Genomic DNA, 50005 nt, shown 5'->3' on the forward strand with positions numbered 1-50005 from the left:
AGGAGAGACTTGAACTCTCACACCTTGCGGCGCCAGAACCTAAATCTGGTGCGTCTACCAATTTCGCCACTTCCGCATCTTACTGTTTTTTATCACCATTTCAAGTGGTGATATGGTGGCTACGACGGGATTTGAACCTGTGACCCCATCATTATGAGTGATGTGCTCTAACCAACTGAGCTACGTAGCCAACGTGTCCGAAACAGCCAGCGCAGGCGCTGTCCAATACAGGGTTGCTGTCTCGGGAACGGGGCGCATTATGCGTATACCAGCTTTGAGCGTCAATAGTTTTTTTAATTATCCCCGTAAAATCTGCCTGTTCGATGGTTATTTGGACGAAATGGCCGAATGCCATGCTAGATGCGTGATTTCAAGGGTAAAAAAGCAGCAAGCGGGACAGTGAAAATAAAAAAGCCGGCAGAAGCCGGCCCTTTATCAGATGTTTTGCAGAGGTTTTGACTTCAAGTTATACATTGAAGCGGAAGTGGACGACGTCGCCATCTTTAACGATGTAATCTTTACCTTCCAGACGCCACTTACCGGCTTCTTTCGCGCCGTTTTCACCGTTAAACTCGATGAAGTGCTCATAACCGACCACTTCGGCACGGATAAAGCCTTTTTCAAAGTCGGTGTGGATCTTACCGGCAGCCTGAGGTGCGGTTGCACCAATTGGGATAGTCCAGGCGCGAACTTCTTTGACACCGGCCGTGAAATAAGTCTGCAGATTCAGCAGCTCGTAGCCCGAGCGGATAACACGGTTCAGGCCAGGCTCTTCAATGCCCAGATCTGCCAGGAACTCTTCACGATCCGCGTCATCCAGTTCAGCAATTTCAGATTCAATAGCCGCACAGACAGGCACCACGACAGCGTTTTCTTTGCTGGCGTGCTCAATCACCATGTCCAGGAACGGATTGCCTTCAAAACCGTCTTCGCTGACGTTCGCGATATACATGGTCGGTTTCAGAGTCAGGAAGTTCAGGTAATCAATCGCGGCTTTTTCTTCTTTGGTCAGCTCGACAGCTCGCGCCATGCCGCCTTCAGTCAGTGTTGGCAGCATTTTTTCCAGCACTGTGATTTCGAATTTCGCGTCTTTATCACCGCCTTTGGCACGTTTGGCTTGGCGCTGAATGGCTCGCTCACAGGTATCCAGATCCGCCAGAGCCAGTTCCAGATTAATGATTTCGATGTCTGCTAATGGGTTGATCTTGCCCGCAACGTGCACGATGTTGTCGTTTTCGAAGCAGCGAACAACGTGGCCAATCGCATCGGTTTCACGGATGTTGGCCAGGAATTTGTTACCCAGACCTTCACCTTTGGACGCACCGGCAACCAGACCGGCGATGTCCACGAATTCCATAGTGGTAGGCAGGATACGTTCCGGGTTGACGATGGCAGCCAGCTTATCCAGACGCAGATCCGGTACAGGCACCACACCCGTGTTTGGTTCAATCGTACAGAACGGGAAGTTAGCGGCTTCGATACCCGCTTTAGTCAACGCATTGAAAAGTGTGGATTTACCTACGTTCGGCAGGCCCACGATACCACATTTAAAACCCATGGCTTGAAACCCTTTAGTGATGTTTCCGGCATCCGGCATAGTGCGGGATGATGAAAAAGTCTGTATGAACTTATTCGGCTTTGAATGAATGTAGCCGGTTTTGTGCCTTGGTCAGGCCGTCTTTCAGCCAGATATCAAGGCAGCGAACGGATTCGTCTACCGCAGCGTCAATCTGAGATTGTTCGCTGGCGGGGGCTTTACCCAATACGAAGCCGGTCACTTTATTTTTGTCGCCGGGATGACCAATGCCCACCCGAAGACGGTAAAAGTTTTTGTTGTTACTCAGTTTGCTGATGATATCCCTTAACCCGTTATGGCCACCGTGACCGCCGCCTTGTTTGAACTTGGCGATGCCAGGAGGCAGATCCAGCTCATCATGGGCAACCAGAATTTCTTCCGGTGTTATCTGAAAAAAATTCGCCAGTGCCGAAACGGATTTACCAGACAGGTTCATAAAGGTGGTGGGGATCAGCAAACGCAGATCGTCACCATTGAGCTGGATCCTGCCGGTTAAACCAAAATACTTGGGATCGTTTTTGAGGCTGATGTTGTGGATCCGTGCCAGCTCTTCCACGACCCAGGCCCCCGCATTGTGGCGTGTTTTGGCATATTCCGGACCTGGGTTTGCCAGGCCAACCAGTAAACGGATTTTTTGACTCACGCTGGTCTCTCTATGTCATCGGGATCAAATCGCGCGCTATGTTAACACTGCTGCAGAGATAAATAAAAACAAACACGCCCCGCACAGGGCGGGGCGTGTTTGTTTTTATTGCTTTTACTGAGCTATCAGTGCTCAAACATCGCAGAGATAGACTCTTCGTTGCTGATGCGGCGAATGGCTTCAGCCAGCATGCCTGACAGAGTAAGCACAGAGACTTTGCCTGTATCCAGCATTGCCTGAGACAGTGGGATAGAGTCAGTGACGATCACTTCATCAATCACAGAGTTTTTGATATTTTCCGGCGCGTTGCCTGAGAATACCGGGTGCGTTGCGTAAGCGAATACACGTTTAGCACCACGCTCTTTCAGCGCTTCGGCAGCTTTACACAGGGTACCGCCGGTGTCGATCATGTCATCAACTATGATGCAGTCACGGCCTTCAACATCGCCAATCAGGTGCATAACCTGTGACACGTTGGCGCGTGGGCGACGCTTGTCGATGATAGCGATGTCTGTGTCATCCATCAGTTTGGCCGTTGCACGGGCACGGACCACACCACCGATGTCTGGAGAAACCACGACTGGATCTATCAGCTCTTTTGCCAGCATGTCTTCCAGCAGGACGGGTGAACCGAAGATGTTGTCTACCGGCACATCAAAGAAGCCCTGAATTTGCTCGGCATGCAGATCAACAGTCAGCACGCGGTCAACACCCACGTTGGACAGGAAATCAGCCACAACTTTCGCAGTAATAGGCACACGAGCAGAACGGACGCGACGATCTTGGCGGGCATAGCCAAAGTAAGGGATAACCGCTGTGATACGACCAGCAGAAGCGCGGCGCAGGGCGTCGATCATAACGACCAGTTCGATCAGGTTATCGTTGGTTGGGGCGCAAGTCGATTGAATGATAAAGACGTCGCTGCCGCGGACGTTCTCATTAATCTGAACACAGACTTCACCATCGGAGAAACGGTTCACTGTCGCGTCTCCAAGTGAAATGTAAAGACGGTCAGCGATGCGTTGGGCTAGCTCTGGTGTAGCGTTACCAGCAAACAGCTTCATATCAGGCACGGGGTAAACCTCAATTGCGTCCAAGTTGTATTTACTGACTTTCCGCAGCATGTCCGCTCAGGGCGGTCATCAAAGGTGAATGATTCACCCCTTTGGCGACAAAACCTTGGAGCCAGTCGGGTAATTTTTTCAGGGTTGCAGTAGCCGCTTGCTGAGAGCTAAATTCAGCAAAAACACAAGCGCCAGTGCCGGTCAATCTCGACGGCGCGTATTCTAACAGCCACGAAAGCGCCTTATCAACCTCAGGGTAAATTCTTCTGACTATTTTTTCGCAATCGTTTTCGTAATTGCCGGCTAATAACACAGATAAAGGCCGTATTGGTGTGTTTCGGGTTAAGTCCGTCGCAGTGAAAATATCTGCGGTTGCAATGGCGACATCAGGCTTGGCGACCAGATACCATTTCTCTTCTGGTTGCGCGGGTTGAAGCTTTTCGCCGATCCCTTCGGCAAAGGCACTAAAACCACGGACAAACACGGGCACATCTGCCCCAAGCGTCAAGCCAATCTCGGCCAGCTCGTCAGCGCTTAATCCGGTTTGCCACAAATAGTTTAATGCGACCAAAGTTGTCGCCGCATTCGATGAACCGCCGCCCAGACCGCCACCCATAGGTAAAATCTTTTGGATGTTGATATCTGCTCCAGCCTGAATACCTGTTTTTTTGCGCAGGGCATCCGCGGCGCGGTAAATCAGATTTTGTGCTAATGGCACACCCTCGATAGCCGAGGTCAGGGTTATCTGGCTGTCGGCTCGCGCCGTAATGGCCAAGGTATCGCCGTAATCTAGAAACTGAAACAGGGTTTGCAGTTCATGATAACCGTCCGGACGTTGCCCTGTGATGTAGAGAAACAGATTAAGTTTAGCGGGTGCTGGCCAGCTTGTAGTGTGTGTGATCATTTTTTGAATGCGCGTCAATTATTTTTGGGTTTGCCAACGGTTGATTATCAGGGTAACTCGCTGTTTGCCTTGCGACAGGACTAACCGGGAAGGCAAAGCGGGCGACGTTGTATCATCATAGGCGTTATAGTCCAGTTGCCATCGCTGATTACCCACTTGTTTGGTTAAGTAAGCAACGCGGTTTTGTGCATTGAGCTGATAGGTATCCGCGCCAGTCGGCAGGCCGAGCAGCCAGTCTCGCATCTGGTTAACGGGCAGGGCAATATTGGTCAGCGATAAGACCAGCTGAGCCGCATCGCTGCCCTGATGGCGCTGGCCTTCATTATCAATCAGCACCGCACGTCCGGGCTGGGCGTCCAGTTTGAGTAATGTGGTGCCGAGAAAGTTAGTCAGCAGCAGATGATCGGCACCCGGATTGGTTTTCCAGTTCAGATTGGCACTGAAACGTTGCGCCGGGCTGATGTAGCCCAGCTTACCTGTTGCCTGGTAGGCGGTGACCGCGGACAATGCTTGCCTGTGGCTGTTCCAGTCGGTGACTTTGCCGGTTGGTGGGGTCGTGGTACAACCGGTTATCAACAGAGCCAATACTGCCAGAAATCGTGTTTTATGCGGCTGGCTTTTTCGAGCCAAGATCGGCGGTAACTGAAACGAGAGCAAAGAAAGAGGCGCAAACGCCATTCGCATAGCATGTCCCTTATACGACAGGTAACTGAATAATGTGGAAGTAAAAGAATCATAGCATGACTTGCCTGATGAAATCTCTTTCCTGGCCGAACCGGGTAACCAGATGAGGGAGAGAAGTGTTTCATGACATTTCGGGTATTTGTCTGTAAAGTCAGGATTTGTTTTGACGTCAGCGCGATAAAAAGATGCGCTGACAGGCAGAATCGAGTCATATCCTTTTATTACGCAGGGTCATCAAGTAAAATGACCTGCTGGATCTTTATCATCGGGTAGTAGGTAACACCATCTCCATGACCTTGCTTGCATTAGGAATCAATCACAAAACAGCGTCTGTAGACCTGCGCGAGCGTGTTGCCTTTTCGCCGGAAAAACTGACCGAAGCCTTGCAGACTCTGGCTCAGCATCCGGAAGTCAACAGTGGTGTGATCGTTTCTACCTGCAACCGCACGGAGATCTACTGTGATGTCAGTCACAGCGGGCCCGGTGTGATGATTGACTGGTTCAGCCGCTTTCATAACCTGTCAGCGGAAGAGCTGATGTCCAGCCTTTATTTCCACGAAGAGCAGGCCGCGGTGCGTCATTTGATGCGGGTGGCATGTGGTCTGGATTCGCTGGTACTGGGTGAGCCGCAGATTCTGGGACAGGTCAAGCAGTCTTATTCCGATTCCCGCGACCATGACACTATGGATGGCATGCTGGAAAAACTGTTTCAGAAAGCCTTTTCGGTGGCAAAGCGCGTCAGAACCGAAACGGATATCGGTGGCAATGCGGTGTCGGTTGCCTTTGCGGCCTGCACCCTGGCCAAACAGATTTTTGAGTCGATGAGTGAGGCAAGAGTGCTGCTTATCGGCGCCGGTGAGACCACAGAGCTGGTAGCCCGGCACATGGTGGAACACGGTTGCCGCAGTCTGATGATTGCCAATCGCACCCCGGAGCGTGCTCAGGTGCTGGCAGATGAATTTGGCGCAGCAGTGATTAGTTTGCCGGAGATTCCGGACCATATTCATAATGCGGATATCATTATCAGTGCCACAGCAAGCCCTCTGCCGATTGTGGGCAAAGGCATGGTTGAGAAAGCGCTGAAAAAGCGCCGTCATCAACCTATGTTGCTGGTCGATATCGCTGTACCCAGGGATATCGAAGCCGAAGTCGGCGAGCTGGATGATGCCTATTTATATTCAGTGGACGATTTGGAAAGTATTGTTGAGCGAAATCGCGAGCAGCGAAAAGTGGCGGCGATCCAGGCAGAAGCGATAGTCAGTGAAGAGAGCGCGGCTTTTATGCGTTGGTTACGCTCACTGGAAGCGGTAGACAGTATCCGCCAGTACCGATGCTACGCCGATGACATTAAAAATGATTTACTGAGCCGCAGCCTGCAAGCGCTGGCGAACGGCAGTGCACCGGAAAAAGTGCTGGCAGAGCTCAGCAACCGTTTGACGAATAAGCTCATTCATGCGCCGACTAAGGCCATGCAGCAAGCCGCCCATGATGGCGAGCCTGAAAAACTGGCCCTTATTCGTGAAACGCTTGGCTTAGGTGCATTGAAAGACCAGTCGGCTGACTGACTCAGCGTTTTTCACATGCATTAATTTTTATGATCGCGCCTTGCCGAACCGGTTTAAGGCGGATCCTTGTTAGGATCTGATGTTGTACACATGATGAAACCGTCCATTTTAGCGAAATTAGAATCCCTGGTTGAACGCCACGAGGAAGTGCAGCATTTGCTGGGCGATGCCACTATCATTGCCAATCAGGATAAATTCCGGGCTTTGTCTCGCGAATATTCGCAGCTAGAGGAAGTGAGTCAGTGTTTTCGTGCTTACCAGCAGGTGCTGACTGATCTGGAAACCGCGGAAGAAATGGCCGCAGAAGAGGATCCTGAATTGCGCGAAATGGCGCAGGAAGAAATCAAGCAGGCGAAAGAGGCTATCGAGCGTCTGGAAGACGAGTTGCAGGTTTTGCTGCTGCCCAAAGATCCCAATGACGAACGCAACTGCTTCATCGAAATCCGCGCCGGTGCCGGTGGTGATGAAGCCGGTATTTTTGCCGGCGACTTGTTCCGCATGTACAGCAAATTTGCTGAAAGCCGCCGCTGGCGGGTGGAAGTGATGAGCTCGAATCAGGCTGAACACGGTGGCTATAAAGAAATGATCGCCAAAATCAGCGGTGAAGGGGCCTACGGTATTCTGAAATTCGAGTCAGGCGGACACAGGGTACAACGTGTGCCGGCGACGGAATCTCAGGGCCGTGTTCATACTTCTGCCTGTACTGTGGCCATTCTGCCGGAAATCCCGGAAGCGGAAATCCCGGAAATTAATGCCGGTGATTTGAAAATTGATACTTTCCGCGCCTCCGGTGCCGGTGGTCAGCACGTTAACACCACGGATTCTGCCATTCGTATTACCCACCTGCCAACTGGCATTGTGGTTGAGTGTCAGGATGAGCGCTCGCAGCACAAAAACAAAGCGAAAGCCATGTCTGTGCTGGCGGCCCGTATTATCAAGGCCGAGGAAGAGAAGCGCCATGCAGAGGAAGCCAGTACAAGGCGTAACCTGCTGGGCTCTGGCGATCGCTCTGATCGCATTCGTACCTATAACTATCCGCAAGGCCGGGTATCTGATCATAGGATCAACCTGACCCTCTATCGCTTGAATGAAGTGATGGAAGGTGAGCTGGAAAGCCTGATTGATCCTGTTGTGCAGGAACACCAGGCGGATTTGCTGGCGGCCATGGCTGATCAGCACTGATGAATCCCGCCATTGAGCTTGCGCTTAAGCAAGCGGCAACCCAACTGATGAACGCCGGCTCTGACAGTCCGCAGCTTGATGCTGCGGTCTTGTTGTGTCATGTGCTGGATAAGCCCCGCAGCTACTTGCTGACCTGGCCTGAAAAAGTGCTGACTGACCAGCAGTCTGCTGCGTTTTCAGCGCTGCTGGCGCGTCGTGAATCGGGCGAACCGGTCGCCTATATCACAGGTGAGCGCGAATTCTGGTCACTGCCGCTGAAAGTGGCACCGCATACCTTGATCCCGCGTCCGGACACGGAACGCCTGGTGGAAGCGGCGCTGGAGAAAATGCCTGCAGCGGCGTCGGTACTCGATTTAGGTACCGGAACCGGGGCGATTGCTCTGTCTCTGGCCTCTGAGCGCCCGGATTGTCAGTTCACTGGCATCGACTTGCGCCCGGAAGCGGCGGCACTGGCGGAAGAAAATCGACGCGCGTTGCAATTGCAGAATGTGCGTATCTTATGCGGCAGTTGGTTTAATCCATTGCCGGACAATGCACGTTTTGATGTTATTGTCAGCAATCCCCCTTATATTGATGCCAACGATCCGCATCTCGCAAGAGGGGATGTGCGATTCGAACCCCGAACCGCACTGGTCGCAGAAGACGCAGGCCTGGCGGACATCCGCCATATTTGTGCACAAAGCCGGACATTTTTAACGCCTGGTGGCTGGTTACTGCTGGAGCATGGCTATCAGCAGGGCGAGGCCGTACGGGGCATTTTTTACCATTTAGGTTATCAACAAGTGATAACCGTTCAGGATTATGCAGGACAAGACAGGGTAAGCTTAGGCTGCTGGTCTGTCTGAGGCCGTCTGGCCATTCATGATTCGAAGGAAACGATAAAGAGAAAAACCAGATGTACATAGCATTAAAACATTTTCACCTGACCATTATCGCCATGAGCGTGCTGTTATTTGTGGTGCGATTTGGCCTGATGATGGCAGATTCAGCGCTGATGCAGAAAAAAGCCCTGAAAATAACGCCACATGTTGTTGATACCTTCTTGTTGCTGAGTGGCGTCGCCCTGGTGATGTACACCGGCTTTACTCCTTTCACGGCAGGCGCTGGCTGGCTGAATGAAAAGCTGACCTGTGTGCTGGCTTATATCGCGCTTGGCTTTTTCGCGCTGAAATACGGCAAGAACAAAGTGTTTAAAACCTTTGCTTTTCTCGGTGCGTTAGGTTGGCTGGCAATGGCCGGCAAACTGGCGGTCACGAAAATGCCGTTGCTGGGGTAAAGACATGTATTTCTCCGATGAAGACAGAGATTTCGAAGCGTCTGCGCTGGTTGAGGGTGCCATTGAGATCATGGTGGATCTGGAGCCGGATTTTCCGGTTGCCTGGGTACGCCATCAATTACAAAAAATGGCAAAAGATGTCGAGGCGGCACTGATGTCAGAAACCAATCCCCATCTGCGATTAGAGGGGCTGCTGCGCCTGTTTTACCGCGAGTGGGGTTTCTGCGGTGATCGCCATCAGTACTATGCGGCTGAAAATGCCTATCTGGATAAGGTCATTGAGCGTCGTAAAGGCATTCCGGTCAGTCTGGGGGCCATTATGATTTATCTGGCTCAGCATCTGGAGTTACCTGTCACCGGTGTGGCTTTTCCCACTCAGTATATTCTGCGTGTCGACTGGCCCAACAGTGAGCCTCAGTTTATTAATCCGTTTGACGGTGAATTTGTCAGCCGCCAGACACTCAGTGCCTGGCTGCGTGGGCACAAAGGCCCGCTGGCACCCTGGCGCGAAAGCTATCTCACCACCACCAGCCATACAGATGTGCTGGCACGATGGCTGACGGTGCTAAAAAGTGCTTTGCTGCGAGAAGAGCAATATGCCGATGCATTACGCTGCAGCGATCTGGCCTTGTCGCTGCGTCCGGGCGATCCCCATGAAATTCGCGATCGCGGCTATATTTATCAGCAATTAGAGTGCAGTCATGCCGCTGCTATGGACTATGCCTACTTTATTGAGCAGTGTCCGGAAGATCCGGCCGCAGAATTGCTGAAACTGCAAGTGAAAGTCTTGAATGCAAACCCGCAGGTCCTTCACTGAAAGCCTGCGGAACAGACCAAATGACAGAGAAGAAGAGTAGCATCATGGAACAGAAAGTGGTTCGTATTGGCGACATTGATGTCGCTAACGACAAAGCCTTTGTGCTGTTTGGTGGCATGAACGTGCTGGAGTCGCGTGATCTTGCGATGCAGATCTGTGAGCACTATGTCAAAGTAACGGAAAAGCTGGGCATTCCTTATGTATTTAAGGCTTCCTTTGATAAGGCGAACCGTTCTTCGGTCCATTCTTATCGTGGCCCTGGCATGGAAGAAGGCCTGAAAATCTTTCAGGAGCTGAAAGATACCTTTGGCGTGAAAATTATCACTGATATTCATGAACAATATCAGTGTCAGCCTGTTGCCGAGGTGGTGGATGTGATTCAGCTGCCGGCATTTCTTGCTCGTCAGACCGATCTGGTTGAAGCGATGGCCAAAACCGGTGCCGTGATCAACGTGAAGAAGCCTCAGTTCATGAGTCCGGGTCAGGTGGGTAATATCGTTGAGAAATTTGCGGAATGTAACAACGACCAGATTATTCTCTGCGAGCGTGGTGCGCTGCACGGTTACGATAATCTGGTTGTCGATATGCTGGGCTTTGATGTCATGAAGAAAGCTTCCAAAGGCAGTCCGATCATTTTTGACGTCACCCACGCACTGCAGTGCCGCGATCCGCTGGGTGCTGCCTCCGGTGGTCGCCGTGAGCAAACGGTGACGCTGGCGCGTGCCGGTATGGCGGCGGGAATCGCTGGTCTGTTCATGGAAGCGCATCCCAACCCGGATGCCGCTCGCTGCGATGGCCCTTCCGCATTCCCTATGGATAAGCTGGAACCCTTCCTTGCTCAGATCAAACAGCTTGATGATCTGGTGAAGAGTTTCGAAGCCATCGACATTGCATAAGGCTGTTACAGGCAGAACCTGAGCAGGGTGACTGCCGGAGACGACCTGAGATAAACGATCAGAGAAAAACAAAAGGGGGTGTCATGACTGACACCCCCTTTTTCTGTCCGCTGAATGCTATTTATAGCTTAAAGCGGCTGATTTCCTGCTGCAGCTCGTGAGATAGCTCTGACAGCTGAGAAGCTTGCTGCGCCGCTTCACTTGCTTCCTGAGCCAGCTCGTTAGAAACGTCACGGATCCCTTCAGTGTTACGCGTGATCTCAGAGGTCACAGAAGACTGCTCTTCTGCGGCAGAAGCTATCTGAGTCGCCATGTCGCTGATATTGGTAATGGCCGAGATGATTTGCGCCAGGCTGGCTGAAGCGGCATTGGCATCATCCACACTGGTTTCAGCCAAACGGCGACTGTCGCCCATAATGCCGACAGCACGTCCTGTCGTTTGTTGCAGGGTTTCAATCATTTGCTGAATTTCCTGCGTAGAAGCATGAGTACGCTGGCTCAATACCCGCACTTCATCGGCCACGACGGCAAAGCCACGACCTTGCTCACCCGCACGGGCGGCTTCGATGGCAGCATTGAGCGCCAGCAGGTTGGTTTGTTCTGCAATATTTTGAATGGTCGACAGAATGGTGGTAATGCTCTGCGCATGGGTATTGAGCTCACCAATGACGTCTGTCGCGGTTTCCACTTCGCCGGCCAGATTGGTAATCGAGTTCTGGCTCTGGTCAACCTGCTCGGCACCGTGTTCTGCCGCCTGAACCGTTTCGGTCGAGGTGCGGGCCGTGTTATCGGCATTACCGGCAATTTCCTGTGTGGCAGCGGCCATTTCATTGATGGCAGTTGCCACCATGTTGATCTCATCCTGCTGGTGGCGGATACGTGTGCTGCGCTCTTCTGCTTGTGAGGCGGTTTGATGGGCCTGCAACGTCAGCGAGTGAGAGACATCGCGCAGACGCGTTACCATGCCATGCATGTTGCCGACAAAGCGGTTGAAGTTATGTGCCAGCTGTCCGACTTCGTCGTCGCTGCGTGGTTCAAGGCGCTGGGTCAGATCCCCTTCACCCGTTGCAATCTCGGCCAGTGCGTCAGACACACGGCTCAGGTCGCGGAACAGGAATCCGACCAGCCAGGCGACAGCTGCCAGTACAATCAGAGTAATAAGGATGGAGGTGATGATCAGGCGGCTCAGCAGTTGACTCTGGCTGGCTTCTTCGGTGGCCTTGTCCATTTCCAGGCCAAGAATCCACGGCGTGCCGGGAACTTGCGCAAAGTACAACAGTTTATCCACACCCTGAATCGTCTGGTTCAATACCGTTCTGTTGCTCACCGAACGTTGAATCTGGCTGATGCTCAACTCTTCAGTGTAACCATCGATAGGTTTCAGCAGCAAAGACTGATTAGGATGGGCCAGGAAGGTATTATCCTGCGAGTTGATGAGCATGGCGTAGGCATTCTTACCTGCATCCAGGCTGATCACATCGGAAATCAGCTGATCAATCAGTACATCGGAACCAATAACAGCCGCAAGCTGGCCATTCTTTTTGACCGGCTCAGCCAGAGTCACCAGTAACGCGTTGGTAATGGCATCACGATATGCAGTTGTAATGATCGGCTTGTTAGCTGATTTGGCGTCTATATACCAGGGGCGCTGGCGGGGGTCGTAACCTGCCCGGTTTCGCTCAGGGTAGGAGCGGAACATTTCACCGGCGGTTGTGCCGAAATACATTTCATCAAAGCCACCGGCGATGCGCGCCTGCTGCAGGTATGGCACAGGGTCTGAGGTTTCCAGGTAAGGTTTGATGGCGCTGGTGATACTGCGACGGATCTCAATCCAGTCACTGATCCCTTTAGTCGCGGTTTTGCTCAAGCTGTCGGCACGGCTAAAAATGCTGTTTTGTGTCTGTTGATAAAGTTGGTTTGCGGCCAGCCATGTCAGCGCGGTTGCCATAACCACGACGGCAGATAAGCTGGCTCCTATGAGTTTTTGCTTTAGGGTCAGTTTCATGATGAGTCTCGATGGATGGAACGGAAGCTGATATCAATGTTTTTACTTTTCGTTGCACAAAAAGTGTGACAAATGAAGAAAAACAATACGGAGAATTCTATATAGCTATACGACGGTTGTATATGGAAATTTAACTTTTTAACATGACTGATTATTGACGCTTTTTTGGTTGAAAATTTGTCACTTTGAGGTGCTTGCAGCGGGGGGTTAAGACGGACAGGATAAGATAAAGGAGAATGTTTTGTTTAACATGATCTTACAGTTGTAACAACTATTACATCTGATAAAAAACGTAAAAATGAAACAATATATTATCGGAGCTTTATTAGTGATATAAAACACAGCAAAGTAACTTGTGTTTAAATATCTGATTTCCATGATTATACTCATTTAATATTTAAATTGTTATTAATGGGTAAAATAACTTCTTAATTATCAATAAGTGCATATTTTTGACTATTATCATTATTGAATATAGCATCCGTTGTTTTGGTCATATAACAAGGATGTAACAATGAATATAAAGACAAATTATGAAGATGGGAAACGCCCGCAACTCGTTATGTTTACCGGTGGGAGAGACAGTACTCTTGCCGCCAGTTATTTAATGTTAAACGGCATTTCGGTTCACTTGTTTACTGCCAATAGTGGTTGTGGGCTACACAGAAAGCTATTGCCTTTACGTGTAGAGGAACTGAAAGACAGATTTGGTGATTTGGTGCTAACGCATGAAGTGGTAGATATCAGTGGTAGTTTCAGAAGTATTGCAATAGAGAATATTGAAAGCGATTTTGCCAGGTACAAGAAAAACCTGATATTACTGGGTGAAAAAATGGCGATTCATGCCCATGTGATCGATTATTGCACCCGAAATGGTATCGATATTATTAATGACGGTATCGTTGAATACCAGAAAGAATTTCCAGAGCAGCGTTTAGTCGCAAAAGAATATTTCGTCGATTATATGAAACGATTCGGTATTACCTATAACAGCCCTGTTTATCACATGGCCCAGTCACAAGACGAAGTAAAGTATCGCCTGCTGCAATTAGGACTATCGACAAAATCACTGGAAGGTGTGTCGATTTTTGGCGATTCAGCCACCATCGCTTCTGATGAAACCATTTTGGAATATCTGGCGGACAAGGAAAGTCTTTGCGATGACATTATTCATTTTCTGTCAGGTAAACTGAAAAATTATCAAGCATTGAGAAAAGCATCCTGAATGCATTGATACGTTTGTATCTGATCTGTTTGATGATGCATTAATGATGTAAGAGTGCTGTTGATACGGCACTCTTATTGACTTTCGACAGCAAAGTGACTCTGGAAATGAAAACGATAAAAAAATATGCTGCAATTATATGCCGAGCCGGACAAATTTTGCTGGTCAGGAAAAAAGGGACAGATATGTTTATCTCTCCGGGCGGTAAACCCGAAGACGGTGAAACGAAAAAAGCGTGCCTTGAACGGGAGTTAAACGAAGAGCTCGGCGTAGAGCTGGTGAGTGCTGAATATTTTGGTACATTTACTCGGAAAAGTGCTTTTGAAGACACTTTGGTAGAGATTGATGTTGATCTTGTGAAAATATTCGGTCAGCCGAAACCATGTTCTGAAATTGAAGAAATAGCCTGGGTGGATGGAGAACACCTGGAAAATGGCGTCGCGATAGGCAGTGTTTTTGCTATTGATGTTATTCCTTCTCTGATCAGAAATGGGTTAGTCAGGAAGTCTGGGAAGAAAATAAATAACGATCTTCCTAATATGTTGGTATTTGATATTGATGGTACTATTGCTGACGGCGGAATCGTCAGTGACAAAATGAAAGCTGCCCTCCAGACAATTAAAGATGGGTCATCATCCCGTCTGGCATTTGCGACATCCCGAGCTCCCAGGGGGGCGAGAAAAGCATTAGGCGATCTGAGCCGTGAAGTCCCTGTCATCTGCTGCAATGGTTCAGTCATTCTAGATGAAATACATCAGCAGACGCTTGTGTCCGGTTTGTCGCAAAAAGACGTAAATACCATAGTTCAGTTTCTCGATGAAATGGAGGTAAGTTATTTTCTCGAGTACGGGGATAAGTTTACAATGCATGGTGATGAGTCCTTGTTCCCGGAAATGCTTGCCTACGAGGATAAACTGACATTGGATAAAGCGAGTTCGAGCTGGGATCAGGGGGTGATAAAAATATCTTGCCGATCAGAGAATATTCAGAAAAAACTCATGCCCTTGTATAAAAGTATCAGTGATGGTACCGCATTTAATTTTCACGGTGATGATACAGCTGAGCTGAATTGCTATTTCACAGACAAATATAAAGCGCTGAATCTCATCAGCGGAATTAGCCATTATAACCTTATCTGCTTTGGCAATGATGACAATGATTTTACTTTGTTATCGAATGCTTCTGAAGGTTATGTCATCGGTAATGAGTTGCTCGGATTAGAAAGTAGCATGAATGTATCACGCTTGGTCCGAAATGATGATGATATCATTGATAAAATACGACTGTATTTAGCGGGCAATGAATAAAGTGACCAAGCCAAGAATGTTAGTTGATTCTTCATCGATACACCCGGATCTCGTCAAGGCTCTTGGCCCGGGAATGGAGGGGAAAGCATACTATAAGTCATATTACCGACTGAAATTGGATGTTCAGGAAAAACTGAGAAACATGTACTGCCCTGAACATGATTTATTTATGTTCACTAATACCACGGACTGTCTGGTCAAATTTTTATTTGCCTGCCAGTTAAATAAGGTTAGCGTCAGTATTGATTTTGCTAATGAACAGCATTACCCGCAATACCAGTCTTTATTTCAATTATTCTCTGAAGGGAATATAAGCGGTGGGCAACCTGAGATACAACTGGTGACACACCTGTCTCCGGTTACAGGTAATCTTATTGATTTAGGCCAGTTGCATGGCCATTCAATACTGGCAGTGGACGGTGCGCAGTCATTTGCAACCGTGCACCATAGCGATCTTATCGCACACTCTGATGTCTTCTTTGCGCCTCTTCATAAACATGCCGGGCTGCATATCGGTATTGCTTTGCTGGCTGTCAAGAAATCACATCCGTTAAATCAACTGCTCAGTAAGACCTTAGACACAGCCAGTACCGGTACCCGTTCATTACGGGACTTGATGGCGCTGGACAAACGGCTGTCCTCCGCTCATCCGCAATGTTTCAATAATGCTTTTATCCACATCTCACCCGCCATTGAGGCGCTGCTAAATCGTAATGGTGTAACAGTGATTTCTGCCGGGAAAAGCCACATGGTGGTACTTGAGTGTCAGTCGCCGGTGTTAAGGCAAAAGCTGGCGGCATTGTTTTCATGTAAGCCAATTAAAAATACACATAGGCTGCGTATTTCAGTTTGTCATATGACGGATAACATGCACGGCAATGTCGATTTTTCTGAGGCGTTTTATCAGTCGCTCCGGTTAATATTTGATGAGGATAACCATGCTAAATAAAGGGCGTCATTTAGGGGTTCTGCTTGCCGCTTTCAGCTTCCTGATGTTCAGTGTTATGGATGCATTGGGTAAACAGCTCTCTTCAGATTACAGTTTTGCCCAAATTACCTTTTTCAGCTCTGTATTCAGTCTGATCCCCATTATATTCATGTTAAATGGCAACAGTTTTTCATCAGTACTGGTAACCACGCAGTACAGATACCATCTCGCTCGTGGGAGCATTATTCTCGCAATGCGGTTTTCAGCGTTATTTGCCTTTAGCCAAATGGATTTTGCTGACACTTTTTCAATCATTTTAACCGGTCCGTTACTGCTTTGCCTGCTATCACCGGTTTTTCTTGCTGAACGTATTTCTGTCTATCAGCTGCTGTGCGTGTGCCTCGGGTTTGCAGGAACAATAGTCGTGCTCCGCCCGGGAATGGTGACGTTTAATCTTGGTGTACTTGGTGCCTTAGCGGCTGCCCTTTGCTTTGCACTGAATACTATCGTGATGAGAAAGATGGGGCCAAAAGAAAGCCCGGCTGCTGTCCTGTTTTATGGCATGTTGTTTAATATTCTGGCCTCCGGGTTGCTACTGACCAACAGTTTTACTGTACCCACGTGGAGCGATCTGGGACTGTTCATTCTTTGTGGCCTCAGTGCCGGGCTTGCGCAGTTGTGCATTTTCCTTGCATTGAAAAGGGTATCGGCTTCAGTCACGGGGATGATGCAGTATACCTGTATCGTATGGGCTGGCGTGATTGGTTATATCGTATGGGATGATATCCCTGATAATTTTGTTCTTTTGGGGTCATTACTGATTGTTATCAGTGGCTTAATGAATATTCGGCATGCGACGAGACAGGTGGCTTAACTGGCGGAGCACCAGTAGGTGGTATCAGGATAAGTCTCTGGAGTATTAATTGCATATGGATGTTTAGACGTCTGGATGTTGACACGTTTGGATGTAAGTTTTAGGCTATGCGACCAATTCAAAACAATGCCCTGTAGAGATAATGTTGCACGCCAATCCACACACACTTTCAGATTCGCCGTCTCCTTCCGCGCTGGCACTGTTGCCTTTGGCGGTTTTCCTGTCTCTCTTTATCGGTGTGGGCAGCTATCTGACCTGGCAGGGTGTCGATTTTGCCTTCTATCAATTACCGGCCCCTGTTGCGGCATTGCCTGCAATATTGGTTGCTATTGTGTTGAGCAAAGAGGCGCTCAATAAAACCATCGAAGATTTTATGCGTGGTGTGGGTCACAGCGATATCATAGCCATGTGTATGATTTATCTGCTGGCGGGTGCGTTTGCGGCAGTGGCGAAAGCAACGGGTGGGGTTGATGCCACCGTCAATCTCGGTTTGTCCTTATTACCACCCAGCCTGATATTGCCGGGTATTTTTGTCATCGCGGCCTTTATTGCCACGGCAATGGGAACCTCAATGGGCACGATTGCTGCGGTGGCGCCAGTGGCGCTGGGCATTGCCGATACCGCCGATCTGGATATCGCTCTGACAGCCGGTGTGGTGCTCAGTGGTGCCATGTTCGGCGATAATTTGTCGATTATCTCTGATACCACTATCGCCGCCACCCGCTCTCAGGGCTGTGCGATGCGCGATAAGTTCCGCGAGAACATCGCCATTGCGCTGCCAGCGGCGTTGGCAGCCATCTTGCTGTTTCTTTTCCATTCCTCACCGTCTGAAGCACCGACTGTTACCAGCATCGAATGGCTCAAGGTCTTGCCCTATATCACGATTCTGGTCCTTGCTGTGTCCGGTGTGAATGTTTTTGTTGTGTTGAGCCTGGGCATTATTCTGGCTGGCGGTGTGGGTTTATTGTCAGTGTCTGATTACAGTCTGGCGAGCTGGAGCAAAGATATCTATACCGGGTTTGGCAACATGCAGGAAATCTTCCTGTTATCCCTGCTGATTGGCGGTATGAGCGAACTGATGCGTCGTCAGGGAGGCCTGGCATTTCTGACGCTGTTAGTCAGTAAGCTGATCGGCGCTTTCAGCAAAAAATCAGGCGGCGATCAGTCGCAAAGAGCGAGCGAAATGGGCATTGCGGGGCTGGTCAGCCTGACCAATGTCTGCACGGCCAACAACACAGTGGCCATTATTGTCGCAGGCGGCGTTGCCCGTGAACTGGCAGAACAAAATGCAGTGACGCCACGCCGCTCGGCCAGCTTGCTGGATATATTCTCATGTGTCATTCAGGGTGTGCTGCCTTATGGTGCGCAGGCACTGTTGCTAGGCTCGGTCTTTGGGCTGTCGCCATTAGCGGTTGTCAGCCATTCTTATTATTGTTTCTTTCTGGCTGCCAGTGCGCTGATCGCTGTGTTTGTGAAACATCAGCAGCGCCAAGCCGTAACCGCCTAAACGCAGGCGTATCCGCAAGAAAAAAACACCCCGATTCGGGGTGTTTTTTTTGAAAGCAACTGAGTCACAGACTACAGCTTAAAGCGGCTGATTTCCTGTTGTAGCTCATGCGACAGTTCGGACAACTGCGCGGCCTGTTGTGCTGCGACACTCGCCTCCTGAGCCAGATCGTTAGAAACGTCCCGGATACTCTCAGTATTTCGGGTGATTTCTGACGTCACAGAGGATTGTTCTTCCGCAGCCGATGCAATCTGTGTGGCCATATCACTGATATTGGTAATCGCAGAAATGATCTGTGCCAGGCTGGCTGAAGCGGAATTAGCGTCATCCACACTGGTTTCCGCCAGACGGCGACTGTCACTCATAATACCGACGGCACTGCCTGTTGTTTTTTGCAGGGTTTCAATCATTTGCTGAATTTCCTGTGTCGAGGCATGTGTACGCTGGCTCAGCACGCGCACTTCATCGGCAACCACTGCAAAACCACGACCTTGTTCGCCGGCACGGGCGGCTTCAATCGCGGCATTCAGTGCCAGCAGGTTGGTCTGTTCAGCGATGTTTTGAATGGTTGACAGAATCGTGGTGATGCTCTGTGAGTGATGATTCAGTTCACTAATGACCTCTGTTGCCGTTTCAACTTCGCTGGCCAGGCTGGTAGTTGAACTCTGACTCTGATCGACTTGCTCGGCACCATGTTGTGCAGCCTCAACGGTCTCTGCCGATGTTTTGGCCGTATTATCAGCATTGCCGGCGATTTCCTGTGTGGCTGCAGCCATTTCGTTTATGGCGGTCGCAACCATGTTGATTTCATCCTGCTGGTGGCGAATGCGGGTGCTGCGCTCTTCCGCCTGAGAAGCTGTCTGATGTGCCTGAGAGTTCAGTGACTGAGACACATCCCGCAGGCGCATCACCATGCCGTGCATGTTGCCGACAAAGCGGTTGAAATTATGAGCCAGCTGGCCGACTTCATCATCGCTGCGCGGCTCCAGACGCTGGGTCAGGTCGCCTTCACCCGTCGCAATTTCAGCCAGTGCTTCAGACACCCGGCCCAGATCACGGAACAGGTAACCGACCAGCCAGGCCACAGCCGCCAGCACAGCCAGCGTAATCACGATTGAAGCAAGGATCAGCCGGGTCAGCAGCTCGCTCTGGCTGGCTTCTTCTGTCGCTTTGTCCAGTTCCAGACCTAAAATCCACGGTGTACCAGGGACTTCGGTAAAGTAGAGCAGCTTCTCTTTTCCTTTGATGGTTTGATTGACAAGGGTCCGGGTGCTGACCGCTTGATGAATGATGCTCATGCTTAATGCCGAATCGTATTGGCTGATGGATTTAAGCAGTAACGCTTTGTTTGGGTGCGCTAAAAATGTGTTGTCCTGAGTATTGAGCAGCATCGCATAAGCATTATCACCGGCATCCAGGCTGATCACATCCGAAATCATCTGATCAATCAGGACATCAGAGCCGATGACAGCAACCAACTGCCCATTTTGCTTCACAGGTTGAGCCAGTGTCACCATAGGTGCATTGGTAATCGCATCCAGATAAGCAGTGGTAATGATCGGTTGATCTGCTTTTTGAGCATCAATGTACCAAGGGCGGACGCGGGGATCATAGCCAGCGCGGTTACGCTCCGGATTAGAACGAACCATGTCTCCGGCGGGCGTACCGAAGTAGGTTAAATCAAAGTTGCCGGCATCCCGTGCCTGTTGCAGGTAAGGAACAGGTTCTGCGGCGGTTACATAAGGTTTGACGGCACTGGTAATATCACGTCGAATATTAATCCAGTCACTGATCCCTTTGGTTGCTGTTTTGCTCAGGCTGTCAGCCCGGTCAAAAATGCTGTTTTGGGTTTGTTCATGAAGTTGGCTTGCAGCCAGCCAGGTCAGAGCGGTAGCCATAACTACAACGGCAGATAAGCTGGCAGCGATGAGTTTTTGTTTTAGGGTTAGTTTCATGAGTGGTCTCAATGGATGGAACGGAATCTGATTACCATGTTCTCTCATCATGTTGCATGAAAATGTGAAAGATGAGGCAGGGAAAACAACATTTGAACTTAATATCTTTAAACGACGGCCATATCGATAAACTTAAACATTAGGTGTGACTAATGTTATCGTTTTTTGGATTAAAAGTTTGCCGGGGAAGTTTAAATTCTAAATATTTAATTCAATATCTTGGTTGGTGGTCTTTTTTGTGAATAAAAAACGGTTCAAACATTGTCGTTTTATTTAAGGATGTGATGTACGGAAATAAGGGCGTGATGTCTGGAAACTTGTGTTTTTGGAGGGTTGGCCGTGTTTCCTTAGACAGAAGGTATTTTATCAAGCATTTCGTAACGTCATGATGCCGGGGGTGCATGCTATCTCGGATATCAGTGTTTGGATCAGATACTGAAAGTCGCGTTTTCTGATATGAACTTGGTGTATGTCATTCAAAAATAAAAATGATATCGATTGCATAGTGATCCAATTAACACTATGGTGAAATCGCCTGCCACCTGGCATTTGATTACTTTACACTGGGCACTGTTTTTGGCCACAACCACCGCCAAGGAAAGGAGGTGAGCCATGAGAGTTGACTGTGTAAGGTGATGAAATGAAAAATAAAATGTTTACCCGCACTGCCTTGTCAGCGGGATTGCTAATGGTATTGGCTGGCTGTGCGAGTCAGGAACAAGCCGACACCTGGCAATCAGACCAGACCTATAAGCTGACTATTCTTCATACCAATGATCATCATGGCCGTTTCTGGCACAACCGTGACGGTGAATACGGTATGGCTGCCCGCAAGACCTTGCTGGATGACCTGAGAGAAGCAGTGACAGAAGAAGGCGGCACCAGCCTGCTGCTGTCTGGCGGCGATATCAACACAGGCGTGCCTGAGTCGGATCTGCAGGATGCGGAGCCCGATTTTAAAGGCATGAACATGCTTGGCTACGATGCGATGGCTGTGGGTAACCATGAATTCGATAACCCGCTCGATGTGCTGCGCAAGCAGGAAGGATGGGCTAACTTTCCTATGCTGTCAGCCAACATTTATGACAAGGCGACAGGCAAGCGTTTGTTCCAGCCGTACCAGATTTTCGAGCAGCAGGGGATCAAAATTGCCGTTATCGGTCTGACGACTGAAGATACCGCGAAAATTGGTAACCCGGAATACATTGGCGGCATTGAATTTCGCGATCCGAAAGCCGAAGCCAAGGCTGTCATCGCCGAGCTGAAAGCAACGGAAAAACCGGATCTTATTATTGCTGCGACACACATGGGTCACTATGCCAATGGTAAACATGGTGTCAATGCGCCGGGTGATGTTGCCCTGGCGCGTTATCTAGAGCCGGGCGATCTGGACTTGATCGTCGGTGGCCACTCTCAGGAGCCTGTCTGCATGGAAGGGCCGAATGTGGCGAATCCATCCTTCAAACCGAGTGACGATTGCAAACCGGATCAGCAGAATGGCACCTGGATTGTGCAGGCACACGAGTGGGGCAAGTATGTGGGCCGGGCGGATTTTGAGTTCAGAAACGGTGAGCTGAATATGGTCAGCTACGATCTGATTCCGGTTAACCTGAAGAAGAAAATCAAGCTGGCTGACGGCCAGTCAGAGAAAGTGTTTATTGAGCAGGAGATCCCTCAGGATGCCACAGTGAAAGCTTTCTTAACGCCATACCAGGAGCGCGGACAAGCGAAACTCAATATCAAGATTGCCCAGTCAAACGGCAAACTGGAAGGCGACCGGAGCGTAGTGCGTTTTCAGCAGACCAATCTGGGGCGTTTAATTGCCGCCTCTCACATGCAGCGCGCCAAAGCTGATTTCGCGGTCATGAACTCAGGCGGCGTCCGTGACTCTATTCCTGCCGGTGATATTACTTATAAAGATGTGCTGAAAGTACAGCCATTTGGCAATATGGTGACCTATACCGATATGACGGGGGCCGAAGTATTGGACTACCTGGGTTCTGTTGCGACTAAGCCTGTTGATTCAGGGGCATATGCGCAGTTCTATGGTGTCACTATGGATATCCGGGACGGTAAAGTCAGCAATGTTAAGATTGGTGGCAAAGCGCTGGTGCCAGGCAAAACCTACCGGTTTACTGTGCCGAGTTTTAATGCCGCCGGTGGCGATGGCTATCCTAAGCTGGTGGATCATGCCGGTTACGTGAACACCGGATTTGTTGATGCAGAAGTGCTGAAAGACTACCTGGAAGACAGCAGCCCGATTAATGTTCATGCGTTCGATCCTAACGGCGAGATTGTGTACCGTTAATCGGTACTGAGATTCTGTGCTGAAGACTAAAGCTCACTTGTTCTGGCAGGTGAGCTTTTTTATTGCTGCCTGTGCCGAAACTGGCTTGGCGGGAAGATACCTGTTAGCTATAGTGGGTAACGATAATTATGCCGGAGGACAGGATGACACCCGCTATAAATCTCGCGAAAAAGCACAAAATTGCTCATAAAGTCCATCAGTATCTGCATGATCCGAACAATACCAATTTCGGCCTGGAAGCGGCAGAGGTGCTGGGGCAGGATCCGGCTAGGGTGTTTAAAACCCTGCTGTTCTCCTGTAATGGCGATCCCAGGCAACTGGCGGTGGCTATAGTCCCGGTGGCGGGTATGCTGGATCTGAAATCGGCGGCAAAAGCCGCAGGGGCCAAAAAAGCCGAAATGGCCGATCCGGCCATAGCTGAAAAAACAACGGGATATATTGTTGGCGGGATCAGTCCTTTAGGTCAGAAAAAACGCTTGCCCACTTTTCTTGATGACTCGGCCAAGGACTATGACACTATCTGTGTCAGTGCGGGTCGGCGAGGATTGGAAATAGAATTGGCGCCCAAGGATCTGTTGCAACTGACCTGTGGTCAACTGGCGGCGTTAGCCCGTTAATTATTCCAGCCACTTATTCCAACCACTTATTTAATTTACGACAGGCTGAGTATTGGCCGCAGGAGACAAGGATGACGTTCAGTATCTGGCTTTCATTACTGATGATTTGTATGTTAGGGGCAATGTCGCCCGGGCCGAGTTTAGCGGTGGTGGCGAAACACAGTCTGGCGGGCGGGCGCTTACATGGCATTGTGACCTCCTGGGCCCATGCGTTTGGCGTTGGTGTGTATGCGTTACTGACGTTGCTTGGACTGGCTGTTGTCCTCAAACAATCACCGACACTGTTTCAGATCATTACCTATTCAGGCGCCGCTTACCTGGCGTATCTGGGGATCAATGCCCTGCGTTCGAAAGGGGGAGTGGCGGCAAAACTGGCGGCAGGCGAACCGGCAAGCATGGCCAGTGCAGCCCGGGACGGGCTGATGATCTCTGTGCTCAATCCCAAACTTGCGCTGTTTTTTCTCGCGCTGTTCAGCCAGTTTGTGGCCGTCGGGAGTGGGATCAGCGACAGAGTGATTATTGTCGCCACACCATTATTGGTGGATGGCCTCTGGTACACTCTGATTGCCCTGGTGTTGTCCCGGCCTGCGGTGTTAGAAACGCTGAAAACGCGGGCCCAGCTGATCGATCGTTTGTCCGGCGTGGTGCTGATTATGCTGGCCCTCAGAGTGGTGTGGCAGGGATAAACACACTGCCACTCTGACAGCTTCAGCTCTGGCGTTTCTGATGCCGCTCCCGGTTTTCCAGTTTACGTTCAGGGCTTTTTTTGAGCATGACATACAGGGCACCGTTGCCGCCATGCTGTCGTAACGCTGAGTGATAGCCCATCACATCACTGATTTGGGTCAGCCAGGTCGCGACATAGCTCTTCATCAATGCCGGAGGCGTGGAACGTTCACCTTTACCGTGCACAATAAGCACGGTACGAATGTCCATGCGCTGACACTGCCTGAGAAAGTGCAATACTTCATCTCTGGCTTCCCTGAGCGTTTTACGGTGCAGGTCAAGCCTGGCCTGAATATCGTACTTGCCCAGTCTTAACTTGCGGATGACACCGTCCTGAACCCCGTCACGCTTGTAATCCAGCATGTCATCCGGCTTGACCATAGTGGCATAATCGAGTGATAAATATTCCGGATCACTGTCAGCCAGGCTCTGCGCTGCGGCTTGTCGGGCGAGTTGGGCGTCAGTAATCTGATGCTTCTTTTCCGGGGTTACTTTATCCTGCTCCAGCGGGGCCACATCGGCCATCATTTCTCGGAACAGGTCCAGTTCATCTTGATCGGACATGGTGTGTTTTTCTACTGCGGACGGTAGGGAAGATTATACGTGGCTTGGCAAGAAAAAAAAGAATCCCGGGCCTGTCAGAGTCCTCAGGATTCAAAGAAGATTGGAGATAACGGAACGGCTAATCTTGTGGCTTTGCATTCATAGCTTTATAGACAAAATAACCACCATAGAAGAGCATTAGCCCCAATGCACCGAAAATCACTATCATTGATGATAGGCCAACCGGATTACCAAAGAGTAAATCTAGCCAAAATTCCATGTGATGCCCTCTGCCTGGGAAACTGAATTCAAGCTTAATGGACCTTGGCGAACGAGCTGATGATCTGGATCAATTCATACTCGAATCATCACTATTGGTGTGTTTTTTTGCGGATCTCAGCAAAATTCTGCGTTAACTGGTGCATTCCTAAGCAAGTAGCAGCAAGGAAAGGAAATTTTCTGTTCCTCCTCTTGCGTTCAGTAAATTAGCCAGTATTATAGGCCACCTCGAATCGCATCAGCGTTTCGTTTTTTGTTGGTGAATAGCGCAGTTTGGTCGCGCATCTCCGGCTTTTGAGAATAGCGGACCAGAGGAGCCCTCTGGAGCGAAACTCAAAGTAGCAACAAAACATATCGGTGAATAGCGCAGTTTGGTCGCGCATCTCCGGCTTTTGAGAATAGCGGACCAGAGGAGCCCTCTGGAGCAAAACTCAAAGCAACAGCAAAACATATCGGTGAATAGCGCAGTTTGGTAGCGCATCTCCGGCTTTTGAGAATAGCGGACCAGAGGGACCCTCTGGAGCGAAACTCAAAGTAGCAACAAAACATATCGGTGAATAGCGCAGTTTGGTAGCGCATCTGGTTTGGGACCAGAGGGTCGGGGGTTCGAATCCCTCTTCACCGACCACTATTTCAAAACGCGATTTGAGTAACTCAGATAACAAGAGTTATACTTTCAAAAGAAGCAAATCTCGTTTTTAAGACTGTAGTCAGTCTGAACAAATTATCGGTGAATAGCGCAGTTTAGTAGTGCATCTCCGGATTTTGAGAATAGCGGACCAGAGGGACCCTCTGGAGCAAGTCTCAAAGCGAAAACAGAATTATCGGTGAATAGCGCAGTTTGGTAGCGCATCTCCGGCTTTTGAGAATAGCGGACCAGAGGGACCTTCTGGAGCAAGTCTCAAAGCAAAAACAGAATTATCGGTGAATAGCGCAGTTTGGTAGCGCATCTGGTTTGGGACCAGAGGGTCGGGGGTTCGAATCCCTCTTCACCGACCACCTTTAAGAAGCCCGCTCAATGAGCGGGCTTTTTTATATGTGCATAATTTGGCTCTTGTGCCCAGTAACCCCCACCTGACCTCCCCCTTGAAAAGGGGGAGGGATCGTACAGAGCTTGCTGAAACCACGGTTATTCCCTCCCCTTGGCGAGGAAAGAATTAGACTCGGCGACTCATGGCCGATGGCCAGAGGTTTTTTTTGCGATACCGGATTGGCAGGAGGCAGGCTGTGCGCTGTTGATTTGCTGCACTGTGAATCCCTGCTTTTGCAGTAATGCCGGTAGCCCTTCCTCGCCCATCATGTGGTAAGCACCGACCACCACCAGGAAAGTCCCTTTCTGGTACTGAGGGGAGATGGTGAGCTGTTTAGCCCAGTTGTAATTGCGCTGTATCAGCAAGTGCTGTTCGGTTTCTTCAGACAGGGCGACTTGCTGGCTGAGCTCTGTCAGTACGGCATTATTGCCCTGCTGCCAGGCGGTGAGCAGGCAGGTCATTTCTTCTTCCAGCAGTGGCCATTCGTTGAGCGTCGTTTGCAGCAGGTTTAATCCGTGATCAGGCAGTGAAGACAGCAGGCGGAACTGCGCTTCTATTCCTTCCAGCTCGAAAATGGGCAGATTCTCTTTTTGCGCCCGGTTAAACACCACCTGATCTATGCCTTTGTCCGGAGTGAGGCCAAACTTTAGCGACTGCGCCATTTGCAGATGCATGGCGGTGAGCCAGGGCGGGCTTTCGAGCAGGCTGAAAGAAGACAGCTTGAGCTGAGCGGCAAGATCTCTGAGTGTCCGGATATCAGAAGGCGGCAGCAGTTTACGGGTAAAGTAAGCCTCGTCGATGGCCGGCATACTGAATTGCTTTTGGATATTGGCTTCTAAAATCAGACCATCCGCTTGGGGCCAGTAACGGTTAAAGGCGTCAGGCAGCGGGTAGAGTGCATCGCTGCCGACATGGATAGATCCCATCAGCACAAACTGTCGCTGGTTGTCTTTGGCCAGCCAGACCTGAGGTTCTGCAGAGGCACCTGAACTGAAGATTGTCAGCAGGATACCGGCTTTGGTGAGCAAGGATTTGAACATGCTGTTTCCATTGGCGGTAGGATGCCTACAGCCTATGGAATCTGGTGTGGGCTGGCAAGAAAAAGCGGCTGTAGAAAGCAGCCGCTCAGAAGTGATTATTTGTTGGGATGGAGCCAGAACCACCAGACAATAAAGCCAATGGCCAGTGCAGCAAGTAAAGCCATCATCTCAGGCCTCATTCTTCAATTGAGCGTTGTCCTGACTACCAGGGCGGAAAAGTCTCAGTCTGTTGGCATTGCTGACCACAGTGATGGACGACAGAGCCATCGCCGCTCCGGCAATCACAGGGCTGAGCAGACTGCCGGTGAAAGGGAACAGGATACCGGCGGCCAGCGGAATCCCCAATGTGTTATACACAAAGGCGCCGAACAGGTTTTGCTTCATGTTACGTAACGTCGCTGATGAGAGCTCCAGTGCATCGGCGACGCCGTGCAGAGAATGGCGCACCAGGGTTAATTGCGCGCTTTCAATGGCGACATCGCTGCCGCTCCCCATGGCAATACCAATTTCTGCCTTAGCCAGTGCAGGGGCATCATTAATGCCGTCCCCGACCATGGCCACGTGTTTTCCTGATTGTTGCAGTTTTGCCACCTGGTCGGATTTTCCGTCGGGCAGGACCCCGGCAATGACGCGGTCAATTCCCGCCTGGCGGGCGATTGCTTTGGCTGTCCGTTCGGTGTCGCCGGTCAGCATGATCACCTCGATCCCTTTCGCCTGAAGTCTCTCTACCGCGGCTTTGGAATCTGATCGCAGCGGATCACTGATGCCCAACAGTGCGGCCAGTGATCCGTCTACGGCAATAAAAATGGCCGTTGCACCGGCATCGGCCAGCGAGTGGGCATCGTTTTGATGGTCAGAAATGTCGATATTTTCTTTTTCCATCAGCGCACGGTTGCCCAGCAGAACACGCTGTCCGTTAACCTCGCCGCTGACGCCATAGCCGGCCTGAGCATTAAAGTTTCGGGCTGATTGCAGCGATAATCCTTTCTCTTCTGCTGCTGAGACGATAGCTTTTGCCAGCGGGTGCTCAGCGCCGCGTTCGAGGCTGGCCGCCAGGGTCAGCACAGCGTGTTCCGTGTGATCACTATAATAATGGCTGTGTGTGAGCACAGGCTTGCCTTCGGTCAGCGTACCGGTTTTGTCCAGCACCACTGTATCTATGTTGGCGGCCAGTTGCATGGCATCGGCATGACGGATCAGGATACCGTATTCCGCGGCACGACCAAGACCGACGGTGACAGACATGGGGGTCGCCAGTCCTAATGCACAGGGGCAGGCAATGATGAGTACCGTTGTTGCGGTGATCAGCATGTAAATCGAGACGGGATCCGGGCCGAAGTAATACCAGAGGGTGGCGGTAACAATGGCGATGATCATCACGGCCGGAACGAATATGGCCGAAATGGTATCCGCCATTTTCGCCAGCTCCGGCTTGCTGCTCTGTGCCTGACGAACCAGACCTATGATCCGGGCCAGCAGGGTTTGATTGCCGACCTGCATCGCTTTAAACAGCAGGCTGCCGCTTTGGTTGATGGTACCGGCATGGAGTTTGTCTCCCGGCTTCTTATGGGCCGGGACGGGTTCACCGGTCAGCATGGATTCGTCAAGATAGCTCTCACCTTGCTCAATCACACCATCGACCGGCACTTTGGCACCCGGACGCAAACGCAGCACCATACCCGGCTGAACTTCAGCCAGAGGGACTTCACGCTCGCCTTGCGGGTCGACCAGAATGGCGGTCTGCGGCTGCAGGTCGATCAGTTTTTCCAGCGCCCGCGAAGTGCGCCCGCGCGCTTTGGCCTCTAGTGCATGGCCCAGGGTGATCAGCCCCAGAATCATGGCTGACGCTTCAAAATAGACGTGCCTGGCCTGCGCCGGGAACCAGTCTGGTTTGAGCACCACAAACATGGAATAAAACCAGGCAGCACCTGTCCCCAGTGCGACCAGGGTATCCATACTGGCTCTGTGATGTAAAAAGGCTTTCCAGGCATCGCGGAAAAAGTGACCGCCACAGTAAATGAGCAGCGCCAGTGTCAGCACACCTATGATGCCCCAAGCCCACTGGCTGGTGGCCGACTCTATCATCATACTGCCACCGAATACGCCCCAGGCCATGAGGGGCACACCCAGGGCTAATGCCAGTCCGGCATTGAACAGATGTTGTTTGTAGGTCGCTGTGTTCTGGGCTTGCTGGCGCTCGCGCCTTGTCGCTTCATCTTCACTGAGCTCTGCGCCATACCCGGCATCAGACACAGCTTGGATCACCGACTCAGGATTGATATCCCCCTGAACCAGCGCTGTCCGTTCGGCCAGGTTGACACTGACAGCCGTGACTGCCGCCACGCCCTGAATGGCTTTTTCAACTGAGGACACACAACTGGCGCAGGTCATGCCTGAAAGCAAAAAGTAGTGGCTGTTATCAGATGAGGGCGGTGCGTCAGGGCCTGCCTGTGGTGAAAGCTCGGACTGTTCTTTGGTTGCCTGATCTTGGTCTGCCGGCTCTTGAACTGTCTGCTCGGGCGCGGTCGCGTCGGGCAAAACCGTTTCAGCCGGTACCTGATAGCCTGCAGATTCAATCAGGGCTACCAGCGCGGTTTCAGTCAGTGATCCCGTGACCTTAGCCCGGGTTTTGCTGACTTCAAACTGCGTGATTTCCGGCTCGGTTGTGAACACGGCCTCCAGCTTACTGACGCACTTGCCACACGACAGTCCCGACAGCGGCAAGTCATGCTGATAGCCTGCTTGATAGCCAAGATTTTCAATGGTGTTGATCACTTCGTTCAGATCGATGTGCCCTGTGATGTGGGCTTGTTGCGTATCAATATCCAGCGATTCGATGCCATCGAGCTTGCTCAGCGCCTGTTTAATTTTTCCGACGCACTTCATGCAGCGAACCTTGCGAAGTGGCAGCCTGATATCCATGTTGGCAGCGGAATGGCTGGCTGGGGCGGGGGCGTGATTTGAATTATCCATGGTCTTCCTCTACACCACAGTTATGAGATATGCTTACTCTAAAGCTTCCAGTTAATGGAAGGTCAAGCGGTATTTTTAAGTGGGGCAGTGATGAATATCAGCGAAGTGGCAAAACAGACGGGCCTGACCAACAAAACCATACGATTTTATGAAAGCAAGGGCATGATCAGCGAGCCGCAACGGGGTGAGAATGGTTATCGCCGTTACAGCCAAAAGCAGGTGAACGAGCTGTTGATGATAAAACGATCGCGTCTGGTCGGATTCAGTCTGGATGAAAGTCGTGAGCTACTGGCCTTGTCGCGGGATCCGGACAGAAAAAGTGCTGATGTAAAAGAAAAAGCCGAGCACAAACTGGCTGAGATTGATCATCAGATCCAGGAATTACTGGCTATGAAACAAAGCCTTCAGAGCCTGATCAGCCAGTGTCCGGGGAACAACCAGCCGGGTTGCCCGATCATTGATGCTCTGACCAAGGGCGAAGCTGAGGCAGGATAACCGCCTGACCGCAGGCAAAGTGGGATTGCCTGCGGCATGGGTGAGATCAGTACAGCAGAGAATAAAGCTGGCGACGATACTGGCTGGCAAGGGCATTGCCCTGACCGAGTGAGGCCAGAATATCCATCATGGTTTTCTTGGCATTGCCGTCGGCAAAGTTCAGATCTTTACGCAGCAGATTCAGCAGGATATCCAGAGATTCCTGATGACGATTGACCTGACTGTACTGCACCGCAAGATCGTAAGCGAGCTGTCCGTTGCCCGGATCGGTGGCCAGTTTTTCTTCTAACTGACGGATCTCCGGAGAATCGCTGGCCTGGCGGTGGAGCTCCAGCTTGGCAACCAGCCCTTTGTAATAACCGTCCTGATCCTGCATCGGAATCTGTCCCAGCAGGGTTTCCGCTTCGTCAAACTGTGCGGTTTCCAGCAGGCATTCGGCGGTGGCAAGCAAGACCTGGCTGTTACCCGGCAGGCTGGCTGCCAGTTCACGCAGAATGGGCAGTGCTTCGTTGAAGGCTTGCTGGCTGACTAACTGAATGGCCTGTTCCAGCTGCATTTCTTCCTGGCTGGGTAAATGTTTACTCAGCATCTGACGCAGGCTGTCTTCGGTTTGCGGGCCTGCCGCACCGTCAACCGGCTGACCATTACTGAAAATGGCGACGGTCGGAAGACTGCGCACACCGAACTGGGCTGCCACCATCTGCTGTTCTTCGCAATTGAGCGTTGCCACCACAAACTGGCCAGCGTACTGGGCCGCCAAGCGCTCAAGCAGGGTGTTGACTTCTGCTGTTTCTGGCATGGATGGAGCCCAGAAGCTGATCACGACCAGCTGTTGCATTGACTGCTCTATCACCTGATGCAGATTGGTTTCATTCAGTTCAATTGCTAATTTGTCATTCATACCGGGCGTTTCCGTGATCGTTTAAGAGTGATGTTCAAGATGTTGGGCTGATTGGCTGGAAAATCAAGGGAAAAGACAGAAAAACGCGGCTGGTAACAGGTCTCAGAGAAAAAAACGGAGAGCAAGGCTCTCCGTTACAGATGGAAGGTCAGAAGCAGAGCAATAGCGACACAAAGACAGAGCGCATTTATCTGGCGTAATGTCATGCCGATCTCTCCGAAAAATGTAGCACGTTTGTTTAGGGGGATCGCTGGTTTACCCCTTCAGCAGGTAAGGACCAACTTACCCAGAAGCCTAGAATGCGCAGATGACACAATCATGACAGCTGGCTAAAAAAAGCGCATTTTTTCGCTGAGCTTTTGACTCTCGGATCAAGATCAAAGTTTGTTCGTTGTGAGTGCCGGTTAATCGCTTTTTCCCAGCAGATGATCGAGCCAGCGAACGGGCAGCACTCTGCGCAGAAAGCCAAAGATATAGGTCGGCTGGGTGACATAGTACCGGGCTGATGGCCGATCACTGCTGATGATGTGCATCAGCGGCTTGAGTACAGCTTCCGGCGTCAGTGTGAATTTATTGGACGGGGAGGGCTTGCCCAGCCGGTCCAGAGTGTTCTGATAACTGTCTTTGTGCCGCGATGCTGTCATATCAATATGGGCTTCAAACTGACGCTTGGCATTGGCCCGGAACTGACTTTCAATCGGCCCTGGCTCTATCAGGCTGACTTTAATCGGGGTGTTAGCCAGCTCCAGCCTTAGTGTGTCGGTATAGCCTTCCAGCGCAAATTTACTGGCGTTATAGGCGCCGCGGTACTTCATGGCCACAAGACCGAGCACAGAGCTGTTTTGCACGATTTTGCCGCCTCCCTGAGCCAGCATCACAGGAATCACGGCTTTCGTGAGCGAATGCCAGCCAAACAGGTTGGTTTCGAACTGCTCGCGAAGGGCATCGGTGGGGAGATCTTCAAGGGCGCCGGGCTGGCCGTAGGCGCCGTTGTTAAACAGCACATCAAGTTTGCCTTGAGTGATACTCAGCGCTTCCGCCAGTCCTTGTTCAATCGACTGGCTGTCGGCGAGATCGAGCCTTACGCAGTGAAGGCCTTCATCGCGCAGGCGCGCGACATCGTCATCGTGCCGGCAGCTGGCCACCACCAGATAGCCTGCCTGATGAAGAGATTTGGCACAGTGGTAACCGATACCGCTGCTGCAGCCGGTAATAAGAATGGCAGTGCTCATTGAAAGTCCTTAAATCCGGGCATTATCGCGCCCTGTAAAATCTGGTTACAAAAAAGGTGTGATAGTGTCCGTCATGAATTCAGCGATCCAGGGCTGGGCATTGGCTTTGGGGTGCAGGCCATCATCCATCATCCAGCCGTCACGCAGAATGACCTGCTCCAAAAAGAAGGGCAGCAGAGGCAAAGCGTAGTCTTTGCTGAGTCTGGGATAGATAGCTTCAAACTGGCTGGTATAGCGCTTGCCGTAGTTGGGCGGGATGCGGATTTGCATCAACATCGGTTCACCGCCGCTATCCTTAATAAGGTCAATAATGGCTTTGAGGTTATTCTCTATGGTCGCCGGTGGAAATCCGCGCAGACCATCATTCGCACCCAGCTCAATTATGACGTAATCTGGAGCATGCTGTTTCAGTAGCTTAGGCAGACGGGCCAGAGCGTTTCCTGTGGTGTCGCCAGAGATACTGGCATTAATGACGTCAATTTTCAGCCCGTTGCCGTTAAGCATGGGTTCCATCAGACGGGGCCAGCTTTGTTCGGCACGCATCTGATAGCCTGCACTCAGGCTGTCGCCAAGCACCATCAGGGTGGCGGCAACACTACTGAGTGGGGCCATAACAAGTAATAACAGTGCAAGGATCCGCATCATGTCTACATCCGTGATAAAAGCGCAATCAGTATCAAAACAGGTGACAACGGCCACCACGACTCTCACCATTCTGCAGGATGTTTCGCTCGAGGTCGAGCAGGGCGAAAGCATTGCTTTAGTTGGGGTTTCCGGAGCGGGTAAATCTACCTTGATGACCTTGCTGGCCGGACTGGACGTGCCCAGCAGTGGCGAAATCGAGTTGCTGGGGCAAGTCTTGTCCCACATGGATGATGAGTCCCGTGCCGCGCTGCGCAGCCAGGCCGTCGGTTTCGTGTTCCAGAGTTTTTTGCTGATCCCGTCGCTGACGGCGCTGGAGAATGTGACCTTACCGGCCATTATCAAAGGGGAAACCGGTGATAGCGAGCGGGCAGCAGAGTTGTTGCGCCAGGTCGGACTGCAGGGGCGTGAAGCGCATCTTCCCTCCCAGCTATCGGGTGGTGAGCAGCAGCGTGTGGCACTGGCCAGGGCATTCATGACGGCCCCGCAGGTGCTGTTTGCCGATGAACCGACCGGCAATCTGGATCAGCAAACCGCCGCCACCATCATAGATTTACTGTTTGCGCTCAACCGGGATCACGGCACGACTCTGGTGCTGGTAACGCACGACCCGCAACTGGCTGAACGTTGTGATCGGGTGGTACGTATTCATGGCGGACGGGTGGAGGCGGCATGACAGAGATGAGCGAAAGCCAGAGTCCGGTCCGGCCAAAGGGCCATTCCCTGCTGCTGAAATGGAGCTGGCGTGAACTGTGGCAAGGGCAGTTGTGGCCCGTTGCGGTGGCGCTGACCTTGATCATTGCCTGTGTGTTTGCGCTGGCCTCGCTGGTGGTGCGGGTTGAGAAGATCATGGTTAACCAGGGGCGCAGCATGATAGCGGCTGATCTGGTATTGAGATCGGCCAATCCTGTGCCTGACAACCTTGTCAGGGAAGCGGAGCGTCTGGGGCTGACGGTCACAGCGCAAACGCGGTTCGGCACCATGGCGTTCAGCGATAATGCCATGCAGCTGGTCAGCGTGAAATCTGTCTCCAGCGATTTTCCATTGCGGGGTGAGCTGGTGCTGCAGGGCACCAGCCGGACCCAGCAACAGGTCAACCCGGGCGAGTTATGGTTGTCTGAGCGGTTATTCTCTCTGCTCAATGTCAGCAATGGCGATCAGGTGGCCATTGGCAACGCTGAGCTGACAGTGGCCGGCACCATAGTGCAGGAACCTGAACTGTCGTTTAACCCTTTCAGTCAGATGCCGGCCGTGCTGATGCATGAAGCCGATCTGGCCGCCACTGAGGCGATCCAGCCCGGCAGCCGGGTGCGCTACCGGGCTTATTTCAATGGCACTGAGGCCCAGTTAAAGCAACTCCGGGAGCAAACACAGCTGGCACCGGATCAGCGCTGGATCAGTGAAACCACCCAAGGCCGGACCGGCGAGATGATCGAGCGGGTGCAGCAGTATTTGTCGCTGACTCTGATCCTGGTGATCATGATGGCCACGGCCACACTGGTGCTGACCTGTATGCACTACACTGCCAGCCGGACGGAAACCGTGGCCATGATGAAAAGTCTTGGTGCCGGTAAAGCCTTTCTGTGGCGGTGGCTGGCGAGACAGCTGGGTCTGTTGTTTGCCATTGCCGCCTCGGCTGGCCTGGCGCTGGGACTTTTTCTGGAGTGGCTGTTACGCCTGCCGCTCACCGATGTATTGCCGCAGCCGCTGCCCGAGATGGGGGCCATGCCTTGGCTGGTCAGCCTGCTGGTGGCGATCCTGGTATCGGTACCGGGCATCGGGATCGCACTGTGGCGCTTGCTGGATGCACCGGCTCTGGCCGTGATGCAGCGCCAGACGGCGGACACCAGTTCTAAGAAACGTTACCTGCTGATTCTGTTGCCCGTTGTCGCGCTGTTACTCTGGGTCGGTGATAACCCCATGATGTGGCTGACGCTGGCAGGCTTGTTTGTGCTGCTGGTACTGCTGGCAGGGCTGGGCTTATTGCTGGTGGCCGGGCTGCGTCGTCGTCAGTGGGGACCGGCGATGACACTGGCACTGAGCCGTATCGGCCGCAGTCCGCTGGCAAGCGGTGCTCAGTTGGCTGCCCTGACCAGCTCGCTGATGCTTCTGGCGGTGATTTGGCTGCTGCGTACCGATTTGCTGGCGGACTGGCAGCAGACACTGCCGCCGGATGCCCCCAATGTGTTTGCGCTCAATATCAGCCCGGTTCAGCATCCGGCCTATCTCAATGTGCTGGATGAGAGCGGTTTAATGCGCTCCGACAGTTACCCCATAGTGCGCGGCCGGCTGGTCACCATAAACGGCCAGAATCCAAGGGCAGAAGAGGCTGAAAACGGCAGTGAAAATGATGATCGTCAGGAAGGGGATGAATCCCTGCGCCGCGAACTGAATTTTACCTGGCGAGATGCCATGCCAGTGCACAACACTTTAGTGGCTGGCGACTGGAGCAATGCACCTGGCGGCGTGTCGGTGGAAACTGGGGTGGCAGAACGGCTGGGGATCAAACTGGGCGATACCCTGGGTTTTAACGTCAACAGCCAGATGTTCAGTGCCACAGTGACCAGTCTGCGGGAGGTGGAATGGCGCAATATGCGGCCCAATTTCTACTTCATTTTCACACCGGATGTCATGGCTGATTTACCTGCCACCTGGCTGGTCAGTTTCAGAGTGGCCGCCGATCAGAGTGAGCTGGTGAACAAGCTCGGTCGAGACTATCCGACAGTCACCTTGCTTGACTTAAGAACCATGGCAACCCGGATTCAGGCCATCTTGCAGCAGGTGTCATTGTCATTGTCTGTGCTGGCTTTTCTCGGGGTGTGCAGCGGCTTGTTACTGGTGCTGACTTTGTTACGCCTGAGCCTGTCACAGCGGCAGCAGGAAATTAAGCTTTACCGCACCTTAGGCGCCAGCCGAAGCCGGATCCGCGCCACCATCTGGAGCGAATATGGCCTGATGGCGGTACTGGCGGGGGTGATCGCCGTGCTCGGGGCTGAAGCACTGGTGGCTTCTTTGATCAAATGGGGATTTGAGCTGCCTGTCAGCTGGCATCCGGGGCTGTGGCTGGTACTGCCGCTGCTCTCAATCGTGCTGATCCTGCTGATCATCAGTACCATGATGAAGCAACTGCTGCGTCCTTTGGGCCGATAGCGCTGTTGTGCCGGGTTACTCTACACGGGTCACCCGGCTTTCCTGATCGCTCAGGGCACTTTTCAGCGCGCCTTCCAGTTCCGGGTAGCAGAAATGGAAACCATGGGCTTCCAGCTTGGCCGGCAGGGCACGCTGGCTGTCGAGCAGCATCTGGGCCGATTCTCCCATACCGAAGCGCAACAACCATTCCGGTGTGCTCATCACATGCGGACGATGCAGCACTCTGGCCAGTGTCTGGCTGAACTCTTTATTGGTAACAGGTTTGGGGGCGGTGAGGTTATAGGGGCCCTGGGCATCCGTCTGTTTGATCAGAAACAGTATACCTTTCACCATGTCCTGCAGGTGAATCCACGGGAAATACTGCTGTCCATTGCCAATCGGGCCACCCAGGCCCATTTTGTACAGCGGGACCAGTTTTGCCAGCGCCCCGCCGCCTTTGCCCAGTACAATGCCGGTACGCAGCACACAGACGCGGGTTTTGTCCGACTGTGCCGCCAGTGCCCGCTCTTCCCAGGTACGGCAAACTGTATGGGCAAAATCGTCGCGCTTAACATCGAGCGACTCGTCAAAGCCGTTGTGCTGTTGATCGCCGTAGTAGCCCACAGCAGAGCCGCTGATGAAGGTATGCGGCGGATTATCACCGGCCTGTAATCTGACCACCAGATCACGGGTGAGCTGCCAGCGGCTGCGGCAGATCTCTTCTTTCTGTTTCTCTGTCCAGCGCTTATCAGCAATCGGCTCGCCGGCCAGATTGATCACCACATCAAATTCATCCAGATTATCCAGTGAATCCAGGCTGGTGATGACTTTAATATGATGGCCCAGACGCTGATAAGCGCGGTTGGGGTTACGGCTGAGAACAGTCACCTGATCATGATTCAGATGAGGAAGCAGCGCTTTGCCAATAAACCCGGTTCCGCCGGTGATCAGAATATCCATGTCTCGTCCGCCTGTCTGACTGATAAGTTATCCTTGTTTTGTCTAAATTATAACCAACCGGCGAGCTGTTCACTGTTTTTCCAGCGCTTTCGGCTTTGACGTCAGTCAAAAAAACGAGGATCAGCGATCAACATGCCCCAGATCGCGAGCAGGATCCAGAATATCCCTGACCCTCTGTTTGAGTTGTTTGGCATCAGGAAAACCGCCATCGGTTTTGCGTTCCCAGATGCGGACATTGTTGCAGAAGACTTCAAACCGGCCGCCTGTGTCCGGGTGCAGGCTGACGGCGTCCAGATCTTCGCTGAAGGTATGCAACAGCTCCTGGCACATCCAGCTGGCCCGGAGCATCCAGTTGCACTGGCGGCAGTAGTAAATATCAATCACGGCTTTGCCGGCCGTTTGCGGTGCATTGTCAGACATAAGAATCCTCACATTCCGAATAACAGTTTGGCCCCGATCAGAAACGTCAGGGCTTCTAAACAACGCTTGATCAGCTTGTTACTTTGTCTGATCGCCAGATGCGCCCCGAGGTAGCCCCCCAGCAATGAACCGGCAATCAGAATTGGCAGCCAGGGCCAGAATATTTCCGCGCCTGCCGCGTACATGGCGACCGCGCCTGTGCCGTTCCAGAACAAACCGACACTGATCATGGTTAACGCGACGGCCTGTTTATAGTCATAACCAAACCAGCGGATCAGAAATAAGGTCACAAACAGGCCGCTGCCTGCGGTCAGTGAGCCATTAATCACCCCGATCCCTGCCAGGCCCAGGCTACCGGCAATCAGTCCTCTGGTATCCCGCCGGCGGGCACTTTCACTCTGGCCCAGGCTGGGTTGATACAGGGAGTATACGCCAAGGCCAATGATGAGCATGCCAAGGGCGGACTCGGCTATTCGGCCCGGTACAAAGAGAATGGCATTGGCGCCCAGAATGACACCTAAGGTACCGGATGCAATGACATAGCCCGTCATTGACCAGTTCAGCTTACCGGAGCGGATATGTTTGACGGCCGCGCCCAGCCCGAGTGCGACGCTGGCAATTTTATGGGTAGCCAGCGCCACGGAAAAGGGCAGGCCCAGAAAAATCAGCAGGGGAAACTGGATCAACCCGGCACCGCCGCCGGACAGAGAGGCCAGTGTGTTGGCAAACAGGGAGCCAATAAAAAGTCCGAGCGAATTCAACCAATCCATGTATCTTGCTGCAATCCTTAATTATTCAGACTTCACAGCATACGGATTATCAATAGTCTGGCAATGAGAATAGGGGGCCAATACAAAAATACCCCGGCAATGCCGAGGTATTTTTTCGTTCGATTCAGTGCAGAGTTAAGCGTTTTGCTCTTCAGCCTGTTTGGCCTGAATCGCGGTCAGAGCGATGGTGTAGACGATGTCGTCGACCAGCGCGCCACGAGACAGGTCGTTCACCGGCTTGCGCATGCCCTGAAGCATTGGACCGATAGACACCAGCTCGGCAGAACGCTGTACCGCTTTGTAGGTGGTGTTACCTGTGTTCAGATCCGGGAACACGAACACGGTGGCTTTACCGGCAACCGGTGAGTCCGGCGCTTTAGATTTTGCCACGTTTTCCATGATGGCGGCGTCGTACTGCAGCGGCCCGTCGATGATCAGATCAGGACGTTTTTCCTGCGCGATACGGGTCGCTTCACGGACTTTATCAACGTCGGCACCCTGGCCCGAGTTACCGGTAGAGTAAGAGATCATTGCTACGCGCGGTTCAATCCCGAAGGCTTTGGCAGAATCGGCCGATTGAATAGCGATTTCAGCCAGTTGCTCAGCGTTCGGATCCGGGTTGATGGCACAGTCACCATATACCAGCACCTGATCAGGCAGCAGCATGAAGAAGACAGAAGAGACCAGTGACGCACTTGGCGCGGTTTTGATCAGCTGCAGCGGCGGGCGAATGGTGTTGGCTGTGGTATGTACCGCACCCGAGACCAGACCGTCCACTTCGTCTTGTTCCAGCATCATGGTACCCAGTACAACGGTATCTTCCAGCTGTTCACGGGCAACCACTTCGGTCATGCCTTTGTTCTTACGCAGCTCAACCAGGCGGGCCACATACTGCTCGCGCACAGAGGCCGGATCGATAATGTCAACACCGGCACCCAGTACCACACCTTGCTGTTCGGCAACGCGTTTGATTTCCGCCGGGTTACCCAGCAGCACACATTCCGCAATACCGCGTTCTGCACAGATAGCAGCCGCTTTCACTGTACGTGGCTCGTCACCTTCAGGCAGCACGATACGCTTCGCCGCGCGGCGGGCATATTCTGTCAGCTGGTAACGGAAAGCCGGCGGGCTCAGGCGGCGTTCACGGGCAGAACCTTCGCTCAGCGACTCAATCCACTGACCATCAATGTGGCTGGCCATGTATTCGTTGACCATCTCGACCCGCTCTTTATCGTCAGCCGGTACTTCCAGGCTGAAGCTCTGCAGGTTCAGAGAGGTCTGCCAGGTGTTACCTTTGGCAATCATCACAGGCAGGCCGGTTTCGAACGCACGCTTGCACAGTTTTTCAACGGTAGCAGGCAGTTCATAACCGCCGGTCAGCAGCAGCGCGCCAATCTCCACACCGTTCATCGCTGCCAGACAGGCAGCCACAACCACATCAGGACGGTCGGCAGAAGTCACCAGCAGTGAACCCGGACGGAAGTGTTCAACCATGTTAGGGATAGAGCGGGCACAGAAAGTGATGCTCTTGATGCGACGGCTGTCGATTTCACCCGGGTTGATAATGTCAGCATTGAGGTGCTTGGCGATGTCTGTTGCACGGGTAGCGATCAGCTCGGCATTGAAGGGCGCACAGCCCAGCACGCGAATCGGGCTGGAGTTGAACACTTGCATCACTTCAACGTGAGTTGGCATCACAGAGTCGGAACCGTCGAAAATCTCAGACAGATCCGGACGGGTACGGCCTTCCGCATCCACAGGGGCATTGAGCTTGTTCACAATCACACCTGCGATGTGCTTGTTCTTAATACCGCCAAAGTTAGAGCAGGCAATTTCAATGCGCTCTTTCAGCTGGGCTGGGTTATCTGTACCCGGCGAGACCACGAACACGATTTCCGCATCCAGTGTCTTGGCAATTTCGTAGTTGATCTGGTTCGCAAACGGGTGCTTGCGGGTGGGGACCAGACCTTCAATCAGGGCCACTTCAGCGCCTTCAGTGGCTTCTTTAAAGCGTGCAACGATATCTTCCAGCAGCACGTCGCTCTGGTCGCTGCGGATCAGCTCGTCGGCTTCAGCCATGGACACCGGCTGGGCAATTTGCATGTCGCTGTTGGCACGGATAATCGACGTTGTCAGATCCGGCTGGTCGCCGCCGTGACGAGGCTGGGCGATAGGTTTGAAAAAGGAAACACGGACGCCTTTGCGCTCCATAGCGCGAAGTACACCCAGGCTGACGCTGGTCAGGCCGACTCCGGCACCGACCGGAATGAGCATTATGGTACGTGACACAGTCAATTCCTCAAACTGTTAGCAAACGGTAGAAAGGGAGATCAGACTGTCGGACAGCGACTCCCGATTATTAGCATTCTTGATAGAAAAAGGCCGACTAGGTCGGCCAATAGGTGTTGCTTAGATGTTGGTCAGGCGTGCTGTATCTTCAGCAATCACCAGCTCTTCATTGGTCGAGATAACCATAGCCGGTACGCGGCTGTTGTCTGTGGTGATCACACCTTCGCCACCGAAACGGGCTTTCAGGTTCTTCTCGCTGTCGACTTCGATACCGAAGAACTTCAGGCGGTTCAGCACCATTTCACGGATTGGGGCAGAGTTCTCGCCAATGCCGCCGGTGAAAGTGATCGCATCCAGCTGGCCGTCCAGCGTCGCTGTGTAGCTGGCGACGTATTTCGCCAGACGGTGGCAGAATACGTCCATCGCACGGGTCGCTTCTTCTTTCTGACCATAGTTGTCTTCAACGAAACGGCAGTCAGAAGTGACTTCAGTCAGACCAGCCAGACCGGATTCTTTGGTCAGCATGGTGTTGATTTCGTCAACAGAGTAGCCCAGAGAGTCGTGCAGGTGGAAGATGATAGCCGGATCGATGTCACCACAACGGGTACCCATCACCAGGCCTTCCAGCGGCGTCAGACCCATAGAGGTATCAACAGACTGGCCGTTTTTGATGGCACAGACAGACGCACCGTTACCCAGGTGGCAGTTGATGATGTTCAGCTCGCTTTCTGGTTTACCCATGCGGTTCGCCGCTTCACGGGTGATGAACAGGTGCGAAGTACCGTGCATGCCATAACGACGGATGCTGTGGTCTTTGTACAGCTTGTATGGCAGCGCGTACAGGTACGCTTCTTCTGGCATCGTCTGGTGGAATGCAGTATCGAATACGGCCACGTTCTGCAGCGCCGGAAAGGCTTTCTGAGCGGCTTTAATACCAATGATATGTGCCGGATTATGCAGCGGTGCCAAGGTAGCGCACTCTTCAATACCTTTCAGCACGGCTTCATCAATCAGAGCTGATTGTGTGAACTTCTCGCCACCGTGAACCACACGGTGACCAATCGCTTTCAGGTTTTCAGCCAGCTCAGGCTTGGAAGCCAGAATAGTTTCTACCATGAAAGCCAGTGCTTCTTCGTGTGCTGCACCATTACCCAGTTGAGCTTCGTGTTTGGCACCATCAAGTTTCCACTTGATACGGGCTTCGGGTAGGTGCAGACATTCTGCAAGACCTGTCAGGTGCTCATCACCTGATACTGCGTCGACGACAGCAAACTTCAGAGAAGAACTACCGCAGTTAAGAACTAAAACCAGCTTAGACATGTGAGTGACTACCTATATAATCTGTCTGAAAGTTGATATTCAATTGAATAAGCGTTAACCATAGAATAGTCGACCCAGTGTATGGCGAGACTAAACCAGGTATTTTTGCTTCTGTCCGTAGAAGTGACATGTAAACCTGAGGAGTTAACTTATCCTTAATTTATTGCGATAACAGGGTTATCGGCCAACAATTACCTAAGGCGTGCATAGGATAGCCCTTGTTGGTCGATATAACAAAAAAATTTTTAAAAATTAATTCACGGTAGATTGATTGTTGCTTGTTTTGAAAATTTACAGAATTTGTTGAGGCTGGTGCGATATGAATCAGACAAAAATCTGGAAGCAGGTCCAACACGGCCAGCACTACATGTCGGTATGGCCAATGCGCAAAGAGCTGGCTGTATTGTTTCCTGAACAACGCTATATCAGGGCCACCCGGTTTGCAGTGCGGGTGATGCCTGCTGTGGCTGTGATGAGCGTGCTGAGCCAGATGGCTTTTCATAATTCCTCTGGTTTGCCGCTGGCAATGGCCGTGGCCTTGTTTGCGCTCAGTATGCCGTTGCAGGGTCTGTTGTGGCTGGGCAAACGCAGCCGGACAGCCTTGCCGCCCTCACTGGCGAGCTGGTGCCGGGAAATACACGGCAAAATTTTAAGTGAAGGCTATTCCATGCAGCCGCTGAAAGAGCGGCCTCGCTATCTGGAGCTGGCACAGGTGCTGGACAGAGCCTTTAAGCAGTTGGACAAGGCCTCGCTCGAACGCTGGTTCTGATCTCGGCTGTTCGGTGCCGCGTCCTGCGTATTTTACCTGTCTTCAGGCAGGGAAGGTCGAGGTGCAGCTCAAGGACCGCAGCGGTTTGAGTAACCAGCAGCGGTTTGAGTGAAGAGAAGACAAGATAAGTAAAAGCGCGGCAAATAAAAAAACGGACAGGGAAATGCCTCTGTCCGTTTTTTTGTCTGGCTTGGCTGGTTGGCTGGTGATTTAGCTGGCCAGATAGCGGCGGATTTGCGCTTCTATTCCCGGACCATCGATTTCCAGCTCCGCATGCAGTTCAGCCTGGGTGCCCTGATGGACAAATTTGTCCGGCAGGCCGATTTGCAGCACAGGCTTGATGCGTTTGTCTTTCATCAAAAACTCGATCACACCGGAACCGGCACCGCCGGCGATGGCATTCTCTTCCACAGTCACCAGCAGATCATGGTCATCGGCCAGCTGGCGCACCAAGGCTTCATCCAGTGGTTTGACGAAACGCATGTCAGCAACCGTGGCATTCAGGGCTTCTGCGGCTTCCAGCGCATAGCTCAGCGTGGTGCCGAAGTTCAGGATCGCCACTTTTTCACCCTGGCGGCGAAGTATCCCTTTGCCCAGTTCCAGCGCTGTCATAGTGGCATCTGGCGTCACGCCGGTGCCGCTGCCACGCGGGTAGCGCACTGCGCTGGGTCCCTGATGCTGATGACCGGTATAGAGCATCTGGCGGCACTCGTTTTCGTCACTCGGTGTCATGATCACCATGTTGGGAATACAGCGCAGGAAGCTCAGATCGAAAGCCCCCTGGTGGGTCTGACCGTCAGCCCCGACCAGTCCGCCACGATCGATCGCGAACATCACAGGTAAATCCATAATGGCGACATCGTGGATCAGTTGATCATAGCCGCGCTGCAGGAAAGTCGAGTAAATCGCAACAACCGGGTGATAACCGCCAATGGCCATACCGGTCGCCAGTGTCACTGCATGCTGCTCAGCGATGGCGACATCAAAATACTGATCCGGGTATTCTTTGGAGAACCGCACCAAGCCGGAACCTTCACGCATTGCCGGTGTGATGGCCATCAGCTTGCGGTCTTTTTCGGCCATATCACACAGCCAGTCGCCGAAGATTTTCGAGAAAGTCGGCTTGCTGTCTTTGGCTTTCGGCAGCGGATTCTGGCTCAGATCAAATTTAGGCACGGCGTGATAATTGATCGGATCGGCTTCCGCCGGCGCATAGCCTTTGCCCTTTTTCGTCATGATATGAAGAAATTGCGGGCCTTTGAGGTTGCGCATATTTTTAATCGTACGCACCAGCTCCTGCACATCATGACCATCAATAGGACCGATGTAATTAAAGCCCAGTTCTTCAAACATAGTGCCTGGCACGACCATGCCTTTGAGGTGCTCCTCGGCCCGGCGGACCAGCTCTTTAATCGGTGGCGCGCCTGAGAGCACCTTCTTGCCGCCTTCGCGGATGCTGGCATAGAAATTACCGGACAGCAGTCGGGCCAGATGATTATTGAGTGCACCTACGTTCTCGGAGATCGACATTTCATTGTCGTTGAGGATCACCAGCATGTCGCTGTGCACATCACCGGCATGGTTCATGGCTTCGAACGCCATGCCTGCGGTAATGGCCCCGTCACCGATCACGCTGACAACTTTGCGGCCCGCGCCTTCACGTTCGGCGGCAATCGCCATGCCCAGGCCGGCACTGATCGAGGTAGAGGAGTGGCCGACAGACAAGACGTCATATTCACTTTCTTCCCGCCAGGGGAAGGGATGCAAGCCGTCTTTCTGGCGTATGGTATTTAAACGATCGCGACGTCCGGTCAGGATTTTATGCGGGTAGGCCTGATGACCGACATCCCAAATCAGATGATCGAACGGTGTGTTGTACACATAATGCAGGGCCACCGTCAGTTCTACGGCGCCCAGACCCGAAGCAAAATGCCCGCTGGACTGACTCACAGAGTTGAGCAGATACGTCCGCAGCTCATCGCAGAGCGCAGGTAAACTGTCCACCGGCAGTAAACGGAGTTCGTCCGGTGTGTTGGCTAAGGCCAGATGTGGGTATTTAGAAATATCCAATGTCATAACAAGTCGGCGCTTATACTGTTTTAGTTGTTGCGCTCGATAACGTATCGGGCGAAAACTTCTAATGAATCTGTATTGTAGGGTATAGCTTCCAGGGCGTGTAGGGCTTCCTGGTATAGCTGGCGAGCTTTATCCTGGGCGCCTGCTAATCCTAGCAGGGCAGGGTAGGTGCTTTTTTCCAGAGCGGCATCTGATCCCTGGGGTTTTCCCAGTGTCTGAGTATCGCTGATCACATCCAGAATGTCGTCCTGAACCTGAAAGGCCAGGCCAATCGCCTCAGCGTACCTGTCCAGCTGCGGCAGGATGGCGACCCCTTTTTCGCCGGCCGCCAGCGCGCCAAGACGCACCGCACAACGGATCAGCGCCCCGGTTTTGTGCCTGTGGATGGTTTCCAGTTGCGCCAGACCGACACGTTTGTGCTCTGCGGCTAAATCCAGCGCCTGTCCGGCACACATACCGGACGCACCGGCAGCCTGAGCCAATTCGCGCACCATGGCGATGCGCTGGCTGTTGCCCTCGGCGCTCAGCCGGCCAGAAGCCAGTATTTCAAACGCGAGCGTCTGCAGAGCATCACCGGCCAGAATGGCGGTGGCTTCATCAAAGGCAATGTGGCAGGTCGGTTTACCGCGCCGCAACTCGTCGTCATCCATGGCAGGAAGATCGTCATGGATCAGCGAATAGGCATGAATACATTCGACGGCCGCCGCCGGGGTATCCAGATCACTGATATCCGCTCCCAGCATGCTTCCTGTGACATAAGTCAGGAAAGGACGGGCACGCTTTCCGCCCAGCAAGGTGCCGTGCCTCATCGCCTGAACCAGAGGCTGATCGGTAAAGGGCAACTGAGTCAGCCAGTGTTCCAGCTGATCATTATTACGGGCCGCGTACTTGGCCAGTTGTTGAGAAAGGCTGTTAGTCATCGCTCGGTTCAAAGTCCGTCAGTGGCGCATTGTCGTCAGCTTGCAGCAAAATCTCAACCCGTTGCTCGGCCTGAGTCAGTTTTTGCTGGCTGTTGCGGGCCAGGGCAATGCCACGCTCAAATTTTTTCAGCGCGTCTTCTAAAGGGATATCACCGGATTCCAGCTCGTTGACTATCACATCGAGTTCATTCATGGCCTCTTCGAAGGCCATCTTTTCTGGTTTTTTAGTCGCCATATCCGGTCCATTGATGGGTTGTGAGCGCGTTTGGAGGTGCGCCCGAAAATGAGGGGAAAATAGCGCACAGGCTATGCCGGGTCAAATTATGGCACAGGGAAGTGTGCGCATTACAGTGTTATTTTTATGGTTTTTATACCCTGTGCTGCTTTGTATCGCCCATTGCAAGAGGAATGCAATCACAGATGACAGGCGGAAGTTCGGTTTTTCCCAGCAGAGCACAAAACCAAGGGTTAATCAGTGCTAAACCAAAATCCAAAGGTGCCGATACAGGGTGAGTAAGTTAGAATAGCGCCAGTTTGAGCTGGCCAGAGTAACCCGGACATCCTGATGTCACTTGGGTTGATAAGAAAAAATTACAGAGGAGTGATCCGTGGATTTGGCAACCCTCATAGGCTTAGTTGGTGCCTTTGCTTTTGTCATTATGGCGATGCTGCTGGGTGGCAGCCTTGATATATTTTTTAATGTGCCTTCTATTTTGATTGTATTGGGCGGGACATTATTTGTTGTATTAATGAAGTACAGCCTGTCGCAGTTTTTTGGCGCCGCCAAAATTGCGACCAAAGCCTTCATGTTTAAAACAGACGACCCGGAAGATTTGATCGCCAAGATTGTCGAAATGGCGGATGCGGCACGTAAAGGCGGCTTTCTGGCGCTGGAAGAAATGGAAGTCAATAACAGCTTCTTGCGTAAAGGGATTGATTTACTCGTTGACGGTCATGACGCCGACGTGGTGCGTTCGACATTGCAAAAAGATATCGGGCTGACCAACGAGCGCCATGAAAGGGGCATCAGTATTTTCAGCTCATTGGGTGAAGTGTCACCTGCAATGGGGATGATAGGTACCCTGGTGGGACTGGTCGCCATGCTGACCAATATGGACGATCCCAAATCTATCGGCCCGGCCATGGCCGTGGCGCTGTTAACCACCTTATACGGATCGATCCTGGCCAACATGGTGGCAATTCCTATTGCCGATAAACTGTCATTGCGTAAAAACGAAGAACGCCTGAACCGCCGCCTGATCCTTGATGGGGTGCTGGCCATTCAGGATGGCCAGAATCCGCGTGTGATTGATGGTTTTCTGAAAAATTACCTCCATGAAAAACAACGCCGTACCGACGTTGATGAATAAGGAGGCTGGTGATGGACGAGACCGAATGCAATTGTAAGAAAGGGGCACCTGCCTGGATGGCAACGTTCGCCGATCTGGCGACCCTGCTGATGTGTTTCTTCGTACTGCTGCTGTCATTTTCTGAGATGGACGTGTTGAAGTTCAAGCAAATTGCAGGTTCTCTGAAATTTGCCTTTGGTGTGCAGAACATGGTGGAAGTGAAGGACATTCCTAAAGGCACCAGTGTGATTGCTCAGGAATTTCGTCCGGGGCGGCCTGAACCGACTCCGATAGAAGTCATCATGCAGCAAACCATCGACATGACGCAGCGGACGCTGGACTTTCATGAAGGTGAATCAGAAAAAGCCGGCGGCACGAAACGCGAAGCCGGTAAGCTGACCGGGGGACGTTCTGAGCACACCGCCACCCAGATGAACCAGAATACTCAATCGGAAATGACGCAAGCCCAGCAGCAACTGGCCGATGTCTTGCAAACGGCCCTTGAGCGAGAAATACAGGAAAATCTGATTGAGGTCGAGAATCTTGGTCAGCAGGTGGTGATCCGTATTCGTGAAAAAGGGGCATTTCCGGAAGGCTCAGCCTTTCTGCAACCCAAATTTCGTCCGCTGGTGCGCCAGGTGGCAGATTTGGTCAAAGACGTGCCTGGCGTGATTACCGTTTCTGGTCATACGGATAATCAGCGTCTGGATTCTGAGTTATACCGTTCCAACTGGGACTTGTCGGCACAGCGTGCCGTGTCCGTCGCTCAGGAAATGGAAAAAGTGCAAGGCTTTGATCATAACAGGATGCGCGTGCTGGGAATGGCAGACACCTCGCCGCTGGACAGCAATGACACCCTGGACGGACGTAAACGTAACCGCCGGGTAGAAATTGCCATCATGCAGGGTAAACCGCATTTTACCAATGAACTGACCAGCGACCCGGCAGGGGAATCTGCCGTCCCGTCAAATTAAGCCTACAATCTGAATAAGGACATGATGCGTGTTCGCCTGACAGGGCGAACACGCATCAGGCGGCGAGGGCAGGAGCCATGACAGACCGCGGGTTTGTGAAACTCTGCGCTCGCCGTTTTTTCTGATAATCCTTTGTATTTCAGCGACCGCTTGCTTGCTGTATAATCCGCGCCTTTAGTTAGGCCCTGTGAAGCGAAGCATGTTATGAAATTTATTGTAAAGCCCCATCCAGAGATTTTTGTAAAGAGTGAATCAGTGCGGAAGCGCTTTACCAAAATCCTGGAGTGCAATATCCGCATTATCCTTCAGCGCCTGTCTGATCAAGTGGCTGTGTACAACCGACGCAGCTACATTGATGTCACAGTGAAGGACGACAGCCTCCGTGATCAGGTTCTGACCGTACTGACCCAGACACCTGGGATTCACCATGTGCTGGAAGTCAAACAAACTGATTTTACCGACATGCATGATATCTTCGAGCAGACTCTGGCGCATGTCGGCAACCAGCTTGACGGCAAAACCTTCTGTGTGCGCGCCAAGCGGGTCGGAAAACACGACTTTACCTCAATAGAGCTGGAACGTTACGTCGGCGGTGGTCTGAATCAGGCCTTTGACAGTGCCAAAGTGCAACTGAAAAATCCGCAGGTGACGGTCAATATTGAAGTGGACGGCGAGAAACTCAATCAGGTGCTTGCCCGTCATAAAGGGCTGGGTGGCTTCCCGCTGGGGACCCAGGAAGACGTACTGAGCCTGATCTCAGGTGGTTTCGATTCCGGTGTGTCCAGCTATCTGCACATCAAGCGCGGCAGTAAAGTGCATTACTGTTTCTTCAATCTTGGCGGTCCGGCACACGAAATTGGTGTGAAGCAGGTTTCTCACTATCTGTGGAAGAAATTCGGCTCTTCGGCCAAAGTGAAGTTCATTGCCATTGATTTTGAACCTGTTGTGGCAGAAATCCTGGAAAATGTGGATGACGGCCAGATGGGTGTGGTGCTCAAGCGTATGTTTATGCGCGCGGCAGGCCAGGTTGCTGAACGTTTTGGCATTCAGGCGCTGGTGACCGGCGAAGCGCTGGGTCAGGTTTCAAGCCAGACGCTGACCAATTTGCGTCATATCGACAACGTGACAGATACCCTGATCCTTCGTCCGCTGATCAACTGGGACAAAGAAGATATTATCAATCTTGCCCGTGATATCGGCACCGAAGACTTTGCCAAGACCATGCCTGAATTCTGTGGCGTGATCTCGAAAAGCCCGACCGTGAAGGCGGTGAAAGAAAAACTGGAAACCGAGGAAGCCAAGTTTGATTTTGCTGTGCTGGATCGGGTGGTGAGTGAAGCCCGTATTCTCGATATCCGCGACATCGAAAAAGAAAGTCAGGAGCAGGCACCTGAGATTGAGCTGGTGGATCAGATTGACGGCAACAGCACAGTGCTGGATATCCGCAGCCCGGACGAAGAAGATGAAAGCCCGCTGCAAATCGAAGGGGTTGAAATCAAGCATTTGCCGTTCTACAAACTGGCGACCCAGTTTGGCGATTTACCTCAGGATAAAACCTACCTATTGTACTGTGCTCGCGGTGTGATGAGTCGCCTGCAGGCGCTGTACCTGAAAGAAAATGGTTTCGATAACGTGAAGGTTTATCGCCCGTAATCTTCCATTGCTTTTCGTTCCCTCCCCTTGGCAAGGGGAGGGCTAGGGTGGGATTCGTGAGGTGAGCTCGACTTTGCGTCAGTGCCTTTTAACCCCCTCCTAACCTCCCCCTTGAAAAGGGGGAGGGATCGTACCGCGATGACTGAAACCACGATGATTCCCTCCTCTTACGAATTACGAA

General features: G+C 52.0%; 42 protein-coding genes, 3 tRNA genes and 2 pseudogenes. 23 read left to right on the forward strand and 24 right to left on the reverse strand.

The features are described from left to right. Positions 1-113: 113 nt before the first annotated feature. From P0Y67_RS14485 to lolB, 6 genes are all read right to left on the reverse strand, one after another. Positions 114-190: transfer RNA gene (locus P0Y67_RS14485), tRNA-Met, on the reverse strand. Positions 191-466: 276 nt separating this feature from the next. Further along, complete coding sequence (gene ychF / locus P0Y67_RS14490) at positions 467-1558, reverse strand: redox-regulated ATPase YchF (protein ID WP_161446164.1); 1092 nt, start codon at positions 1556-1558, stop codon at positions 467-469. 70 nt (positions 1559-1628) lie between these two features. After that, positions 1629-2219: an aminoacyl-tRNA hydrolase gene (gene pth / locus P0Y67_RS14495; protein WP_342392438.1), complete on the reverse strand. Its 591-nt coding sequence runs from the start codon at positions 2217-2219 to the stop codon at positions 1629-1631. A 125-nt stretch (positions 2220-2344) separates the two neighbouring features. Continuing rightward, positions 2345-3292 carry a ribose-phosphate pyrophosphokinase gene (locus P0Y67_RS14500; protein WP_337112985.1) on the reverse strand — a complete coding sequence of 316 codons (948 nt, stop codon included), beginning with the start codon at positions 3290-3292 and terminating at the stop codon, positions 2345-2347. Between the two features lie 31 nt (positions 3293-3323). After that, positions 3324-4187, reverse strand: coding sequence for a 4-(cytidine 5'-diphospho)-2-C-methyl-D-erythritol kinase (ispE, locus tag P0Y67_RS14505; RefSeq protein WP_342392439.1), 864 nt, complete (start codon positions 4185-4187; stop codon positions 3324-3326). Positions 4188-4205: 18 nt separating this feature from the next. Beyond that, entirely contained in the window at positions 4206-4871 is a 666-nt protein-coding gene (lolB, locus tag P0Y67_RS14510; protein WP_342392440.1) for a lipoprotein insertase outer membrane protein LolB, read from the reverse strand. A 290-nt stretch (positions 4872-5161) separates the two neighbouring features. On the opposite strand from lolB, the gene hemA reads away from it, so the two are divergent. The 6 genes from hemA (at position 5162) to kdsA (ending at position 10607) form a co-directional block, all read left to right on the forward strand. Then, a complete protein-coding gene (gene hemA / locus P0Y67_RS14515) occupies positions 5162-6436 on the forward strand; it encodes a glutamyl-tRNA reductase (protein ID WP_342392441.1) in 1275 nt (424 codons plus the stop codon). Positions 6437-6529: 93 nt separating this feature from the next. After that, positions 6530-7618: a peptide chain release factor 1 gene (gene prfA / locus P0Y67_RS14520; RefSeq protein ID WP_342392463.1), complete on the forward strand. Its 1089-nt coding sequence runs from the start codon at positions 6530-6532 to the stop codon at positions 7616-7618. Beyond that, positions 7618-8463, forward strand: coding sequence for a peptide chain release factor N(5)-glutamine methyltransferase (gene prmC / locus P0Y67_RS14525; RefSeq protein WP_342392442.1), 846 nt, complete (start codon positions 7618-7620; stop codon positions 8461-8463). The genes prfA and prmC overlap by 1 nt, the downstream gene beginning before the upstream one ends. 50 nt (positions 8464-8513) lie before the next feature. Further along, complete coding sequence (locus P0Y67_RS14530; protein ID WP_027253821.1) at positions 8514-8894, forward strand: SirB2 family protein; 381 nt, start codon at positions 8514-8516, stop codon at positions 8892-8894. 4 nt (positions 8895-8898) lie between these two features. Then, complete coding sequence (locus tag P0Y67_RS14535) at positions 8899-9711, forward strand: SirB1 family protein (protein ID WP_046221536.1); 813 nt, start codon at positions 8899-8901, stop codon at positions 9709-9711. A gap of 44 nt (positions 9712-9755) precedes the next feature. Further along, positions 9756-10607 carry a 3-deoxy-8-phosphooctulonate synthase gene (gene kdsA / locus P0Y67_RS14540; RefSeq protein ID WP_218383897.1) on the forward strand — a complete coding sequence of 284 codons (852 nt, stop codon included), beginning with the start codon at positions 9756-9758 and terminating at the stop codon, positions 10605-10607. A gap of 121 nt (positions 10608-10728) precedes the next feature. Here the strand turns inward: kdsA and P0Y67_RS23020 are convergent. Then, a pseudogene (locus P0Y67_RS23020) lies at positions 10729-11910 on the reverse strand (methyl-accepting chemotaxis protein); the annotation flags it as partial. Further along, positions 11902-12612, reverse strand: a pseudogene (locus P0Y67_RS23025) (PDC sensor domain-containing protein); the annotation flags it as partial. The pseudogenes P0Y67_RS23025 and P0Y67_RS23020, both read right to left, overlap by 9 nt. Positions 12613-13126: 514 nt before the next feature. Here P0Y67_RS23025 and P0Y67_RS14550 point away from each other — a divergent pair. The 5 genes from P0Y67_RS14550 to P0Y67_RS14570 all read left to right on the forward strand — a co-directional run bounded on the left by P0Y67_RS14550 (position 13127) and on the right by P0Y67_RS14570 (position 18453). Further along, the gene (locus tag P0Y67_RS14550; RefSeq protein WP_342392444.1) at positions 13127-13837 is read left to right on the forward strand and encodes a hypothetical protein; all 711 of its coding nucleotides are present in this window, start codon (positions 13127-13129) and stop codon (positions 13835-13837) included. A 107-nt stretch (positions 13838-13944) separates the two neighbouring features. Next, the gene (locus P0Y67_RS14555) at positions 13945-15144 is read left to right on the forward strand and encodes an HAD hydrolase family protein (protein ID WP_342392445.1); all 1200 of its coding nucleotides are present in this window, start codon (positions 13945-13947) and stop codon (positions 15142-15144) included. After that, positions 15137-16093 (forward strand): DUF6024 family protein, encoded by a 957-nt coding sequence (locus P0Y67_RS14560; protein ID WP_342392446.1) that lies wholly within the window; start codon positions 15137-15139, stop codon positions 16091-16093. Before P0Y67_RS14555 ends, P0Y67_RS14560 begins: the two co-directional genes overlap by 8 nt. Beyond that, positions 16083-16946 carry a DMT family transporter gene (locus P0Y67_RS14565; protein WP_342392447.1) on the forward strand — a complete coding sequence of 288 codons (864 nt, stop codon included), beginning with the start codon at positions 16083-16085 and terminating at the stop codon, positions 16944-16946. The genes P0Y67_RS14560 and P0Y67_RS14565 overlap by 11 nt, the downstream gene beginning before the upstream one ends. A gap of 142 nt (positions 16947-17088) precedes the next feature. Beyond that, complete coding sequence (locus P0Y67_RS14570) at positions 17089-18453, forward strand: Na+/H+ antiporter NhaC family protein (protein WP_342392448.1); 1365 nt, start codon at positions 17089-17091, stop codon at positions 18451-18453. A gap of 71 nt (positions 18454-18524) precedes the next feature. On the opposite strand, the gene P0Y67_RS14575 is transcribed toward P0Y67_RS14570, so the two are convergent. Further along, positions 18525-20408: a methyl-accepting chemotaxis protein gene (locus P0Y67_RS14575; RefSeq protein ID WP_342392449.1), complete on the reverse strand. Its 1884-nt coding sequence runs from the start codon at positions 20406-20408 to the stop codon at positions 18525-18527. A 640-nt stretch (positions 20409-21048) separates the two neighbouring features. On the opposite strand from P0Y67_RS14575, the gene ushA reads away from it, so the two are divergent. The 3 genes from ushA (at position 21049) to P0Y67_RS14590 (ending at position 24019) form a co-directional block, all read left to right on the forward strand. Next, positions 21049-22716, forward strand: a complete 1668-nt coding sequence (gene ushA, locus P0Y67_RS14580; protein WP_342392450.1) for a bifunctional UDP-sugar hydrolase/5'-nucleotidase UshA — start codon at positions 21049-21051, stop codon at positions 22714-22716. A gap of 143 nt (positions 22717-22859) precedes the next feature. After that, a complete protein-coding gene (gene ybaK / locus P0Y67_RS14585) occupies positions 22860-23333 on the forward strand; it encodes a Cys-tRNA(Pro) deacylase (protein ID WP_192014611.1) in 474 nt (157 codons plus the stop codon). Between the two features lie 71 nt (positions 23334-23404). After that, positions 23405-24019: a LysE family translocator gene (locus P0Y67_RS14590; RefSeq protein WP_342392451.1), complete on the forward strand. Its 615-nt coding sequence runs from the start codon at positions 23405-23407 to the stop codon at positions 24017-24019. 22 nt (positions 24020-24041) lie between these two features. Here P0Y67_RS14590 and smrA read toward each other — a convergent pair whose 3' ends face one another. Next, the gene (smrA, locus tag P0Y67_RS14595; RefSeq protein WP_027253830.1) at positions 24042-24623 is read right to left on the reverse strand and encodes a DNA endonuclease SmrA; all 582 of its coding nucleotides are present in this window, start codon (positions 24621-24623) and stop codon (positions 24042-24044) included. 118 nt (positions 24624-24741) lie between these two features. Beyond that, positions 24742-24882 carry a DUF3149 domain-containing protein gene (locus P0Y67_RS14600; protein ID WP_120510182.1) on the reverse strand — a complete coding sequence of 47 codons (141 nt, stop codon included), beginning with the start codon at positions 24880-24882 and terminating at the stop codon, positions 24742-24744. A gap of 550 nt (positions 24883-25432) precedes the next feature. Here P0Y67_RS14600 and P0Y67_RS14605 point away from each other — a divergent pair. Then, positions 25433-25509 (forward strand) — tRNA-Pro (locus P0Y67_RS14605). 294 nt (positions 25510-25803) lie between these two features. Then, a tRNA-Pro gene (locus P0Y67_RS14610) sits at positions 25804-25880 on the forward strand. A 172-nt stretch (positions 25881-26052) separates the two neighbouring features. On the opposite strand, the gene P0Y67_RS14615 is transcribed toward P0Y67_RS14610, so the two are convergent. Together P0Y67_RS14615 and P0Y67_RS14620 are read right to left on the reverse strand one after the other, a co-directional pair. After that, complete coding sequence (locus tag P0Y67_RS14615) at positions 26053-26952, reverse strand: TraB/GumN family protein (protein ID WP_342392452.1); 900 nt, start codon at positions 26950-26952, stop codon at positions 26053-26055. Between the two features lie 168 nt (positions 26953-27120). Then, positions 27121-29838 carry a copper-translocating P-type ATPase gene (locus tag P0Y67_RS14620; RefSeq protein WP_342392464.1) on the reverse strand — a complete coding sequence of 906 codons (2718 nt, stop codon included), beginning with the start codon at positions 29836-29838 and terminating at the stop codon, positions 27121-27123. A 177-nt stretch (positions 29839-30015) separates the two neighbouring features. On the opposite strand from P0Y67_RS14620, the gene cueR reads away from it, so the two are divergent. Continuing rightward, complete coding sequence (gene cueR, locus P0Y67_RS14625; RefSeq protein WP_027253834.1) at positions 30016-30420, forward strand: Cu(I)-responsive transcriptional regulator; 405 nt, start codon at positions 30016-30018, stop codon at positions 30418-30420. 46 nt (positions 30421-30466) lie between these two features. Here the strand turns inward: cueR and P0Y67_RS14630 are convergent, their stop codons facing one another. From P0Y67_RS14630 to tesA, 3 genes are all read right to left on the reverse strand, one after another. Then, positions 30467-31321 (reverse strand): co-chaperone YbbN, encoded by an 855-nt coding sequence (locus P0Y67_RS14630; RefSeq protein ID WP_337112999.1) that lies wholly within the window; start codon positions 31319-31321, stop codon positions 30467-30469. Between the two features lie 404 nt (positions 31322-31725). Next, the gene (locus P0Y67_RS14635; protein WP_342392453.1) at positions 31726-32553 is read right to left on the reverse strand and encodes an SDR family oxidoreductase; all 828 of its coding nucleotides are present in this window, start codon (positions 32551-32553) and stop codon (positions 31726-31728) included. A gap of 45 nt (positions 32554-32598) precedes the next feature. Further along, positions 32599-33198: a multifunctional acyl-CoA thioesterase I/protease I/lysophospholipase L1 gene (gene tesA / locus P0Y67_RS14640; protein WP_342392454.1), complete on the reverse strand. Its 600-nt coding sequence runs from the start codon at positions 33196-33198 to the stop codon at positions 32599-32601. Here tesA and P0Y67_RS14645 point away from each other — a divergent pair. Together P0Y67_RS14645 and P0Y67_RS14650 are read left to right on the forward strand one after the other, a co-directional pair. Further along, positions 33197-33871, forward strand: a complete 675-nt coding sequence (locus P0Y67_RS14645; RefSeq protein WP_027253838.1) for an ABC transporter ATP-binding protein — start codon at positions 33197-33199, stop codon at positions 33869-33871. The genes tesA and P0Y67_RS14645 overlap by 2 nt on opposite strands. Further along, on the forward strand, positions 33868-36345 hold the full coding sequence (locus P0Y67_RS14650; protein ID WP_342392455.1) for an ABC transporter permease: 2478 nt from the start codon (positions 33868-33870) through the stop codon (positions 36343-36345). Before P0Y67_RS14645 ends, P0Y67_RS14650 begins: the two co-directional genes overlap by 4 nt. Before the next feature lie 15 nt (positions 36346-36360). Here P0Y67_RS14650 and P0Y67_RS14655 read toward each other — a convergent pair whose 3' ends face one another. The 5 genes from P0Y67_RS14655 to P0Y67_RS14675 all read right to left on the reverse strand — a co-directional run bounded on the left by P0Y67_RS14655 (position 36361) and on the right by P0Y67_RS14675 (position 42083). Then, complete coding sequence (locus P0Y67_RS14655; RefSeq protein ID WP_342392456.1) at positions 36361-37284, reverse strand: TIGR01777 family oxidoreductase; 924 nt, start codon at positions 37282-37284, stop codon at positions 36361-36363. A 120-nt stretch (positions 37285-37404) separates the two neighbouring features. Continuing rightward, positions 37405-37704 carry a SelT/SelW/SelH family protein gene (locus tag P0Y67_RS14660; RefSeq protein ID WP_234204065.1) on the reverse strand — a complete coding sequence of 100 codons (300 nt, stop codon included), beginning with the start codon at positions 37702-37704 and terminating at the stop codon, positions 37405-37407. 8 nt (positions 37705-37712) lie between these two features. Then, on the reverse strand, positions 37713-38474 hold the full coding sequence (locus tag P0Y67_RS14665) for a sulfite exporter TauE/SafE family protein (protein WP_342392457.1): 762 nt from the start codon (positions 38472-38474) through the stop codon (positions 37713-37715). 135 nt (positions 38475-38609) lie between these two features. Further along, positions 38610-40763, reverse strand: coding sequence for a phosphate acetyltransferase (gene pta, locus P0Y67_RS14670; protein ID WP_161458630.1), 2154 nt, complete (start codon positions 40761-40763; stop codon positions 38610-38612). Positions 40764-40883: 120 nt separating this feature from the next. After that, a complete protein-coding gene (locus tag P0Y67_RS14675; RefSeq protein ID WP_342392458.1) occupies positions 40884-42083 on the reverse strand; it encodes an acetate kinase in 1200 nt (399 codons plus the stop codon). A 319-nt stretch (positions 42084-42402) separates the two neighbouring features. Here P0Y67_RS14675 and yfbV point away from each other — a divergent pair, with 319 nt between their 5' ends. Continuing rightward, complete coding sequence (gene yfbV, locus P0Y67_RS14680) at positions 42403-42852, forward strand: terminus macrodomain insulation protein YfbV (protein ID WP_192014626.1); 450 nt, start codon at positions 42403-42405, stop codon at positions 42850-42852. Between the two features lie 210 nt (positions 42853-43062). On the opposite strand, the gene dxs is transcribed toward yfbV, so the two are convergent. Genes dxs through xseB form a run of 3 tightly spaced genes read right to left on the reverse strand, consistent with a single transcriptional unit; the run spans position 43063 to position 46083 of the window. Next, entirely contained in the window at positions 43063-44928 is a 1866-nt protein-coding gene (gene dxs, locus P0Y67_RS14685; RefSeq protein WP_342392459.1) for a 1-deoxy-D-xylulose-5-phosphate synthase, read from the reverse strand. Between the two features lie 23 nt (positions 44929-44951). Further along, the gene (gene ispA / locus P0Y67_RS14690) at positions 44952-45848 is read right to left on the reverse strand and encodes a (2E,6E)-farnesyl diphosphate synthase (protein WP_342392460.1); all 897 of its coding nucleotides are present in this window, start codon (positions 45846-45848) and stop codon (positions 44952-44954) included. Continuing rightward, positions 45841-46083, reverse strand: coding sequence for an exodeoxyribonuclease VII small subunit (gene xseB, locus P0Y67_RS14695; RefSeq protein ID WP_027253848.1), 243 nt, complete (start codon positions 46081-46083; stop codon positions 45841-45843). Before xseB ends, ispA begins: the two co-directional genes overlap by 8 nt. 373 nt (positions 46084-46456) lie before the next feature. On the opposite strand from xseB, the gene pomA reads away from it, so the two are divergent. The 3 genes from pomA (at position 46457) to thiI (ending at position 49824) form a co-directional block, all read left to right on the forward strand. Continuing rightward, on the forward strand, positions 46457-47218 hold the full coding sequence (gene pomA, locus P0Y67_RS14700) for a flagellar motor protein PomA (RefSeq protein WP_027253849.1): 762 nt from the start codon (positions 46457-46459) through the stop codon (positions 47216-47218). 11 nt (positions 47219-47229) lie between these two features. After that, a complete protein-coding gene (locus P0Y67_RS14705; protein WP_342392461.1) occupies positions 47230-48171 on the forward strand; it encodes a flagellar motor protein MotB in 942 nt (313 codons plus the stop codon). Positions 48172-48375: 204 nt separating this feature from the next. Then, a complete protein-coding gene (thiI, locus tag P0Y67_RS14710) occupies positions 48376-49824 on the forward strand; it encodes a tRNA uracil 4-sulfurtransferase ThiI (RefSeq protein WP_342392462.1) in 1449 nt (482 codons plus the stop codon). Positions 49825-50005 lie beyond the last annotated feature (181 nt).

It is taken from the genome of Photobacterium sp. SP02 (assembly GCF_038519165.1).
Taxonomy (GTDB): Bacteria; Pseudomonadota; Gammaproteobacteria; order Enterobacterales; family Vibrionaceae; genus Photobacterium; species Photobacterium halotolerans.

What these genes read in the sequence shown, in the direction of transcription:
- P0Y67_RS14530 (WP_027253821.1), top strand. Translation starts at nt 8,514, where the DNA reads ATGTACATAGCATTAAAACATTTTCACCTGACCATTATCGCCATGAGC.
- P0Y67_RS14560 (WP_342392446.1), top strand. Translation starts at nt 15,137, where the DNA reads ATGAATAAAGTGACCAAGCCAAGAATGTTAGTTGATTCTTCATCGATA.
- prmC (WP_342392442.1), top strand. Translation starts at nt 7,618, where the DNA reads ATGAATCCCGCCATTGAGCTTGCGCTTAAGCAAGCGGCAACCCAACTG.
- P0Y67_RS14575 (WP_342392449.1), bottom strand. Translation starts at nt 20,408, where the DNA reads ATGAAACTAACCCTAAAACAAAAACTCATCGCTGCCAGCTTATCTGCC.
- prfA (WP_342392463.1), top strand. Translation starts at nt 6,530, where the DNA reads ATGAAACCGTCCATTTTAGCGAAATTAGAATCCCTGGTTGAACGCCAC.
- ybaK (WP_192014611.1), top strand. Translation starts at nt 22,860, where the DNA reads ATGACACCCGCTATAAATCTCGCGAAAAAGCACAAAATTGCTCATAAA.
- P0Y67_RS14675 (WP_342392458.1), bottom strand. Translation starts at nt 42,083, where the DNA reads ATGTCTAAGCTGGTTTTAGTTCTTAACTGCGGTAGTTCTTCTCTGAAG.
- thiI (WP_342392462.1), top strand. Translation starts at nt 48,376, where the DNA reads ATGAAATTTATTGTAAAGCCCCATCCAGAGATTTTTGTAAAGAGTGAA.
- P0Y67_RS14615 (WP_342392452.1), bottom strand. Translation starts at nt 26,952, where the DNA reads ATGTTCAAATCCTTGCTCACCAAAGCCGGTATCCTGCTGACAATCTTC.
- P0Y67_RS14620 (WP_342392464.1), bottom strand. Translation starts at nt 29,838, where the DNA reads ATGAAGTGCGTCGGAAAAATTAAACAGGCGCTGAGCAAGCTCGATGGC.
- P0Y67_RS14650 (WP_342392455.1), top strand. Translation starts at nt 33,868, where the DNA reads ATGACAGAGATGAGCGAAAGCCAGAGTCCGGTCCGGCCAAAGGGCCAT.
- ispE (WP_342392439.1), bottom strand. Translation starts at nt 4,187, where the DNA reads ATGATCACACACACTACAAGCTGGCCAGCACCCGCTAAACTTAATCTG.
- ushA (WP_342392450.1), top strand. Translation starts at nt 21,049, where the DNA reads ATGAAAAATAAAATGTTTACCCGCACTGCCTTGTCAGCGGGATTGCTA.
- P0Y67_RS14535 (WP_046221536.1), top strand. Translation starts at nt 8,899, where the DNA reads ATGTATTTCTCCGATGAAGACAGAGATTTCGAAGCGTCTGCGCTGGTT.
- P0Y67_RS14565 (WP_342392447.1), top strand. Translation starts at nt 16,083, where the DNA reads ATGCTAAATAAAGGGCGTCATTTAGGGGTTCTGCTTGCCGCTTTCAGC.
- P0Y67_RS14600 (WP_120510182.1), bottom strand. Translation starts at nt 24,882, where the DNA reads ATGGAATTTTGGCTAGATTTACTCTTTGGTAATCCGGTTGGCCTATCA.
- ispA (WP_342392460.1), bottom strand. Translation starts at nt 45,848, where the DNA reads ATGACTAACAGCCTTTCTCAACAACTGGCCAAGTACGCGGCCCGTAAT.
- P0Y67_RS14630 (WP_337112999.1), bottom strand. Translation starts at nt 31,321, where the DNA reads ATGAATGACAAATTAGCAATTGAACTGAATGAAACCAATCTGCATCAG.
- P0Y67_RS14645 (WP_027253838.1), top strand. Translation starts at nt 33,197, where the DNA reads ATGTCTACATCCGTGATAAAAGCGCAATCAGTATCAAAACAGGTGACA.
- hemA (WP_342392441.1), top strand. Translation starts at nt 5,162, where the DNA reads ATGACCTTGCTTGCATTAGGAATCAATCACAAAACAGCGTCTGTAGAC.
- dxs (WP_342392459.1), bottom strand. Translation starts at nt 44,928, where the DNA reads ATGACATTGGATATTTCTAAATACCCACATCTGGCCTTAGCCAACACA.
- tesA (WP_342392454.1), bottom strand. Translation starts at nt 33,198, where the DNA reads ATGATGCGGATCCTTGCACTGTTATTACTTGTTATGGCCCCACTCAGT.
- kdsA (WP_218383897.1), top strand. Translation starts at nt 9,756, where the DNA reads ATGGAACAGAAAGTGGTTCGTATTGGCGACATTGATGTCGCTAACGAC.
- lolB (WP_342392440.1), bottom strand. Translation starts at nt 4,871, where the DNA reads ATGCGAATGGCGTTTGCGCCTCTTTCTTTGCTCTCGTTTCAGTTACCG.
- P0Y67_RS14570 (WP_342392448.1), top strand. Translation starts at nt 17,089, where the DNA reads ATGTTGCACGCCAATCCACACACACTTTCAGATTCGCCGTCTCCTTCC.
- P0Y67_RS14665 (WP_342392457.1), bottom strand. Translation starts at nt 38,474, where the DNA reads ATGGATTGGTTGAATTCGCTCGGACTTTTTATTGGCTCCCTGTTTGCC.
- smrA (WP_027253830.1), bottom strand. Translation starts at nt 24,623, where the DNA reads ATGTCCGATCAAGATGAACTGGACCTGTTCCGAGAAATGATGGCCGAT.
- P0Y67_RS14635 (WP_342392453.1), bottom strand. Translation starts at nt 32,553, where the DNA reads ATGAGCACTGCCATTCTTATTACCGGCTGCAGCAGCGGTATCGGTTAC.
- yfbV (WP_192014626.1), top strand. Translation starts at nt 42,403, where the DNA reads ATGAATCAGACAAAAATCTGGAAGCAGGTCCAACACGGCCAGCACTAC.
- P0Y67_RS14655 (WP_342392456.1), bottom strand. Translation starts at nt 37,284, where the DNA reads ATGGATATTCTGATCACCGGCGGAACCGGGTTTATTGGCAAAGCGCTG.
- P0Y67_RS14550 (WP_342392444.1), top strand. Translation starts at nt 13,127, where the DNA reads ATGAATATAAAGACAAATTATGAAGATGGGAAACGCCCGCAACTCGTT.
- P0Y67_RS14660 (WP_234204065.1), bottom strand. Translation starts at nt 37,704, where the DNA reads ATGTCTGACAATGCACCGCAAACGGCCGGCAAAGCCGTGATTGATATT.
- P0Y67_RS14555 (WP_342392445.1), top strand. Translation starts at nt 13,945, where the DNA reads ATGAAAACGATAAAAAAATATGCTGCAATTATATGCCGAGCCGGACAA.
- ychF (WP_161446164.1), bottom strand. Translation starts at nt 1,558, where the DNA reads ATGGGTTTTAAATGTGGTATCGTGGGCCTGCCGAACGTAGGTAAATCC.
- P0Y67_RS14590 (WP_342392451.1), top strand. Translation starts at nt 23,405, where the DNA reads ATGACGTTCAGTATCTGGCTTTCATTACTGATGATTTGTATGTTAGGG.
- xseB (WP_027253848.1), bottom strand. Translation starts at nt 46,083, where the DNA reads ATGGCGACTAAAAAACCAGAAAAGATGGCCTTCGAAGAGGCCATGAAT.
- cueR (WP_027253834.1), top strand. Translation starts at nt 30,016, where the DNA reads ATGAATATCAGCGAAGTGGCAAAACAGACGGGCCTGACCAACAAAACC.
- P0Y67_RS14705 (WP_342392461.1), top strand. Translation starts at nt 47,230, where the DNA reads ATGGACGAGACCGAATGCAATTGTAAGAAAGGGGCACCTGCCTGGATG.